The sequence below is a fragment of the Paraburkholderia sp. BCC1886 genome (genome assembly GCF_900996245.1).
In the GTDB taxonomy this organism is placed as follows: domain Bacteria; phylum Pseudomonadota; class Gammaproteobacteria; order Burkholderiales; family Burkholderiaceae; genus Paraburkholderia.
This window is the reverse complement of record NZ_CAAJGK010000047.1, coordinates 55,744-113,414: the sequence shown is the minus strand read 5'-3', so window position 1 is coordinate 113,414 and position 57,671 is coordinate 55,744. Positions and strand designations below refer to the sequence as shown.

The following is a 57,671-nucleotide window of genomic DNA, read 5'->3' as shown; positions in this document are numbered from 1 at the left end:
TCGCGCCCGGAGAGCCTGATGTCCCCACTCGCCTGCGTCTGTCCGGTGAGGATGAGCCTGCCCTCCGCGGTCACGGTAAAGTCACCCGCCTGCGCCGCCAGCACGCCTTTGGACGAAACACCCACACCGTCTTCCGTGCCCACCAGCACGATACTGTTCGCGTACATCCCGCCGATCTGGCTGACGTCGATGGAGATATACGGCGTCAGACCTTCACCGGCGATGGCCGTCGCATCGAGCGCGTCATGCCCGACCCGGTTAGCCCCCGCGATAACATTCAGGTTCTTCGCATGAATCGCCGCGTTCGCGTGCATGACGCGCGACAGCAGATCGATCTGATCCGTCGCACCTGCATCGAGTCCCGCACCGTGAACATCGATGCTGCCGCCTCGCACATCGAAGCTGGCGACAGACCCATCGGCCGCATAGTTCGGCGTCCCCGTCGTCAGGATCGCACGCGAGGTGTTGATGAACCCACCACCGTTCACACTGATGCCGGACCCGTTGGCAATCACCACCTCGGCCCGCTGCCCGGCAACTTCAACCTGCCCATTGATCTGACTCGCCGCGCGGCTATTAACCTGATTAACGATCACTCGCGCCGCCTGCCCGGTGCCCAGATTCGGATTCCCGTTAATCAATCCAGCCTGCTGCGTCTGCACGACTACCGGCGAGTTGTTCAGCACCACCCCACGCGAGGGCACATCGAACTGCCCATACGTATTAACCGAAACCCCCGCCCCCGAAGGCCGGTTGATATCCACCTGCGGCAGTCCATTACGCGTCTGAACGACCGAAGGCGCATGCTCACCAGCAGGCACGATCTGCGCCCCACCCCAACCCGGCCAAGCACCAACCGATAGCATCACGGCACGGCTAACACCTCGCAGAGCAAATCCCGGCACAAGCCTTGCGCCACTCAACCCAACCATTCCTCGTCGCATTATTTTTATATTACGAATCAATGAAGACTTCGTAACCTATCGCAACGTTCGTGGCGAATTGTCAAAGTTAGTCAAAGCCCTACCCAACCCATCACCAACCCCAACATTCCCCTAAACTGCACACGAAGCCCAAACCCGGAGCCCCCATGCCCTCCACCAAAAAATCCCCCAACATCCGCATCGGCATTGGCGGCTGGACCTACGCGCCCTGGCGCGGCGTCTTCTATCCCGAAGGCCTGACCCAGACCCGCGAACTCGAATACGCGAGCCAGCACCTCACTTCGATTGAAATCAACGGCACGTTCTACGGCTCGCAAAAACCGTCGAGCTATGAGAAGTGGTTTCAGGAAACGCCGGACGACTTCGTCTTCTCGCTAAAAGCCCCCCGCTACGCAACCAACCGGAAAGTACTCGCCGAAGCCGGCGACACCATCGAGCGTTTCTTCTCGAGCGGCGTCCTGCTGCTCAAAGAGAAACTTGGCGCGATCAACTGGCAATTCGCACCGACGAAAAAATTCGATAGCGAAGATTTCGAAGCTTTCCTGAAACTACTGCCCGCGAGCATCGAAGGTCAGAAACTCCGGCACGCCATCGAGGTTCGCAACGACAGCTTCAAGACTCCCGAGTTCGTTGCGCTCGCACGCAAATACAAAGTGGCGATCGTACTGGCAGGCGACGGCGATTACCCGCAGATCGCCGACATCACCGCGCCGTTCGTCTACGCCCGCATCATGGGTACGACCGACAAACAGGCCAAAGGCTATTCGACCAAAGCACTCGATGCATGGGCCGAACGCGCGCGTCGACTCGCAACCGGCACCACGCCCGGCGACCTGGAGTCGCACGCTACCGCGCCGGCAAAAACCGCGACGCGCGACGTGTACCTGTACGTCATCAGCGGCTTCAAGGAACGCAACCCGGCGGCCGCCATGGAACTGATCGAGCGCGTCAGCGGCAAATAGTCCGCCTGCGGCAGGCTACGGCAGGTCCACCGCGGGTGTCATAATCCCGGGCAGCGAATCATCGCACCGACACCCGTCCCGCCATCCGACACACCGTATGAGCCCAAACGAGGCCAAAGGAGTCGGGGCGTGAACTCCCCACCAGACAAGTCCCGGAGAATATTTTGAGCGCCATCGACCATCCTCTGCACGATCAGGAAGTCGGCTCGGCCGACGCCACCCAGGACACCACCCGTATCGACGACGTGCGCATCGGCGCCGTTCGTCCGCTGATTTCTCCCGCGTTACTGCAAGACGAATTGCCGGTGCCGTCCACGGTGCAAACGCTCGTCGAAACCACCCGCGTCGAAATCGCCGACATCCTGCATGGCCGCGACGACCGCCTCGTCGCCATCGTCGGTCCGTGCTCGATTCACGATCACGATCAGGCCATCGAATACGCGCACAAGCTCAAGACCGCGGCCGCCGCCTATCGCGACGATCTGCTCATCGTGATGCGCGTCTACTTCGAAAAACCGCGCACGACGGTGGGCTGGAAAGGCTATATCAACGACCCGCGTCTCGACGGCAGCTTCCGCATCAACGAAGGGCTGAAGCTCGCGCGCCAGTTGCTGCTCGACATCAACGGGCTTGGGCTGCCTACCGCGACGGAGTTTCTGGACCTGCTTAGTCCGCAGTACATCGCCGATCTGATCGCGTGGGGCGCCATCGGCGCACGCACGACGGAAAGCCAGAGTCATCGGCAACTGGCATCGGGGCTGAGTTGCCCGATCGGTTTCAAGAACGGCACGGACGGCGGCGTGCAGATCGCCGCCGACGCCATCGTCGCGGCACGCGCGAGTCACGCGTTCATGGGCATGACGAAAATGGGCATGGCGGCAATTTTCGAAACCCGCGGCAACGACGACGCGCACGTCATTCTGCGGGGCGGCAAGCAGGGACCGAATTACGATAGCGCGTCGGTGGAAGCCACCTGTGCAGCGCTCAGAAAGGCAGGATTGCGCGAGCAGGTGATGATCGACTGCTCACACGCCAACTCGGGCAAATCACATCTGCGTCAGCTGGATGTCGTGCAGGATCTGGCGCAACAACTCACGCAACGCGAGCGCCGCATCATGGGCGTCATGCTGGAAAGTCATCTGGAAGAAGGCCGGCAGGATCTGCAGGCCGGGGTGCCGTTGCGTCACGGCGTGTCGATTACGGATGCATGCGTGAGCTGGGCGCAAACCGAACCGGTTCTGGACACGCTCGCCGCGGCCACCCGCAAACGCCGCGCGAGTTGATCTCGCGCAAGCCGTCGCAAGGTAAAACACACGCGCCGCGCCAGCCGCCGAAACATCACGGGGTTGGGCAGCGCGTGATTTCCACACCCGGCGCATCCCGCGCCGCGCGCTGCGATAGCGCGCTGAGGAACACCCGGTGTGAAGCGCGTTGCATTACGACGCGTTGACTGCTTCCTTGAATGCCTTGCCGGCGGTGAACTTCACCGTCTTGGCTGCGGCGATCTGGATTTCTGCGCCCGTCGACGGGTTGCGGCCCACGCGTGCTGCGCGCGCGCCGGTCGAGAAAGAACCGAAACCGACCAGTTGCACCGTATCGCCACTCACCACTGCCTTCGTTACTGCTTCGACGATTGCGTCGATGGTCTGGCCGGTGGCCGCTTTGCTTTCGCCCGTCGCTGCGGCGACTGCATCAATCAGTTCCTGTTTGTTCATAGCACTTCCCGTATGGTGATCATGGAACCGGCGCCACATCTGTAGCGCCGGGACCGACACACTAACGCATAGGCGCCGGTTCGCGCAAACCTTGGCTGTAAGCCGTGTATCACCCGCCCAGCGGGAATTTGACGATTTTTTGTTGCAAACGACGGTAAGAAACTCATATCAATCTTGTCTGTCCGCTTTCAGAAATCACTGTCAGAAAAAGAAACCGTTGCAATTTCAGTGCTTTAGCGCGCCTTGAATGCCATCTTGAAACGTCGCACGGCGTTTAACCTTTGCGCTAAACGCAGCCAGAGAATGTGAAATAGACCGTTGCACGATGTTTCAAGCGAGCGAATTCAGAAACGATTAAAAATTCAATTTCGCTCTGATGCAACATGCGCGCAGCGCGCCACGCATCGGAATCTGGACCGGCACGCAGTTTGCAAAGCTCTGTCGCCAGGCAGCGCAGGAAGCGCTAATCGGCGCTAACCGGGCCGACACACAAGCAGAAATGACCGTGGACCGCAGGCGGTCAGGTAGCACTTACCGGGCCAAAGGTTAGCCCCTACGCGGCTCACTTCCTCAAGGTCACGGCATCGCAGCCGATAAATATCCTTGCGTGGGCAGCGCAAACGAGAAGAACAGATAGGAACGGGAATGGTTCGGTTAGGCAGATTAAAAGAAGCACTGTCGGTGGCGGAAGGCGACCCCGAACTCGTGCGCGCGCAACTCCAGGCCTTCGCACGCCAGGTGCCGCTGCTCTATTTCATCCTTCTCGTGAACACGGTGGCGCTCGCGCTGACCCATGCAAATTCGCACGTGAATCGCGCGCCGGCATGGCTGGCCGTCTATGTCCCTACGATGCTGTGCATCGTATGCGTGATCCGTTGCATCGGCGCATGGCGCCGCCATCGCGCGATGACGCGCGACAAGGCGGTGCCCGAACTCCGGCGTCTGATCCGCCTCGCGGGACTGCTGGGCATCGCCTTCAGCCTCTGGGCTCTCCTGCTGTTCCCTTACGGCACGGCCTACGAACAGGCGCAGGTCGCGTTCTACATCGCGACCAGCGTGATCGGCTGCGTCTTCTGTCTGATGCATCTTCGGGCAGCGGCGCTGGTGCTGTTGTCGGTGGTCAGCGTGAGCTTCGCGGGGTTTCTCGTCTTCACGCACGAGCCCGTGTTCATCGCGATCGCCATCGACATGGTGCTGATGGGCATCGCTCTTGCCTTCATCGTCGAGCTGTATCACCGCACGTTCGTCGGCCTCGTGGATGCGCAGCGGGATTTGCAGGAGAGTCAGCAGAAAACCCAGCGACTGAGCGACGACAACTTCCGGCTCGCCAGCATCGACAGCCTGACCGACCTGCCCAACCGGCGCAGTTTCTTTGCTTCGCTGCGCGCGCTGTCGGAACAGGCGCTCGCCGATGGCGGCGGCTTCAACGTCGGCCTGATCGATCTGGACGGCTTCAAGCAGGTCAACGATATCTACGGGCACGCAAGCGGCGACCTCGTGCTCCAGGAAGTCGGCTTGCGTCTGCTGGCGCTGGCCGACCCGCAAATCTTTTTCGCACGCCTCGGGGGCGACGAATTCGGTGTGCTCGCGCAAAAGAAACTGCCCGATGAGGCGCTGGTGGAACTCGGGCAACGCATTTGCGCAGCGCTTTCGCAGCCGTATCAGTTAGCAGGCAATGTCGCCGAGCTCTCTGGCACGATAGGTTGGGCGACGTTTCCCGAGGCCGGCGCGACGGTCGCGCAAGTGTTCGAACGCGCCGACGCCGCGCTTTACGTGGGCAAGGAAAGCCGCCGCGGCACACCGATCATTTTCTCGACCGAACACGAGACGCGCATCCGCCGCTCGAGTTTGCTGACTCAGGAACTGCGTCACGCCAATCTCGACACGGAGCTGTTCCTGGAATTCCAGCCGATCCTCGATGTGCTGACGCATCGCGCTCTGGGATTCGAAGCATTGGGCCGTTGGCACAACACGCGCCTCGGCATGGTCGGTCCCGAAGAATTCATTCGCATCGCCGAGCGCACCGAACTGATTCTGAATGTCACCGAGGTACTGCTGCACAAAGCGCTCGTCGAAGTCGCCCGCTGGCCGGCCGGGTTGTATCTGTCGTTCAATCTGTCCGCGATCGATATCTCGACTTCGCCGCGCGCGCGCAGGTTGATCGATATCGTGCTGGCGAGCGGCGTGCCGCCGCATCGCATCTCGTTTGAAATCACCGAAACCGCCGTGACGCGCGACTTCGAACAGGCGCGCAGTGCGCTGACGATGATCAAGCAGGCAGGCTGCCGCGTCTCGCTCGACGACTTCGGCACCGGCTATTCGAGTCTCAGCTATGTCCACCGCTTGCCCTTCGATACCATCAAGATCGATCGCGGCTTCATGACGGACGTGGATACCAATAGCGCGTCGATGAAGATCGTGAAATCGGTGCTCGACCTGTGCCGCAATCTGAACCTCGAATGCGTCGTGGAAGGACTCGAAACCGAGTCGCAGGCCCAGACGGTGAAGGCGCTCGGGGCACGCGCGGTGCAGGGCTATCTGTTCAGCCGGCCGATGCGTGCCGGGGCCGTTGCCGAGTGGCTCGCCGCGGCTCGCGAAGCGGCGCCGGTCGACGCTGCGGAGTCATGGCGCTAGCCAGCGGGTGTATCGACTCGACGGGTCGACACCTGGGCGAGAATGTCGAAGCCAACGCGTAATTGCGCCGGTTGTGCTTAAATCCGGCTTCGTATCGCGTTTCTTTCATGTTCGTCATGGGTCACGGTTCCTCGCAAGTTCATGGTTTCGCGGGAATAGAACGTGCTCGACCGATTTCGTCAGTCCGCGTTGCACCCGCGTTGCACCCGCGTTGCACTCGCGTTGCGTCACCCTTAGATTGCTTATCAGGAGCACGGTTGTGTGGCATTTCCCAATTGCGATTCCACCTTCGCTGGGCGTGTGGGCAGTATTCATGAGCGTGCTGGTCACGCAACTCGGTCTGCCAATTCCCGCCGCGCCCATGCTGATTCTGGGTGGAACGATGGCCGCCATGGGACAGGCCTCGTATGCGAGCGTGCTGGCTGCAGCAATCGGCGCGACGCTGCTGGCCGATTCAATGTGGTTCTTCACGGGCCGCGCGTATGGCCGGCGTCTGCTGAATTATCTGGTGCGCTTCTCGCTGTCGCTCGACACCACGGTACGCGTGACCCGCAATACTTATGAGCGTTATGGCGCGCCGATTCTCACCATCGCCAAGTTTCTACCCGGGCTCGGTCTTATTTCGGCACCGCTGCTCGGCACCACGGCCATCAATCTCGGCGTGTTCCTGTTCTGGGACTTCATCGGCGCGGCGTTATGGGCCAGTGTGTGGGTCATCGGCGGCGCAGCGCTGCACGACCAGATCGTGCAACTGGTGCTGCTGGTGCGCCAGAACGGCGGCACGATCGTCGATGCCTTCGCGGCGATCTTCGTCGCGGTGCTGCTGTATCGCTGGGTCAGGCGCTGGCAGTTTCGCCGTTGGCTCGCGCATGTGCGCATTTCACCGGATCAGCTCGACGGCTTGATGAAGTCGAACGAGCCGCCGCTTATTTTCGATGCCCGGCCGCAAAGCGTGCGGGCCAAAGAATCGCACCGGATCGCCGGCGCCCTGCTACTCGACCTGGATTCGCCAGAACCGATTCCCGATGAATTACTGAAGCGCCCCATCGTCGTCTATTGCGTATGCCCTAACGAAGCGACGGCCAAGCGCATCGTCAGTCAGTTGCATCGCAAGCATCTGCATCAGGTGAAGGCGCTCAAAGGCGGACTCGATGCATGGGAAAGACACGGTTATCCGGTCGAGCCGCTGCCACAAGACTTCGAGACCTCAATGGCGCATCTGACCGAAGAAGAAAACGATGCGGATCATGAAGGCGAATACACCGTGCGGGCACGGCTTGCCAAATAACGGATGAGGGCAATGTCGGGAAAGCCCTGAGCATGGCGTGACGAAATTGATTTGACGGCATTATTGGAACGTATAAGCTGGATGTCAGGCGATCGTCAGGACGAGGTCGCCGCGCTTCAGGTGCGAACGTTTTAGTATCGCCCTCAACATCGTTAATCGAGTGTCATCGTGAAAGCCCGAGGACCTTTGGTGAAATGGAATCGTAGCCGGCCGGGCACTGCTCGCGTCGAATGCGCCATCGCCGACGGCAGCAACGGCAGCGTCCGCCACTTCCTGACCGTCTCCACAATTCTGTCCCGCCGTTCCGTTCGACGTCACAACTCCACCGCCGCGCGCGCCTTCATTGCGGTGCGTACCGACGAAGTCGCTTCGCTGCTGCCGTAGCGCCTCTCTCTATTCGCCCTCCGTTTCATCCATCTGCATGAGCATGAGTACGCGCACGCGTTGACGCGCGTGCGGCTCGCGCAGGTGCGGCGACGCGCGGCATTTCATTTATCGACGAATTCCATCAATGTGGCTCGACGCATCGCGTCCGGCTGCGGAGTCGTGCCGCGCCGTCATTAACGTTGTTCGTGAAGAATAGAGAGAAGCCTCATGCACGACATCGACGAATTTCTGAAGAAGAACCGCGTAACGGAAATCGAAGCGATCATTCCGGATATGGCCGGCATCGCGCGTGGCAAGATCATTCCGCGCAGCAAGTTCGAGTCGGGCGAGTCCATGCGCCTGCCGCAAGCGGTGATGATCCAGACCGTCACCGGCGACTATCCGGCGGACGGCTCGCTCACCGGCGTCACCGATCCCGACATGGTGTGCGTGCCCGACGCCAGCACGATACGGATGATTCCGTGGGCGATCGATCCGACCGCGCAGGTCATCCACGATTGCGTGCATTTCGACGGCACGCCCGTCGCGATCTCGCCACGCTGCGTGCTGCGCCGCGTGCTCGATCTGTACAAGGCCAAAGGCTGGACGCCCGTCATCGCACCGGAGCTGGAGTTCTATCTGGTCGATATGAACCGCGATCCCGACCTGCCGTTGCAACCGCCTATCGGCCGCACGGGTCGGCCGGAAACCGGCCGCCAGGCGTATTCGATCGAAGCGGTCAACGAATTCGATCCACTGTTCGAAGACATCTATGCGTACTGCGAGGTGCAGGAGCTCGAAGTCGATACGCTGATTCACGAGGTCGGCGCGGCGCAGATGGAAATCAACTTCATGCATGGCGATCCGCTCAAACTCGCCGACAGTGTGTTTCTCTTCAAGCGCACCGTGCGTGAAGCGGCGCTGCGCCACAAGATGTACGCGACGTTCATGGCAAAGCCGATGGAAGCCGAACCAGGCTCGGCCATGCATATGCACCAGAGCCTGATCGATGCGGAAACGGGTTTGAATGCGTTCACCGGCGCAGATGGCAAACCGACCGCGCTGTTCACGCGCTATATCGCCGGTTTGCAAAAGTACACGCCGGCGCTCATGCCGATCTTCGCGCCGTATATCAACTCCTACAGAAGGCTGTCGCGCTTCATGGCCGCGCCGATCAACGTTGCGTGGGGTTACGACAACCGCACGGTGGGCTTTCGCATTCCGCATTCGGCACCTGCCGCGCGGCGTATCGAGAACCGTATTCCGGGCGTGGATTGCAATCCCTATCTGGCGATTGCCGCGACGCTGGCGGCCGGCTATCTCGGCATGACCCAACGACTCGACGCAACCGAGCCGCTGCTGAGCGACGGTTACGCACTGCCCTACCAGTTGCCGCGCAATCTCGAAGAAGGCCTGACCTTGATGGCTGCGTGCGAGCCGATTGCCGACGTGCTCGGCGAGGCATTCGTGAAGGCCTACCTCGCGCTGAAAGAGACCGAATACGAAGCGTTTTTCCGCGTGATCAGTTCATGGGAACGGCGGCATCTGCTGCTGCACGTGTAGGCGCGTGCCAAACCAAAACCGGATTCTGGAGGCTTTATGAGCATGACCACCGAAGCATTCTCCGATGTGCATTTGCCTGACTACCCGGCTCGACGCACTACTGCCGAGTACCGTGCGCTCGACGCCGCACATCATCTGCATCCGTTCTCCGACATGGCCACGCTGAATCGCACGGGCAGTCGCGTGATTGTAAAAGGCCAGGGCGTGTACGTATGGGATTCGGACGGCAGCAAGATAATCGACGGCATGGCAGGTTTGTGGTGCGTCAATGTCGGCTATGGGCGCAAGGAACTGGCCGACGCGGCGTATCGGCAGATGCGGGAATTGCCGTACTACAACACCTTCTTCAAGTCCACGCACCCTCCGGTCATCGAACTGTCGGCTCTTCTGGCCGAGCTTGCGCCTGCGCCCTTCAACCACTTCTTCTACTGCAATAGCGGCTCGGAAAGCAACGACACCGCGCTGCGTATCGTCCATCGATACTGGGCGACCCGCAACAAGCCCGCGAAGAAATTCGTGATCGCCCGCAAGAACGGTTACCACGGGTCGACCATTGCAGGCGGCACGCTCGGCGGCATGGAATGTATGCACGAACAGATGCCCTCCAGGATGGAGAACATCGTGCATATCGAGCAGCCGTATTTTTTCGGCGAAGCCGAAGCCGGTCTAACGCCGGAAGAATTCCCATTGTCGCGCGCGCAACGACTCGAAGCGAAGATTCTCGAGATCGGTGCGGACAATGTGGCGGCGTTTATCGGTGAGCCTTTCCAGGGAGCCGGCGGTGTGATCTTTCCGGCTGTAACCTACTGGCCGGAAATTCAGCGCATCTGCCGCAAGTACGACATTCTGCTGATTGCCGACGAAGTGATCGGCGGATTCGGTCGTACCGGCGAATGGTTCGCTCATGAGCATTTCGACTTCGAGCCCGATCTGATCACACTAGCCAAAGGCCTCACCAGCGGCTATATGCCGATGGGCGCAGTGGGTCTGCACGATCGCATCGCGCGCGCCGTCATCGAGAACGGCGAGTTCAATCACGGGCTCACCTATTCGGGCCATCCGGTTGCCGCGGCGGTCGCGCTCGCCAATCTGAAAATCTTGCGTAACGAGAACATCGTCGAACGCGTGAAGTGCGATACGGGTCCGTATTTTCAGCAGCAACTGCGCGAGACTTTCGCGAATCATCCGATCGTCGGAGAAGTGTCGGGCGTCGGACTCGTGGCCGGACTGCAACTGGCCGACGACCCGGCCACGCGCAAACGCTTCCAGAATGGCGCCGAAGTGGGCACCGTCTGCCGCGATTTCTGTTCCAGCGGCAATCTGATCATGCGCGCGACGGGCGACCGCATGCTGCTGTCGCCGCCGCTCGTCATCGAGAGGCAGGAGATCGACGAGATCGTTTCGAAGGCCAAAGCTGCCATCGACGCAACGGCCCGGCAGTTCGGCCGCCTGTGACGATGGTTCTGCGGTTTGTCGACGGATGTTAGCGACGCTGCGGCCCGAACATCCGCCCGACCGCCCGCGCGAGTTCCTTCACGACGTCGTCGGCCGTCGGGCGGTGCAGCAGCGCGATATCCATCGTTTCGATGGCCGGCAAACCGCTCTTCGGCGTGAGTACGACATGCTCCGGCGTCACCGCGCGCGCGGGCAAGAGACTGATGCCGAGCCCATCGGCGACGGCTGCCTGAATCCCGCTCAGACTCGAACTGATGAAACTCATCCGCCACCGTCGACCCATTGCTTCGACGGCCTGGGTCATATCGTCACGATACAAACCACGCGGCGGAAACGCGACCAGTGGAATCGGATCGAGTTGCAACGACGGGTTGCTCGCGCTGTCTATCCAGCGCAATTGCTCGCGCCAGCACGCTACGGACTCGCGGCTGTTACGCCGCTGCTTGACGAGAATCAGATCGAGTTCGCCACGGTCGTAGCTGCTGGTCACGTCGCGGCACAAACCGCTGGTGACTTCCAGTTTCACCTGTGGGTGCTTGCGGTTGAACGCGGCGAGCGTATGCGTGGTCGGGCCGCCGACGAAATCTTCCGGTACGCCGAGCCTGACCGTCTGTCCCACGGTTGCACCGGATAGCGCTTCGAGCATGTCGTCGTTGAGCGACAGCATGCGACGCGCGTACGCGAGCAAGGTTTCGCCCGCATCGGTCGGAGTGACGTCGCGCGTGCCGCGTTCGAGCAGCTTGTGGCCTGCCATGTCCTCGAGCCGCCGTACTTTCTGGCTGACGGTCGACTGCGTGGAATGAAGCCGCGCGGACGCGGCGGTAAAGCTGCCGCAGTCGGCCACCATCACGAGGGTTTTCAGAAGATCGAGATCGAACAGCGGGGTCCGGACGGCGGCGGCGGGTTTCATGGGCGTTTGTCGGACCCTGTGCAAGGCGGATGGCGGGCTAGCGTGGCGTGTCGAGCGTCAGCTTCATATGGCGATTGACGTCTTTATACAGCAGGTAGCGGAAGCGGTCCGGTCCGCCGGCATAGCAGGCTTGCGGACAGAACGCGCGCAACCACATGAAGTCGCCGGCTTCCACTTCGACCCAATCCTGATTCAGGCGATACACCGCCTTGCCTTCCAGCACGTACAGGCCGTGCTCCATCACATGCGTTTCGGCAAACGGGATCACGCCGCCTGGCAGGAACGTGACGATGTTCACGTGCATGTCGTGACGCATGTCGGCCGTATCGACGAAACGCGACGTCACCCAGCGGCCTTCGGTACCGGGCATGGCAATCGGCTCCACGTCCTGCTCGTTCGTCACGAAAGCCTCGGGCAGCCGCACGCCGTCGACCGCCTCGTAGTGCTTGCGAATCCAGTGGAAACGCGCGGCGTCCTGGCTTCGATTGCGCAATGACCACTCGCTGCCGGGCGGAATGAACGCGTAGCCGCCTGGCGTGAGCGTGTGCAGCCTGCCTTGCAGCGTCAAGTCGATCTGCCCTTCCACGACGAACAGCACGCCTTCCGCATTCGGATTCTGCTCGGGGCGTTCGCTGCCACCGCCGGCGCCGACTTCCATGATGTACTGCGCGAAGGTTTCGGCGAAACCGGAGAGCGGACGCGCCATCACCCACAAACGCGTCTTCTCCCAGAACGGCAGACGACTCGTGACGATATCGCGCATCACGCCTTTGGGAATGACCGCATACGCTTCGGTGAACATCGCACGATCGGTCAGCAGTTCGGTCTGCGCGGGATGGCCGCCGTGCGGCGCATAGTAGGGGGCTCGTGACATACGACACACTCCGGGAAGGTTGACCGGCACACGATATCGGAGCGACACCCTATCGACAAATTAAATGTTGGAATGTCAGGTATTCGTTTTTCAACTGGGCGGGGCCGTCGGATGGCCGATGGGGTTCGAACTAAAGGCATAATTTGCCCGTGAATCGTCGATAAAATGCCGCCGTGGATCACACCTCGAGGAAACGCCATGTCCCTGCAACTCACGCCCGAATTCGCGTCCCGCTTCGCCAACCTCGCGCTGGCCCACCTCACGCGCGAATACCCGAACAAGCTGACGCACTCGCTCGCCGGCCCGCAAGACGTGCAGGGACCACGCGACCTGCATCCGATTTTTTATGGCAGCTACGACTGGCATTCCTGCGTGCATGGTTACTGGCTGATCCTGCATCTGCTCGAACGCTTTCCGGATTTGCCGGAGGCCGAACGCATCGTCGCGGTCGTCGACGAGCATTTCACGCAGGCCAACGTAGCGGGCGAACTCGCGTATCTCGCCCTGCCGCACAATCGCGGCTTCGAGCGTCCGTATGGTTGGGCGTGGCTGCTCGCACTGAGCGCGCAAATCAACTCGCCGGCACTCGCGCGGACGCACCCGCAGGCGGCACGCTGGTCACACACCTTCGCGCCGCTCGCTGCGGTCTTCGTCGAACGCTTCGAAGAGTTTTTGCCGAAAGCGACCTATCCGCTGCGCGTAGGAACGCACTTCAATATGGCTTTTGCCCTGTCGCTCGCGCTGGATTTTGCGCGGCAGGGTTCGCACGAGTCGTTCGAGTCCTTGCTCGTCGATACCGCCCGGCGCTGGTTTCTGAACGACGTGGCGTGCCAGGCATGGGAACCTGCGGGCGACGAGTTTTTGTCGCCCTCGCTCATGGAAGCGGAGTTGATGCGGCGCGTGTTGCCGTCCGCGCAATTCGTCGAATGGTTCGGACGTTTCCTGCCGGAGATCGCGGCGCGGCAACCGGCGACGCTATTCGAGCCCGTCACTGTGACGGACCGCACAGATGGCAAGATCGCGCATCTCGACGGTTTGAACCTGAGCCGCGCGTGGTGCCAACGCTCGCTAGCCGGCGCGCTACCCGAAGACGATGCGCGTCGCCCGGTACTCGTCGATGCTGTCGAGCGGCATCTGCACAGCGCACTCGAGCATGTGGCCGGCGATTATATGGGTGAGCACTGGTTAGGGACGTTCGCCGTACTCGCGCTGGAAGCGTAATCGCAGCAGACGTGAAAAAGCCGGCCTGATGCAAAGGGGCCGGCTTTCTGACATTCTGCTTGACTGCTACACCGATGCACCGCTTTACTGTGCCGTGAGCTTCTTCGGCTTCGGCGGCGATTGCACCTTGTTGTACTGGAATTCCGGCGTGGCCTTCAAGGCCGCCTTGCTGGCGCCGGCCAGATAGAAATTGCCCGAGCGGATATCGAGTGCGGCGATCGGCACCGCGACGTCATGCGATGCAACGCCTAGAAATCCACCCGCCGACACGACCGCTGCGGACAGCGAGCCGTCCGGTGCCACCACCAGATCGCGGATCGAACCGATCTTCTCGTTCTGGTCGTTGTAGACCGCCTTGCCCAAGATGCTCTTCTTGACGCTCCAGCCGCTCAGCAGCGCGTTGGACTGTTCGACCGTGACGCTCAGCGGTTGTGATCCGGCCACTTGCGCATGCGCGCTGAGACTGCTTGCTGCTACGGCAACCGCCACGAGAAGTTTGCCCACCGTCATATCGTTCACTCCGTTCCTTGTTGAATCCTGGTTGATTCCGGCTCGACCCAGGCGGCGCAAAAGTTCGCGCCGAAAAATTGGGTGCAGACCGATCATACAGACTGCCTGTCATTGCTGCACCGGACCTGCCCGCTCTGGCCCGCGGTAAAATCGCGCAGGGCGCCGACGCCCGCTTAAAGGTGGAAGTTTGACTGAGCTTGAACAGGGTTTCATATTGACGCGGCACTGGCGGGACACGCCCGCCGGCACGGAGGTCGATTTCTGGCTGGCAACCGATACCGGGCCGCGCCACATCCGCTTGCGGCCACAACCATCGGTCGCATTCATTCCCGCCGAACAGCGCGAGCGCGCCGACACCATCCTGCGTCGCGAAGCGCCGCTCGATCTGCGTGAGCTGGCGCTGTGCGACTTCCAGCATCGTCCGGTACTCGGTCTTTACTGCCAGCAGTACCGTCAATTGACCGGCTTCGAAAAACGCCTGAAACAAGGCGGCGTCGACGTCTACGAAGCGGACGTGTTTCCTCCCGAGCGCTACATGATGGAGCGCTTCATCACCGCGCCCGTCTGGTTCGGCGGCGAGGACCAGCAGAACGGGCCATTGCTGAACAGCGAGTTGAAGCCGGCGAGCGATTACCGTCCGCCGTTGAAACTCGTGTCGCTCGATATCGAAACGAGCGCTCAAGCCGAACTCTATTCGATTGCGCTGGAAGGCTGCGGACAGCGGCAGGTGTATATGCTCGGGCCGCCGAACGGCTCGCCCACCAGGCTCGATTTCGACCTCGAATATTGCGACTCGCGCGCCGCGCTGATCGAAAAGCTGAATTTCTGGCTGGAGACGTACGATCCGGACGCGATCATCGGCTGGAATGTCGTGCAGTTCGATCTGCGGGTGCTGCATCAGCATGCGCAGCAATACCGCGTGCCGCTTCGGCTCGGCCGCGGCGGCGCGGTGATGGAGTGGCGCGAGCATGGCCTCAAGCAGAACCATTTCTTCGCCGGCGCCGCGGGACGGTTGATCATCGACGGCATCGAGGCGCTGCGTTCCGCCACCTGGAGCTTTCCGTCGTTCAGTCTCGAGCACGTGTCGCGCAGCGTGCTCGGCGAAGGCAAGGCGATCGATAACCCGTATCAACGCATGGATGAGATCCAGCGCCGCTTCGACGAAGACAAGCCCGCGCTCGCGACCTACAACCTGAAGGATTGCGAGCTGGTCACGCGGATCTTCGAGAAGACCGAACTGCTGTCGTTTCTACTGGAGCGCGCCACCGTCACCGGTTTACCGGCGGATCGCAGCGGCGGTTCGGTGGCGGCGTTCACGCATCTGTACATGCCACGCATGCATCGGCAGGGTTTCGTCGCGCCGAATCTCGGCGACGTGGCCGGCGCGGCGAGTCCCGGCGGCTTCGTGATGGATTCGCGTCCCGGTCTGTACGACTCGGTGCTGGTGCTCGACTACAAGAGCCTGTATCCGTCGATCATTCGCACGTTTCTGATCGATCCCGTGGGGCTGGTGGAAGGTCTGCGTCAGCCGGACGATGCGCACTCGGTGCCGGGTTTTCTCGGCGCCCGCTTCTCGCGCGAGCGCCATTGTTTGCCGTCCATCGTCGGACAGGTCTGGCAGGGCCGCGAAACGGCCAAGCGCGAACGCAACCAGCCGCTGTCGCAAGCGTTGAAGATCATCATGAACGCGTTTTACGGCGTGCTCGGTTCGACCGGCTGCCGTTTCTTCGATCCGCGACTCGCCTCGTCGATCACCCTGCGCGGCCACGAAATCATGCACCGCACGCGCGAACTGATCGAAGCGCAAGGTTACGAGGTTATTTACGGCGACACGGATTCGACCTTCGTCTGGCTCAGGCACGCGCACAGCGAGACGGACGCGGCGCGCATCGGCCGCGAACTCGTGGCGGGAATCAACACGTGGTGGCGCGAGAATCTGCTCGAACGTTTCGGTCTGGACAGCGCGCTGGAACTGCAATTCGAGCGGCACTACCGGCGCTTTTTCATGCCGACGATTCGCGGCGCGGAAGAAGGCAGCAAGAAACGCTATGCGGGCCTCACCGTGCTGCCGGACGGCCGCGAAGACATGGTCTACAAGGGACTGGAAACGGTACGCACCGACTGGACGCCGCTCGCCCAGCAGTTCCAGCAGGAACTGTACGGACGCATATTCCGCCAGCAACCGTATCAGGACTACGTGCGCGATTACGTGCGCGACACGCTTGCCGGCAAACTCGATGAACAGCTCGTGTATCGCAAGCGCTTGCGCCGCCCGCTCGACGACTACGAACGCAACGTGCCGCCGCACGTTCGGGCGGCGCGCGTGGCCGACGAATTCAACCGCCGCCAGGGCCGGCCGCTGCAATACCAGAACGGCGGGTGGATCAGCTACGTGATGACCGTCGCGGGACCGGAGCCGCTGGAAACGCTGCGTTCCGCGATCGATTACGAACACTACCTGACACGCCAGTTGCAACCCATCGCGGACGCGATTCTGCCTCTATTGCGCGACGACTTCACGACTTTGATGTCAGGCCAGAAACAGTTGTTCTAACCCTCCGGCCTCGCCCTACTTCGAAATCTTCTCGAGTTCGAGGCCTTTTGTTTTCGGACCCATCAGCCCGATGGCGAGCATCACGATCAGCATGGCGCCGGCTATGAAAACGAACACGCCGGTCGTGCCGAACTCGCGCAACACGAACGCGATCAGAAAGGCCGTAAAGATGGCCGAGAAGCGGCTCCACGAGTAGACGAAGCCGACGGCGCGCGCGCGAATGCTCGTCGGAAACAGCTCGGCCTGATATGCGTGAAAACTGTACGAAATGATATTGCCCGCCAGCGTCAGACACACGCCGAGACTCACCAGCAACACCGCGCCCGAGGCCCGGCTGAACCACAAGCCGCAAACGATGTTCGCCGCCGCCATCACCACGATCACTGTCTTGCGCTCGAAGCGGTCGCCGATGAACAGACCGATGATCGGACCGATCGGTGCGGCCAGTGCGATCACGCTCGAATACATGAGACTGGTCGTGATGGTGATGCCCTGCTTGATCAGCAGCGTCGGCACCCAATTGGCGAAGCCGTAGAAACCGATGCCCTGGAAGATGTTGAAGATCGTCATCATCAGCGTGCGGCTGCGGTAAGGCGCCACCCACATATCGCGAAAGCTGCCGCGCGGCGCGACCGGCACCGGCGGTGCGGGCGGCGGCAATTCGCGGCCGTATTCGCTGCGCACCTTCGCTTCGAGTTCGCTCATCACGCGATCGGCTTCGGCGAGACGTCCTTGCTGCGCGAGCCAGCGCGGGCTTTCCGGCAACGCGCGACGAATCCACCACACGAACAGCGCACCGTGCGCGCCGATCAACACCACCCAACGCCAGCCGTCGAAACCGAACGGCGCGCGCGGCACCAGCAGATACGACAGAAACGCCACCACCGGCACCGCCGTGAAACCGACTGCCTGCTCGCAGGCAAAGGCACGGCCGCGAATCTGCTTGGGCACCAGTTCGGAGATGTACGTGCCGATGGTCACCAGTTCCACGCCGATGCCGATGCCTGCAAGGAAGCGCCACGAGTTCAGCGCAATGGCCGATTGCGCGAAGGCCATCAGCACGTTTGCCGCGGTGTACCACAGCAGCGAGTACGTGAAAACGGCGCGACGGCCGAAGCGATCGGCGAGAAAGCCGCACGCAATCGTGCCGATGAACAGACCACTGAACAGCGCCGCGATAAAACTCGCGACGCCGGTCGAGCCGAACAGACCATGCGTCGTCGCGGTCAACAACCCGCTCTTGACGAGACCCGGCGCCACGTAGCCCGAGTAAAGCAGATCGTAAAGTTCGAAGAAAAAGCCGAGACTCAGCAGCACCACCAGTTTCCAGACGGAACGCGTGGCGGGCAAACGGTCGAGGCGCGCGGAGATGCTGCCGGCGTCGAGCGGAACGGCCGCGGCCGCGCTTGCAGCCTCGCTTACAGCCGTGCTTGCAGCCGCGCTTGCGCCTGATGAAGACCCCGCGCCGCCAGCACGCCGTGCGGCGGACTCCGCTTGATGAGGGGATGCCATATTGTCTGTCTCCTGATGTGGCCGGCGAGACAGCGTCATCGCCCAAGCCGGTCTGTGCCGGTCTTGTGCCGGCCTTGGTACTGCTCGCGCTTCATGCGCACCACGATGCCGGACCGAAGGTCCGGCCAGCATTCTAGCGGCGCACGGCCTTCAATTGTTCGAAGGTCGTGATTTTTCCGGCCAATGCGCTCGCCGCGACCGTGTACGGACTCGCGAGCCATACATCGCCCGGGCCCGAGCGGCCCGGGAAATTACGATTGATTGCGCTAATGGTCACCTGATTCGCGTCGGCGGACTGGCCCGGCCCACAGTTCGCGCACGAACCGCAGCCGGGCATGATCAGCGTGACACCCGCCCGTTCGAAGACCGGCAGATAGCCCCGTTCCTCGCAGTACGCACGCACCGCCATGGTGCCGAATTGCAGATACAGACGCGTGCGCTCGGGTACGCGCAAGCCCTGCTGCACGCCCCAGCTCAGCACCTCGTGATAGAAATCGAAGTCTTCGCGCTTGCCTGCCGTACACGATCCGCCGTACGCAATGTCGATGGCGACGTCCTGCTCCAGTTGCGGCGCACTCACGCCGTTGCCCGGGTCGCCGGGGCGCGCGAGCATCGGTTCGAGCGAGGCGGCGTCGATGCGGATGGTGTCGCGATAGATCGCGCCCGCATCGCTTTTCATCCAGCTTTCAAGTGCGAAATCGACGCCGCGCCGCTCCTTCAGGAATGCCACCGTGCGCTCGTCCGGTTCGACGATGCCGGTGAATCCACCGAGTTCCGCGACCATGTTCGTGAGGGTCGCGCGCTCGTCGATCGACATGGCGCGCACTGCCGGGCCGCCGTATTCGAACACGAGACCGATGGCGCCGCCCGAGCGGATCGCGTCCATCTGCAGCAGATGCAGCACGACGTCTTTCGCGGTCACGCCGTCGCGCAGGCTGCCGTCGATCTCGATACGCAAGGTCTCCGGCACTTTGCAGCGCACGTAGCCCGTCACCCAGCTATTGGCAATTTCCGTTGCGCCCGCACCGAACGCGAGACAGCCGAGCGCACCGGAATGCGGCGTATGCGAGTCGGTGCCGCACGCCACCTGTCCGGGCAACGCGTACTGTTCGGCCATCAGCGCGTGACAGATGCCTTCCGAACCCGGCAGAGTGTCGAGCGCGCCATGCGAGCGCACCGGATAGTCGCGCGAAAAGGTGGTGTGGCCTTCCATCAGATTGGCGACGCCCGGCAGCAAACCGTCGCGCACGTGCGGAATACTTTCGGCCGCGAGCACCAGGTGATCCTGGAACGCGATGATGTGATCCGGCGCATGCAGCGGCGCGGGCTTGCCGAACGCGCGGTGCATCAGATGCGCGCACATGCCGGTGAAATAATCGTGGCTGAAACGCCAGTCGGCCGCGATGAACACGCCGTCGCCACGTTCCGCGCTGGCAACGCCCGGATGCAGATGCCGGTCGATGATCTTTTCCACCAGCGTTTTCGGCGCGGCGGGTTGCGCCGCGCCCGCGCTGTCGCGCTCACGCGGCGCGGGCCAGTCCGCAAATTTGCTATACGCAAGCAGTCCGCCGCTGCGGATGATCTGCTGCGTGAGTGCGTCGCGTCCCTTGAGAAACTCGTCGATGGGCACGGCTTCACCCGCGATCAGCCGGTCCAGCACCGTGAAATCCGTGGTGGTGAGAATGCCGATGTTGTCGCAGTTCTGCTGATAGATGCGCTCGAAACTTTCCGCGACGATCAGCCGGATACCCGCCGAGAGTTCGGCTAGCGGACTCGATTCGCGCGACGACCCCTTGCCGTAACGCTTGCCCGCCACCGTCACCTGAAAGCCGCCGTTTTTCACGGCATGGCGGCCGATCGGCATGCGCTCGCCAGCCTTGAAGCCGACATACGGGAACTGGCCGAGGCGCTCGTCGTAGGTCAGCATGACCGTGACGGGCGTGATCTCGTCGGTCGAGACGTTATCGCGCAGCGCTCCCGCCGCAGCGCGCGTGATGTTGTCACCCGCCAGTTGCGCCTCGACGACCGCGGGATCTTGTGACAGGTACAGCACGCGGCCGTCCAGACGAATCGTATCGCTCATGATGCTTTCTCCTTGCGCCCACTATAAGCGGCACAGGAGGCGGCCCGAAGTGCTGGTCGAGCAACGCAGACCTCTCGTTTGGCGAGTTCGCCGTGGCATTGCGTGTTAGCGATGCGTTGTGCGCCGCAGCGAGCGCCGCAGCGAGCACGCCAGTCAGGCGCGATTGCCGAGGAACCCGACCAGCGCGGCCGCGCTCGCGCTCAACTGCTCGCGCGCCTTGAAGATCAGCACCAGCCGGCGTACGGCCCACGCGTCGCTCAGCGGCAGCAGACGCACATCGAGCGCGTTCAGATAAAGCAGCCCGACCTGCTCCGGCACGATCGCGATACCCAAGCCGGCGTGCACCATGCGGCACAACGCGTCCAGACTGCTGACGCGAATTTTCACGTCGAGCGGCCGTCCCGCACCGGCCGCTTGTTGTGCGAGCAACTGGGTGAGTGCGCTCTCGCTGCGCAGGCCGACGAAACTGTCGTCGAGCAGGTCGACAAAGGAGACCGGCGTGACCGACGACCGGCCCGCAAGTCGATGGCCGCCGGGCACCAGCACGGCGAGCCGGTCCTGCCGGTAAGGCACCTGCTCGAACGCATCGCTGCCGGCGACGGGAATACCGGCGACAGGATTGCAGATACCGAAGTCCGCGCCATGTTCGCCGACTATCCGCACGACGTCCGTGCTGTTTTCTTCTTCGAGTTCGATCGAGACGTCCGGGAAAACCCGCCCGAACGCGGCGACGTCTTCCGGCAGGAACTGCACGATCGACGACAGGTTCGCCACCACCCGCACGCGCCCTTTCGCGCCCGACGTGAAGCGCGACAGCTCGGCGCTCATCTGCTCGATATTGCCGATGATGGCGAGCGCGTAACGCAGCACGGTTTCGCCGACGGGCGTCACGGTAATACCGCGCGACTGCCGCTGAATGACCGGCAAGCCGATCGCCGCCTCGATCTCGGCGATGCGCCGGCTTACCGCGGACGACGCGATGAACTCGCGCTCGGCGGCCCGCGCGATGTTCCGCTCCTGACACACGGCGACGAACAGACGCAGTGAAGTGAGATCGAGTTTCTTGAGGAGAGTGTCCATGGCATCGCGTCACGTTGAAGCGCACATTGTGACGCGTGCCGTGCGAAACGCCTAAGGCGGCTTCAGTGGATGGCGGCGCTGCTGTCGTCCTCGCGCGGTCCGGCGATCACTCGGGCGTCGTTCAGAATGCCGCTCGGGTCCAGCAGGCCCTTCAGCTTGCGCATCAGATCGGTTTCGGCCGGCGAACGGCTCAGATGAAGGAATTCCTGCTTGATCACGCCAATACCATGCTCGGCGGAAATGCAGCCGCCCGCGTCGCGAACCTGCTCGTACACGCGTGCCTCGACCTCATGCATGGCCGCGGGGTCCGCGTACGGGCCCGACAGCAGATGCAGATTGCCGTCGCCGAGATGGCCGAAGAACAGATGCGTCTGCTCCGGAAAGCGCTTCGTCAGCGTCGATTTCATGGTCGTGACGAAGCCGTCCATCGCGGTCATCGGCAGGCCGACGTCGAACGCGGCGTGCGGCTTGAGCTTGCCGAGCAACTCGCCGACGGTCTCGCGATACGCCCACAATTGCCGCGCATGATCGAGCGATTGCGCGACGATCACGTCGTCGACAATGCCGTTTTCCAGCGCGGCTTCGAGCACCGCTTCGAGCGCCTGGCGCTCGCTCTCTTCGGCCGCGCCGAGCGTTTCGACGAGCACGTACACCGGCGAGCGCGTCGCGAACGGCGCCTTCAGGCCGCCGACGTCCATCGCGGCCGTGATGAAGTCGTCCCACATCAACTCGAACGACGACAGCGCCGGCAAGCCGCGCCGCAATTCTTTCAGCAGCAGCGTGGCGGACTCGAACGAGCCGAGCGCGCACAGCGCGGTATTGGATACCGTCGGCTTCGGCTCGAGCTTCAGCACGAGCCGCGTGATGACGCCGAGGATCCCTTCCGAGCCGATGAAAAGCTGCTTCAGGTCGATGCCCGTGGTGTTCTTGGTGACCTTGTTCATCATCGTGAGCACGGTGCCGTCGGCGAGCGCCACTTCCATGCCGAGGATCAGATCGCGCATCACGCCGAAGCGCACCACCCGGTTGCCGCCCGCATTGGTCGCCGCGTTACCGCCGATCTGGCAGGAGCCGCGCGCGCCGAGATCGAGCGGAAAGAACCAGCCTTGCGCTTCCACATGGGTTTGAAGCTGCTCGAGCGAGAGCCCCGCTTCCACCGTGATGGTGCCGCCGAGTTGATCGAACTCTTCGATCGCATTCATTTTGGCGAGCGACATCGCCACTTCGCCCGCTTGCGGCGTCGCGCCGCCGGCGAGGCCCGTGAGGCCGCCTTGCACGACGACTTTCTGCTTGAGTCGGGACAGCAGGCCGAGCGCGCGAGCCACGTCGGCCGGCGTGCGTGGCGTAAGCACCAGTTGCGGAGAGCGCCGCGGTGCGTCGCTCCAGTCGCCCGCATGGGCTTCGAGAACGCCGGCGTCGAACGACACGCACTGGTCGCCGAGTTGTTCGATGAGTGTTTGCTGCAAGTCCGTCATGAGGTCAGCCTGGATTTCGTTGAGCGATCGAGAAGCCGCATTGTCAGGCTCGCCCCGCGTGTGAAGGCAGGGGCGATGTCTCCCGACCGTGATCTTGACATTCCCGAAGACTACCAACAATTGAGTTTTTCGAGTGAGCGCATAACCAATGGTTATTCGATTATCCGGTCAGGCGGCGAGGCGCTTAGGGAAAGCACCAAGTGGAAGCCGGTAGGCCCCGCGTCGCTATACTGAGCGCCATTCAACCCGTCGAACCGCAAGTCGAAGCCGATGACCGATAACACCCAGCAGAGCATCGCTATTGCGCGTGCGTCTACGAGCGGCAAGAGCCTGCTTCTGAACCTCGCACAATTGCGGGTGTTCCGGCTGGTCGCCGAAGTGGGCAGCGCCACCCGTGCGGCCGCCGTGCTGTTTCGCGCGCAGTCGGCTGTCACGCGCTCCGTGCAGGAACTGGAAACGGCCCTCGGCGAGCCGCTGTTCGATCGCGAGCCCGCGGGCATGCAACCCACGCCTGTCGGCCGCGCGGTGCTGCAGCGCTGCGAGCGGATTTTCGCCGAACTGGAAGAACTCGCGCAGTGGTGCGCGGCCCGCCAGACGCGTCGTCGGCCCGCCGTCGAAGGCGCATTGCCGGCATATCTGCTCAATACGCGGCGCCTGCAGTTGCTCACGGCGCTCGCGCGTCACCGGCACATGCCGAGTGCGGCGAAGACCTTCGGCATCAGTCAGCCCGCGGTCAGCAGCGCGATTCGCGTGCTCGAAAGCGGTTCCGGTCTCAGCCTGTTTCATCGCAGCCCACGCGGCATTCTGCTGACCGCCGATGGCGAAACGTTCCTGCTGCACGTGCGTCGCGCGCTGAACGAATTGCGTCACGTGCCCGACGATATCGCCGCCTTGCACGGCAAGATTCAGGGCTCGGTGACAGTCGGCGCGTTGCCGCTCGGGCGCACGCTGATTCTACCGAGCGCCATCGCGAGAATGAGCGAGGCGCATCCGGGCGTGCGGGTCGTCACGGACGAAAGCGCCTACGAAACACTCGTTGCGGCCTTGCGGGCCGGCGACATCGACTTCATTCTCGGCGCGTTACGCGACGACGATGCCGCGAGCGGACTCAGGAACGAGCGCCTGATGTCCGAAGACATGGTGGTGCTCGCGCGTCGCGATCATCCGCTGACGCAGGCGCGAAACCTCAGCATCATGGATTTGCGCGACGCGAAATGGATCTTGCCGCGCAGCAACGCGCCGGCACGCGGGCTATTCGAAGCGCAATTCAAGCGGCTCAAGACGAAACCGCCGTCGGCCACCGTGGAGACCGCGGACCTCGCGGTGATTCGCGGACTGCTGTTGGGGTCCGACATGGTGGCTGCGTTGTCGGCGCAACAATTGCATTACGAAGTACAGTCCGGGCAACTGACGGTACTCGATGTACCTTTGCACAACACGCGGCGCGAGATCGGTCTGACCTTGCGCGCGGCGGCGACGCCCTCGCCTGCCGCGCGCGCGTTGATCGACGCGATCCGTTTGTCGCTGGTGGATATGGCGCGCACGCTCGGTCCGGCAGGCAGTCCGACCGCGACGCGGCGGGCGAAGCGGGTATGAGTTCCGGGAGCCGTGGTTCGATGTCGTGCATCCAGGACATGCCGCGCTTACCGCGCTTACCGCGCATACCGCGCATACCGCGCATACCGCGCATACCGCGCATACCGCGCATACCGCGCATACCGCGCATCAGGCAGGAAAATCCGTGGCGACGATGCTAGAATCGCCCGCGTCTTCGCTCACGATCATCATGACCTCACGCTCCCGCAACCGCTCGACCGCATGGCTTGGCCTCGTCGCCATGTGGCTCGTCGTGTTCGCGCCGCTGGTGAGTCAGTTGCTGGCGTCGGCTCAGGCGAACGAGCCTATCGCCGCGTTGTGTTCGGCGCTTCAGCCGGGCGGTGTGGGCGCGGCTGCAAGCGCGGCTGCTGGCGCGGCTGCAAGCGCGTCGGCGGACAATCTGACCGCGCCGGTTCACCTCAGTCATGACGACGCATTCGGCGCCTGCGGGTATTGCCATCTGCTCGAGCATCACGTTGCCGTACCGACGCTCGCCGTCGTTGCACCCCCCGCCGCACTCACGCTCGCCGGCACCCTGCCGCCCGAGCTCTCCACCCGCTTCACACCGCTTGGCGCGTTCCCGTCGGGACGCCCCAGAGACCCGCCTGCCGTTTCCTGACCGTCGTTGTTCCTGATCGCGCCACGTTTGCCGTCGTAGACGCAGCACCCGTCGTGGGCGCGCGCGATCGTCTGTTCAATGCATCGAGGAAACCATCATGTTCAACTTCGCCTTGCGAAGGATGCCTACGCACGCGCGTCGCTTCGGTTCGCTCATCCCGGCTTTCGTGCCGGCCTTCGTTTGCGTGTCCGCTCACGCGGACAGCAGCGCCGATTCCACCTTGCCGACGCTCAGTGTCAAGGCGAGCAGCGCAACCGACACGGCCGCGAGCGCCACGCCGCGCGCCGTCGATCCGAATCTGCCGGCCACCGTGGAGACCGTGACCCGCGACCAGTTCGCCAACTGGAACGTCACCAATACCGAAGACGTCCTGAAGTACATGCCGAACCTCGCGGTGCGCAAGCGCTTCATCGGCGACCTGAATTCGCTGATCGCGGTGCGCGGCACCAGTAATAGCCAGAGCGCACGCGGTCTCGTCTATGCAGACGGCCTGCTGCTGAGCAATCTGCTCGGCAACAATTTTTCGTTTCCGCCGCGCTGGTCGATGGTGTTCCCCGACGAGATCCAGCAGGTCGATGTGATCTATGGGCCGTTTTCCGCGATCTATCCGGGGAATTCGCTTGGCGCGACCGTACTCATCAGCACGCGCATGCCGAAGCAGTTCGAAGCCGATGCCGACGTCAAGGCGTTCACACAGCACTTCAGCCTGTTCGGCGTGAACCAGAATTTCAATGGCAGCGAAGCGAGCGCGACCATCGGCGACCGGATCGGCAAGTTCTCGTACCGGCTCGGCGTCAATCATCTGGAGAACACGAGTCAACCGCTGCAATTTGCGACGCTCAACCAGTCGACCACGCCCGCGAAAGCCGGCGATACGCCCGTTACCGGTGCGTACTTCTACAACAACCAGACTAACGCGCCGACCGCGGTGCTCGGCGTGAACGGCGAAGGCATCGAGCACACCGTGCAGGACCAGTTCAAGCTGAAGATGCAGTACGACTTCACGCCGACACTGCAGGCGGGCTTCACGCTCGGCTACTGGCACCAGACGTACGATAGCCAGACATCGACCTTCTTGCGCGACGCGAACGGCAATCCGGTATACAGCGGTACGGTCGCGATCGGCGGGTACGAATACACGATTCCGGCCGCAGCCATGGCGCCGAGTCTCGGTCACAGCGAAAACTGGCTGTACGGGCTCACGCTCAAAACTCACAACGCCACCGGCTGGAATGCCGAGGCAATCGCCTCGTATTACGACATCGGCGATAGCGTGGCACGGACCGCGAATTCGGGGGCGCCGGGCAACGGAGCGGGCACGGTGATTTTCGGCGACGGCACCGGCTGGAAAACGCTGGACCTGCGCAGCACGTATACGCCCGCGACGAAACAGGCCGGCTGGGCGAACCATGCGTTGAGTTTCGGTTACCACTACGACAACTACTTCCTCGACAACCAGAGCTACACCACGCTGAACTGGCGCGATGGGGCGGCCAACGCGTTCGCCAATGCCTTCGTCGGCAAGACGCAGACCCAGGCGCTCTACGCGCAGGACGCATGGCGTTTTTTGCCGCGCTGGACTTTCGTCTATGGCGCGCGATACGAGGACTGGCAGGCGTATGGCGGAGCGCAAACACTGCCCGGCACGTCGATTCCGTATAGCGACGCGAGCGACCAGCACGTGTCGCCGAAAGCATCGCTGTCGTTCGACGTGACCGACGAATTGACCTTGCGCGCGTCGATCGCTCGCGCGTACCGCTTTCCCACCGTTAGCGAACTGTTCCAGGGGCAAATCAACGGCTCGTCGATCGTCAACAACAATCCGAACCTGAAACCGGAAGACGACCTCTCGAAAGAACTCACTGCGGAATGGGCGCACTGGAACGGCGTGTTCCACTTCTCGCTGTTTCAGGACGACGTGAAGAACACGATTTTCAGTCAGACCGATACGACCGTTATTCCCAACGTGACGAACTTCCAGAACATCGGCAAGGTGCGCTCGCGCGGCGTGGAGACGAGCTACTCGGGACAGGATGTGTTCGTTCGCGGTCTCGATCTGCTGGGCAGCGTCGCTTATACGCAATCGAAAATCATCGCCAATGCGCAGAATCCGGCCAGCGTCGGCAAGTACTTCTACCGCATTCCTTTGTGGCGCGTCGATCTGGCCGCCACCTGGCACATCGACGAACGCTCGGCGCTCACGCTCGCGGCGCGCTATTCGGGTCGTCAATACAACACGTTGACCAATACCGATACGAATCCCGATGTGTTCGGCGGCACCAGTTCCTACACGGTCGCGGATGCCAGGTTCACTTTCCGGCCGACGCCGAAGAGCGAGATTGGTATCGGCGTGGACAACCTGTTCGACGCGCGGTACTTCGTCTATCACCCGTATCCGGGGCGCACGTTTTACGTCGATGCCAAATTGAGGATGTGAGGCTTTTCTACGTCTCGAGATTCGAACCGAACGACCTATTCCGATTCAGGAGGATTTCATGTCCACTCTTGCCCATCACGCTACGCAGGCGACCAGCGCCGCGACCCAGCCAGGCTACCGGACGCTATGGCGATGGCACTTCTACGCAGCGCTTTTCGTCATGCCGTTTCTTATCGTGCTGGCGATTACCGGCACGCTCTATTGTTTCCAGCCGCAGATCGAACCGCTGCTTTATCCGCAGCGGCTGGTGGTCGTGCCACAAGCCGCGCCGCGAATCACCGAAGACGTTCTGCTCGCCACGGCTCGCGCCGCGATGCCGCGCAATGCGCGCGCCGTGACCGCGGTGATCGCGAATGCGCCGGATCGCAGCACGGAATTCGTTTTCCGTCTTGCCGATGGCGAACAACAGAGCGTCTATCTCAATCCGTATAACGGCACGGTGTTGGGCACGCTGAGCGTCGACCATCGCTTCATGCAGGTGGACCGGATGCTGCATCGCAAACTGCTGCTGGGTAAAACCGGCGAGTTGTTGATGGAGCTTGCCGCGTGCTGGACGCTGGTGATGATCGCGACTGGTATCGCGTTGTGGTGGCCCGGCGCGGCCGGTTCGTTGGGTCGTGCGCTCGTGCCGCGCTTCGCGCTACGAGGGCGACCACTGTGGAAGAATCTGCATGCGGTGATGGGCATCTGGCTCGCACTCGGTGCGCTCGCCTTCGTGCTGACCGGACTGCCGTGGTCGGGTTGGTGGGGCAAGCAGTTCAAGGCACTCGCGACAACCGCGAACCTCGGCGCGCCGCCGGGCTCGTGGGGCGAGTTGCCGTTGCGTTCCGCGCTGCCTGCAGGGATGACTGGAACCGCGCATGAAGAGCACAGCGCTCACGTGGATTCGATGCCCGGTATGGTGATGGACGATCTGCCGTTGCCGCTCACGCCATGGGCCGTCGGCGACGTGCCGGTTCCGGCCTCTACGCGTGACGGTTCGCATGCGACGAGTGCGCTACCGCTCGGACGGGTCGTCGCGCTGGCGGCTTCGCTCGGGGTGACGAGCGGCTACGACGTCGCGCTGCCGGGTTCGGCGAGTGGCGTCTACACGATCTCGTACTTTCCACCCGATCCGCGCGAAGAGCGCACGTTGTATATCGATCAATACAGCGGTGCGGTACTTAAGGACATTCGTTACGCGGACTATGGCGCGGTATCAAAGGCCGTGTCGTACGGCACGTCCTTGCATATGGGCCGCTACTTTGGGCTCGCCAATCAGCTGATCTGCGCGGCGATTTCGATTGGACTCGCCGCTATGGCCGTCACCGGCTTCGTGATGTGGTGGAAGCGGCGCCCGCGAGGCTCGGTCGGGGCGCCGTCGCGCGAACGGGCAAGCCCGCCGATGCGTGGATGGAAAACCGGCCTGGTGCTGCTCGGCATCGTGTTTCCGTTGATGGGACTCACGCTGCTGGCTGTGTGGCTCGCCGACCGGATGGTGGCAACCCGTGTGAGGCGGCCAGCCTGATCGGCGACCTCGCCATCCGCAATTTCGGCGTGAACCGGGGTATCGCATGGGGCGGACTGATCAGCGTTCGGCGGAAGATCGTGCGCCGCACTTGAGCCGTTAGTGCAACGACGGCGTTTAAATCCGCTTGTCCCCGCTTGTCCCAGTCAAGCAGCCGCGATCACATCGATGCGCAAAGCCGGGCCGCCGGCCGCAATCTCCAGCAGATGATCGACATTGGGATGGGCGCCCGGACGGTTGCGCGCATCCGCGGTATGTTCGGCGAACACTGCGAGGCCATGCTCGGCCGCTTTCGCGTCGAGCGTGCCGAATGTCTTTTGCAGGTAGTGGTACACCGCCACCGAACCCTGCTTGCCAGGTTTGTTCTCGATATCCGCCACCACGGCGCCGCCACCGTCGACCAGATCGATACGCTCGATCCCGTCGATGGCGGGCAGTTGTGCGAGGTTGTCCTTGAATACGCTGCTCGGCTGAATCACTGAACTACTCCTTCGATTCGAAAAATGACGTGGGTCCGTATCTTATCGAATTGCTCGAAAGATGCAGCCGCCGGATCGTAGCGCCCGCATCTGCCTGCCCCCTCGCTCCGCCCTTCGCTTCCAGAAACGTAAGCATGCAAACCGTTGTCATCGGCGATATTTAGTGTAATGATATAACATCTCTTAAATAGGGGGATGCTCGGGAATCAGGCATCGACCAGTCGCCAACATCACAAACCAATAACGATGAAAAACCGCACGCGTGTCTCACAGGCAGCATTGCTGCTGTTCGCCATTTCCGCTCATTCACATGCCGCCACCGCAGATTCCGCCGCCACCGCTACCGTCGACGGCAGCGGGACGCTCGACGTGCAGGTGAATGCAAAACGTCTCGACCGCGCGCGTAATGGCTTGTCTCCGGAAACCGGCAGCAGCGTGTATCGCTTCAGCGAAGCCGATATCAATGCGCTGCCTGCCGGCCAGGACACACCGCTGAACCAGGTCCTGCTGCAAGCGCCTGGCGTTGCCAGCGATTCATACGGACAACTGCACGTGCGCGGCGATCATGCGAATCTGCAATACCGTATCGACGGTGTGCTGATTCCCGAACCGATTAGCGGCTTCGGCCAGACACTCGACACGCGCATCATCGACCAGGTGAACCTGCTGACTGGCGCGTTGCCGGCGCAATATGGCTACCGCACGGCCGGCGTGGTCGATCTCCGCACGAAGAACGGCGATGGAGACAGCGGCGGCTCCATCGACGTATTCGGCGGCAGTCACCAGACGCTCAAGACGAGCGCGGACGTGTTCGGTAGCAAGGGGGCGTTCAGCTACTATTTCAGCGGCTCGCTGGGCGTGAACAATCTCGGTATCGAAAACCCCACCGCCAGTGCCGACGCCGTGCACGACCACACGCGTCAAGGCGATGCGTTCGGTTATATGTCGTACATCATCAATCCGCTGACACGCGTGAGCCTGATGTTCGGCACCACCAGCAACCAGTTCGAAATTCCGAATACACCGGGCCTGCAAACCAGCTTCACGCTCAACGGCAACAGCACATTCGACTCGAGCCAGTTGAACGAAAGCCAGTCGGAGTTGAACAACTTCGCGGTGATCGCGCTGCAGGGCACCAACGGCGCAGCGCTCGATTATCAGTTCGCGCTTTTTACCCGCTACACGCGCACGCAATTCAATCCGGACCCCGTGGGCGATCTGCTGTTCAACGGCGTCGCGTCGCAGGACTTTCACAGCAACTCGGCCAACGGCGCGCAACTGGACACCACGTGGCGTCTGAACGACAAACACACGATCCGCTCCGGCATTTTCTTCGAGCAGGAACATGCGGTGTTCAACGACAGCGTCAATGTGTTTGCTGCGGACGCCGACGGCAACCAGCTGTCCGATCAACCGTTCAACATTCAGGACGCCAGCAGCAAAACCGGCTACCTGTATAGCGCTTATGTGCAGGACGAGTGGAAACTCACCGACCGGCTGACGCTGAACTACGGTCTGCGCTACGACAAGATGGACGAGTACGTGAGCGCGAGCCAGTTGAGTCCGCGCGTCGGCCTCGTCTATGCACTCACGCCGAGCACCACGTTTCACGCCGGCTACGCGCGCTATTTCACGCCGCCGGCGTTCGAGCTGCTGTCGGGTTCGACCATCAATCGCTTCAACGGCACGACCAACCAGAGTCCGTCGAGCCAGAACGACCCGGTGCAACCCGAGCGAAGCCATTACTTCGATCTCGGCGTGACGCAACGACTCGGCTCGACCATCACGGTCGGCGTGGACGCTTACTACAAGAAGTCGACCAACCTGCTCGACGAAGGCCAATTCGGTTCCGCGCTTATTTACACGCCGTTCAACTATCAGGACGGACGTGTCTACGGCATCGAGTTCACCGCGAATTACAGGCAGAACAATGTGTCCGCTTACGCGAATCTCGCCATCAGCCGCGCGCAGGGCGAAGACATCGACTCGGCGCAATTCAATTTCGATCCGGCCGAGCTTGCGTACATCAACAGTCACTGGGTCTATCTGGATCACGATCAGCGCATTACCGCGTCGTTCGGCGGCACTTACGAACTGGGCCGGACTACGTTTACGTTCGATGGCATCGTCGGCAGCGGATTGCGCAGCGGCTTCGCGAACACCGACCGTCTACCGGTCTACACGCAGATCAATCTCGGCGTCATCCAGCATTTCAACATGGCTTTGCTGGGCAAATTCGACGCACGTGTTCTGTTGATCAACGCGTTCAATCGCGTCTACGAACTGCGCGACGGTTCCGGGATCGGCGTCGGCGCGCCGCAGTATGGTCCGCACTTCGCGGCCTATGCTGGCGTCACGAAACATTTCTAAAAGCATCGATAGCCACGAGGTCGGTCATGGATTGGACAGGTATTCTCACGGCGTTGCGCGTGGGTGGATGGGTCGTTTATCCGCTCGCGGTACTCGCCGTGCTCGCGGTCGCGATCATTCTGGATCGCGCGTATGTGTTCGTTCGTTTCGGGCGCCTGCCGATCGCGCTGCACGCTGCGTATGAAATCGATGCGGCCCGAACAGTCACGCCCGATTGGGTTCAATGGTTGCAGGCATGCGCCGGGCAGCATGTTTACCGACGCATGGCCACGGTCTGGACGCCGACCACAACCACACCGCTGTGGCTGCGCGAAACGCAGGCAGAGTCGCTGGCTGCGCAAATCGAGCGCGATTTGGGCAAAGGCTTCTGGGTGCTCGAGACGATCGTCACGGCGGCGCCGTTGCTGGGGCTGCTGGGCACCATCGTCGGCATGATGCACTCGTTCCAGCTATTCGGCGGCAGCGGCCTCGTGAATCCGGGCGGCGTGACGAGCGGCGTCGCGCAGTCCCTGGTGGCAACCGCCATCGGGCTCGTGGTCGCGTTGATCGCGCTGTTCGCCTTCAACTATTTTTCGCGTCGACTTGAACGTCTGATGGACGAACTCGAAGTGTTCGCGAATGCACGACTCGGTGAAATGCGTCTCGCGCAAACCCACGCAACGGACACGGCCGCCAGCGAAGTGATGGGAGCGCGATCGTGAAGTTCAAACGCACGCGTGCCGCGCGGCGTGGTCGCATCGAAATCATTCCGATGATCGACGTGATGTTCTTTCTGCTGGCCACATTCATGCTGGCATCGCTCGCGATGCAGCGGCTCGACGCGGCCAACATCACGCTGCCGTCGGGCCACGCGCAGCCGATGAGCGAACACGATCCGCTGACCATCTCGGTCGATCGCCGCAATGCGGTATTCGTGAACCATCTGCGCATACCGGCGGATCAGGTCGAGCCGACCGTGAAGCGTCTGCTGCAACCGGACGGCAACGTCGTCATCGCCGCCGACGACACCGCTGCTCACGGCGTCGTCGTGCAGGCGATGCTCGCCGCACGGCGCGCGGGCGCGGCGCATCTGCTGATCGCGGTACATCGTGGTGAATGAGAGGATGCCGGGGACCAAGATCGCCGCCGCGTTCGACGAAGCGCCGAAGGCGCGCATGGCGCTCGCCGTGCTGGCGGCGTCGATGCTGTGGCTCGTTGCGCTGCTGTCGTCTCCGTCGATCAATGACTCGCCACACACAACGGCACGTCCAATACCGATCCCCGAGCGAGCCCTGGACATGCGCATGGTCGAGGTAGATCCGGTGCCCGAGCATGTCGCCACGAATGCTACAGCCAGTAAAGCCACACCTTCAAAACCCACGCCGATACAAGTACATGGCCATGGGCCGAAGCCCAACCCCGTTACTCGGCCCATGCAAAACACAGCACAGCCGAGCGATCCGCAAACCGCAAAACAACCCCCACAATCGCAGCCAGCCGCCGCACAGAGCGACAGCCCCACCCCCAACGCGCCGGCCCGACCCGACTCGCCCGTCGACTCCTCACCGCCCGCACCATCGGACTCCACCGGCACCAGCGCCGCGCACGCGCTTTCACAACCATTACCCGACTTACCCGACGACCTGCGCGAAGACAACTACCAGACCGTTGCCACGGCCCGCTTCACGATTCACCCGGACGGTTCGACCGACGTCGAACTCATCAGGCCCACCGCCAATCCGCGTCTCAACCAGATACTCGTGCAAACCTTGAAACGCTGGCGCTTCTCCCCCGCGATGCAAAACGGCCACACCACCGAAAGCCGCCAGGACGTGCGCGTCCATTTCAACGTCGACTAGGCCGCGGACGCATCCTGGAGTTGCGGCGCAATGGCAAGATCGACCCCTGCCTCGCGAATGCCCACCGCCGCCGCTTCGGTCAAGCCTTCGTCGCTGATCACACGATCGAAATGATCGAGCGCCGCGACCTTGTACAAGCCGAACGTGCCGTATTTGGAACTGGTGGCCAGCAACACGGTTTGCGACGCCCCCTTCATAGCCGCCTGCTTCACTTCGACCTTCGGAGCGGACGGCGTCGTCGCGCCGCGCCGCAGGTCCCACGAACTGGCCGAGATGAACGCGACGTCGATGCTCAGTTGACGCAACGTCGCCGCCGCAAGACCGCCAACGCCCGAGCGATTCGCATGATCGAGCACGCCGCCGGTGTGAATCACGGTCACGTGTGCCGCGTCGGCGAGTTCCTGCACGATCGAAAAGTCGTTCGTCACCACCGTCATGTCGCTCAACGCGAGGATATGCGGCACCAGCGTCAGCGTGGTGGTGCCCGCGTCGAGATAAGCCGTCATGCCCGGCTGTAAAAAACCGGCCGCACACGCGGCAATGGCCTGTTTCTGCGGCTGCTCGATCAACGCTTTCGATTGATGGCTCGGCTCGCTATTCAGATGACTCGCGATGCGCACGCCGCCCGGCACCGTATAGACCAGTCCAGCCTGCTCCAGTGCGGCAATATCGCGGCGCACCGTCATATGCGAGCAGTCGAACATTTCCGTCAGTTGATGAACGCTTAGCACCTTGTAGCGCCGCAACTGGCGCACCATCGACTCGCGCCGCTGATCGGGAATCAGCGGGACGTCGGATGCGGCTGAAGGGCCGGGAAGATCGTTCGGAGAAGGCATGGCAAATCCTGGGGAGAGGCTGAATGCGCGGCACGGTGCGCGAAGGCGGCGCACATCTTAACGGATAGCGCGCTGGACCCGTGGCCGGCAACCTCGGTTCGGCGACGGACGTTCCTCGACCGCAAAACCCTAACAATTTTTACCATTATCGTCAAATATTTAACACAGATTCACACAGCAACTCAGTTGATCGCTACAATCGAGCCAAAGGAGATCGCCATGACCCAACCCTCTCGCCCGCTGCTGGGCTGCATTGCCGACGACTTCACCGGCGCGACCGACCTCGCGAACATGCTGGTCCGCGGTGGCATGCGCACCGTGCAGACCATCGGCATTCCGGCCGACAACGCGCCCATTCAGGCCGACGCGCTCGTGGTCGCGCTCAAATCGCGCACCATCGACGCTGCCGACGCGGTCGCGCAATCGCTTGCCTCGCTGGACTGGCTGCGTGCGCAAGGCTGTCAGCAGATCTTCTTCAAATACTGCTCGACCTTCGACTCCACCGAGGCGGGCAATATCGGCCCCGTCGCCGACGCCCTGCTCGACGCGTTGACGGACCCCTCGGCGACTTATGAAGGCAAGGAAAGCGGCGCTCACAAACATTCACACCGCTTCACCATCGCCTGTCCGGCGTTTCCGGAAAACCACCGCACGGTTTACCGTGGCCATCTGTTCGTGGGCGACGCGTTGCTGAGCGAGTCCGGTATGGAAAACCATCCGCTCACGCCCATGACCGACGCGAACCTGGTGCGCGTGCTGCAGCGGCAAACGCAATCGAAGGTCGGCTTGCTGCGTTACGACACCATCGCGCGCGGCGCGGGGGCGGTCCGGGAAGCCATCGCAAAGCTGCGGGCCGAGGGCGTCCATATCGCCATCGCCGACGCCATTAGCGACGCCGATCTGTACACGCTCGGCGAGGCATGCAACGACCTGCCGTTGATCACCGGCGGCTCGGGCGTCGCGCTCGGCCTGCCGGCCAACTTCCGCGCTGCGGGCAAGCTCGAATCGGACGGCCCCGCCGCCGCTTTGCCTGCCGTCGAAGGCAGCGCGGTCGTGCTGGCCGGAAGCGCATCGAAGGCCACTCAGGCGCAAGTCGCCGCCTGGCTCGCCGGGCACCCCGGTTTCAAGATCGACGCACTCGCCCTCTCGCGCGGCGAACCGCTGGTCGACCAGGCGGTCGCTTTCGCGCAGCAACATGCGGCCGCGGCACAACCGCAAACCGTGTTGATCTACGCGACCACCTCCCCCGACGAAGTCAAACGCGTGCAGAGCGAACTGGGCGCCGCGCGCGCGGGCGAACTGGTGGAAGCAGCGCTGGCGTCGGTGGCCCGGCGTCTGCGGGACGCGGGCGTGCGCAAGTTCGTGGTCGCGGGTGGCGAGACATCGGGTGCAGTCGTGCAGGCGCTCGACGTGCGCATGCTGCGCATCGGCGCGCAGATCGACCCGGGCGTGCCGGCCACTGCCAGCGTGCCGACACGGGACGGCGAAGCCTCGGTCGGGCTGGCGCTGAAATCGGGTAATTTCGGCACGGTCGATTTCTTCGAGAAAGCGCTCGCGCAACTCGACGGAGCCCGCGCATGACCGGCACGATGGTGAATGTCGGCGCGGCGGAAGCGCGCCTACGCGAAGAAATCTGCGACGTCGGCGCGAGCCTATACTCGCGCGGCTATACGGTCGGCAGCGCCGGCAACATCAGCGCGCGCCTCGACGACGGCTGGCTGATCACGCCCACCGACGCCTGCCTCGGCCGCCTCGATCCGGCGGCGATCGCCAAGGTGAATCTGAACGGCGAAGCGGTGTCCGGCGCGAAGGCCTCCAAGACGCTGGCGCTGCATCGGAATATCTATGCGAACAATGCGGACACGCGTGGCATCGTTCACACGCATTCCACGCATCTGGTTGCGTTGACGCTGGCCGGAGTCTGGCGTGAGTCCGACGTGCTGCCGCCCATCACGCCTTATTACGTGATGAAAGTCGGACATGTGCCGCTGATCGGCTATCGCCGCCCCGGCGACCCGCAAGCCGCCGCGGAAATCGCCGCGCTGGCGTCGCAGGTACGCGCGGTTCTGCTGGAACGGCTCGGTCCGGTAGCGTGGGAGCGTTCGGTCTCGCAGGCGTCTTACGTGATCGAAGAACTCGAAGAAACCGCGCGCCTGTGGCTGATGTCGTCGCCACGTCCCGAGCCGATGGACGACGCTTCCATCGACGAATTGCGCACGGTGTTCAACGCGCGCTGGTAAGCAGGCACGACGAGATCGAGAGGGAGCGTAGCGACGCTACCCCTTGGTCGCCCCGAAAGTCAGGCCGGCCACGAAATGCTTCTGCATCGCGAAGAACATCGCGACCGAAGGCAACGCGGCCAGTATCGACCCAGCCGACACCAGGTTCCACGCCGTCGTCCATTGCCCCTTCAACGCGGCCACGCCGACCGTAATCGGCGCGGCGTCGTCGCCGGTCGTGAGACACAGCGCCCAGAAGTAATCGTTCCACACGAACGTGAACACGAGAATCGCCAGCGCAGCCAGAGCCGGACGGATCAGCGGCAGCACGATCCTGAAGAACACGGTCCACTCGTTCGCGCCTTCGATGCGCGCCGCCTCGACCAGTTCGAACGGCAACTGCTTGATGAAGTTACGCAGAAACAGCGCGCAAAAACCGGTCTGAAACGACACGTGAAACAGAATCAGCGCGCCGACCGTGTTGAAGATACCCAACTGCAGCGACAGGTCTCTCACGGGAATCATCAAGACCTGCACCGGCACGAAATTGCCCGCCACGAACGTCGCGAACAAGGTCGAGTTGCCGCGAAACCGGTAAATGGCCAACGCAAAACCCGCCATCGCAGCCAGTGCGATCGAGCCCACCACCGCCGGCACCGTAATCAACACGCTGTTCCAGAAGTAATGCAGCATCGGCGACGTCGTCAATGCTTCGCGATAGTTGTCGATCATCGCGAAGTGCTTCGGCCAGCCCCAATAATTGCCCTCGCTCAACTCCTCGGTGGATCGCACCGACGTGACCAGCACGGCGATCATCGGCAACAGCCAGATGAGCAACGCGACCGGCAAGCTCAGCTTGTACATGCGGCGCGAGACCGGCTTCCATTTATCGATTGAAATCGGAAACATGCATGGCTCCTATTGCTCGGTGCGCAGCATGCGGCGCAGGTGATAAACGATGTACACCAGCATGATCGCGAACAGCACGACCGCTACCGCCGCCGAATAACCGATCCGGTAGTACTTGATGGCCTGGTCGTACATGTAATAGGCGAGCACGGTCGAACTCTCGAAAGGACCGCCGCCGCTCATCACGGAGATCAGATCGAAACTGCGCAACGCGCCGATCACGGTGACGACGATCGCCATGAACGTCGTCGGCCGCAGTTGCGGCAGGATCACATGCCACAGCATCGACCAGCCGCGCGCGCCTTCCATTCGGGCGGCCTCGATCTGCTCGGCATTGAGCGACGTGAGCCCGGTGAGATAAAGAATCATGCAATACGCGGTTTGCGGCCACAGCGCCGCGAACACGATGCCGAGCGTCGCGTAGCGCGGGTCGCCGAGCACCGGCACGCCGTGCCCGAGAATCAGCGCGAGCAACCCGAAGGTCGGGTCGTAGAACCACGAGAAGATGAGCCCCACCACCACGCCCGACAACACGAATGGCGCGAAGAACAGCGACTTGACGAGGCGGATACCGGCCACCGCCTGGTTCAGATACAACGCGACCGCGAGACCGGCGGGCGGGGCGAGCAGGAACATCAACAGCCAGATGAGATTGTTCTTTAGCGCCGTGTAAAAGGTCGCCGTATGGAACAGTTCCACGTAGTTCGCGAGCCCGACGAACGACGGGTCGGTCATGCCGTCCCAGTTGAAAAAACTCAGGCGGATGGTCGACAGGATCGGCCACACCACGTAGATCGCCACCATCACGCAGGCGGGCGCGAGAAACAGCAAGGCCGCGCGACGTTGCCGGCGCGCGGTGGGCGACGGTCCGCGCCGACGCGGCACGGCACGCGCCGGGCCGCGCAACGCGCCGCCGCTGGCGGGCAGGCCGGAACCGCCCGGTTCGGCGGAACCGCCCACGGTGTGACGAGTGACGGATTGCGACACGATCATTCTCCCGGTCTCTTCAGAGACGAGTTGCGGCAAGAAAAATGCGGTAAAACCGCGGCGGCCTGCGAACAACGTAAAGCGCGAAGACCGCCGCTCACGACTTACTTCTTATAGATACGCTTGCGCGTCTGTTCGAGTTGCGCGAGCACATCGTCCAGCTTCGAAGGATCGGAGACGAACTGCTGCATGCCCTTCATCCCTTCGTCGGCCATTTCCTTGGTCATGTCGCGGTCGTAGAACTGCGCAATGCCGCCCTTCGTATTCGCGAGAATCTGAAAGCCGATTTTGGAAATCGGATCGTCCGGCTCCGGCGACTTGCTGTTCGCCGACAGCGAGCCCAGACCCACGGCAAGCTTTGCGCCGATGTCCGGCGTTTCGACGAACGCGAGGAACGCATGCGCGTCGGCCTTATTCTTCGCCTTCGTCGGAATATGCAGCGATTCGACCGGACCGTCTTCCGCCGTCGGCACCTTCGCGTCGATGATCGGGAACTGGAAGTAGCCCATTTCCTGCTTCACGTTCGGCGGGAAGCCACCGGTGATGAAGGTACCCATCAGCATCATCGCGGCCTTGCCCTGGAACAGGAACGGCTGCACCGCATCGAGATCGTAGGACAGCGAGTTGTCGATGAAATAGCCCGCGTCGATCAACTGCTTCCACGTCGTGTAGACCTTCTTTACGCGCGGGTCGGTATACGCAATCTCACCGGCCATCAGCTTCTGGTGGAATGCGTTGCCGTTCAGGCGCAGGTCGAGATAATCGAACCAGCCTGCGAGCGTCCATGCATCGCGGCCCGCCACGGCAATCGGCGTAATGCCCGCGGCTTTCAGCTTCTTGCAGTCGTCGAGAAACTGGTCCCACGTTTTCGGTTCGCCGCTAATGCCGACTTTCTGGAACAGGTCCTTACGATAGAACATGCCCCACGAGTAGTACACGGTCGGCGCCGCGTACTGTTTGCCCTTGTACGACGACGCTTCCTTGGTGGACGCATACATGTCGTTCCAGCCGTTCTTCGCCCAGTCGCCGCTCAGGTCGTCGAACAGATTGCGCTGCGCGTAATAGGCCATGCGCTCGCCGTCATGCCAGTTCACGATGTCGGGCGCCACGGTCGAGAGCCAGCCGGGCAATTGCACCTTGTAGGCTTCTTCGTCGATGAACGAGACCTTCACGTCGGTGCCGGGATGCGCTTTCTTGAACTCGTCGATCACCGTCTGCCAGACCGCGCGCTGGCTCGCGCCCTTGAACGCGATGTTGACCGTCAGCGTGCCGGCTTGCGCCGTGCTCGCGACCGACGAGCCGGCCGCCGCCGCGGCGAGCGCGAGTGCCAACAGAATCTTGCGTGGTTTGAATGTCATGCTGCTGTCTCCTTGGCGAATCAGTGCGTTTGTTGTTGGTGCGTCGTTGGTGCGTCGTTGATGTTGCTTCAAAAAACCCGCTCTTCAAACCTTCGACCGATACACCGCGACGCCCTGCGGGGCGATGCTGCGCGAACCGATCACGAACGCATCGTCGGCGACTCCGGCCAACGTGTGTGGTGTGTCGCCGTAGTTGAACGTGTAGGTCAGCGCACCGCGCCGGCTGACTCGCACGGTTTCGCTGGCCGGCATCGTGTCGAGACCTGTTTGCGCCGCAATCCGCTCGAAGAGTTGAACCGTGAACGCATCGTCGAACAGGCTCGCGAAATAGTGGAACGCGCCGCTCCGTACATACGCCGGGTGGCCGTCGGCGAAATGCGCCTGCACGTCGAGCACGACGTCCGTCCCGCTTTCGATGAAATCGCGCCAATGACGCGCCACGCCCGCGGCGCTAGCCGTAGCTTCACCCGCACTCGAACCGTCCGCGAGCCATACCGCTTCAGTCACATTGGGCCGCATCGATTCCACCCGCCACACGCGCAGCGGCAACACCGACGCCAGCGCACCAGGCGGCAGATTCGCCGGAATCTGCACGTCCGCGGTCTTCGAACCGGTACGCGGACCGAGCACGACCTGCGCGCCCGACGCAGCGAGCCGCGCGGCAAAATCGGCCGGCACCACGGGGAGCGGCGGCACCACGATCAGACGATAACCGTCGAGTGGCGCATCCACCGGCACGACATCCACGTCGAGACCCAACGTACGCAACGCCGAGTAATACTCGAACGCAAAGCGCGGGTAATGGAAGTCGGCGCCCTGCGGATGAATCTCGAACAGCCACTTTGCCTCGTAGTCGTAGACCAGCGCGACCTTCGAGCGGATCGACGCATCGGCGTCGGCATTGGCGGCGAGCACCGCGCGAATATCGTCGGCGACTTGCGAGGCCTCGCGACCGCCCGCGTCGAGACGATTGTCCGGCGTGTTGAGCCCCGCATGCATCTGCTCCTGCGCGAAAGGCGCCTGGCGCCAGCGGAAATACGACACGCAACCGGCGCCGTGCGCGAACGCTTCCCAGCTCCACAAACGCACCATGCCCGGCAGCGGCGCCGGATTCCACAGTGCCCAGTTCACCGGTCCGGGTTGCTGCTCCATCACCCAGAACGGCAGCTTCGACATGCCGCGGTACACATCGTGATTGAACGACGCGAAATCGGGATGACCGGTGCGCAACCAGCGCGCCTTGATTTCCGGCGCGAACCATTGCTCTTCGAGCGCGCCGAGCGGATAGCTGTCCCACGCGGCGACATCGAGGTCGGCTGCGACCTTGTAGTGATCGAACTCGGTGAAGAGTTGCATGAAGTTGTGCGCGACCGGCCGCCCGGGCGAATGCGCGCGGATGATCTCGACCTGCATGCGGTTGTAGCGCGCCACTTCGTCGGAAGCAAAGCGGCGATAGTCGAGCCGATGCGACGGATGCGCTTCGGTGACGGTCGCCACCGGCGCGTCGATCTCGTCGAAACTGCGGTACTCCATGCTCCAGAACACGGTGCCCCACGCCTCGTTCAATGCGTCGACGGTTTGATAGCGCGCTTTGAGCCACTCGCGAAAACGCCCGACCGCTGCCGGCGAATAACTGACCACCGTATGATGGCAACCGAACTCGTTATCGGTCTGCCAGTAAGCCACCGCAGGGTGCTGACCGTATCGCGCGGCAATCGCGGTGCAGATTTTTTGCGAAGCGGCGAAGTACGACGGCGACGAAAAATCGTAATGACGGCGCGAGCCGAACGCACGCGGCCGGCCATCGGCGCCGATCGGCAGAATGTCCGGGTGACGGTCGATCAGCCATTTCGGCGGCGTCGCGGTGGGCGTACACATGACCACCTGCAGACCGGCCGCGCCGAGCACGTCGACCGCGCGATCGAGCCAGGCCCAATCGTATTCGCCGGGCGTCGGCTCGATGCGGCTCCACGCGAATTCAGCAATCCGCACCTGCTCGATGCCGAGCGCCTTCATGCGGCGCGCGTCGTCTTCCCACATCGACTCCGGCCAGTGTTCCGGGTAATAACAGACTCCAAGGCGCATCCGTTGGTCCTCTACGCGTAATGTTCGACGGTTTCGATTGAAGCGGCCGCAAAGCCGTCTTCGGTAAACAGGTGGCAGGCGTGCGGCGGCACGCGCAGGCTCGTGCGGTCGCCCGAGGCGAGGCGCGTGTCGCCGGGCGCCTTGGCGATCAGCACGGCCCCGCCGGGTTGATCGAGATGGACGTAGCTGTGTTCGCCGAGTTGCTCGACGAGCGAGACGGTGCGGGTCAGCACACCGGCATCGTCGTCGGTGCCTGCCTCTGCGAATTCAAGATGCTCGGGTCGCACGCCGAGCGTGACGGGTTGCGCGGCTTGCAGACCATCGGCCCGCACCGGTACGCGTACGTTTTCCAGCGTGTGATCGAGCGTGACGACGACGCCGCGCGCATCGACCGATGCGATCCTGCCGGGCAGAAAATTCATCCGCGGCGAGCCGATGAAGCCGGCCACGAAGCGGCTCTTCGGCCGGTGATACAACTCGAGCGGCGCGCCGATCTGCGCGATGCTGCCGTAGCGCTCGGTGTCCTTGCCGGCATGCAGCAGCACGATCTTGTCGGCGAGCGTCATCGCTTCGACCTGGTCGTGCGTCACGTACACCACGCTGGCTTTGGCGAACTGCTTGTGCAGGCGCGCGATTTCGATGCGGGTCTGGCCGCGCAGCGTGGCGTCGAGATTGGAGAGCGGTTCATCAAACAGAAACACGCCCGGCTCGCGCACGATGGCCCGGCCGATGGCGACGCGTTGCCGTTGTCCGCCGGAGAGTTCCTTAGGCCGCCGTTCAAGCAGCGCTTCGAGTTGCAGCACGCGCGCGGCTTCACGCACCTTGCGGTCGATGTCGGCTTTGGGTGTTTTGGCGAGCTTCAGGCCGAAGGCCATGTTCTCGAAGACCGTCATATGCGGAAACAGCGCGTAGCTCTGGAACACCATCGCCACGCCACGCTGCGCAGCCGGCACGTCGTTGACGAGCCGCCCGTCGATCGACAGATCGCCGTCGGTCACGTCTTCGAGACCGGCGATCATCCGCAGCAAGGTCGACTTGCCGCAGCCCGATGGACCGAGAAACACACAGAACTCGTGCTCGCCGATCTCCAGATCGACGTCGCGGATCACCAGTGCGCCATCGCCGTACGCTTTCTGCACGCCTCTTAACGAAATGCTCGCCATTGCATCGACTCCGTGATTAAATCGGCCCGAAGTCGGAGATTAAGCGCTTAATCAGCAGGGCCTAAAAAATCGATCGCATGCGATCGTCAGCCCTTGCCTGTCTCCGATATCGTTTTGTTAATGCGAGAGATGGTGCCGTGCCTTCGACAGCGACGCAAATGCCGGACACCCATCCCAAATAATGGAGACACCATGCCCACCCTCAGTGAAGTCGCGCAACATGCCGGTGTCACGCCGGCGACCGTCTCCAACGTGCTGCGCAATCGCGGCCGGGTCGGTGAGACGACTCGACAACGCGTGCTCGAAGCAGTCGAAGCGCTCGGCTATCGTCCACACCTCGCGGCTCGCGCGCTGGCCGAAGGCCGCGCGCCGACGCTCGCGTTGATGGTCTCGAGCATCGCCAACCCGTTCTATCCGGAGTTCGCACTCGCCGTCGAACGGGCCGCGCGCACGAGCGGGCATTTCGTGATCATCTGCAATACGAACGAGGAGCCGCTGACCGGACGCGCGTACCTGGACCAGATTGCCGGCACGCTCTCGGAGGGCGTGCTGGTCACCAATGCCAACCTCGATTTCGCCGATCTTCACGCGACGCAAACGCGTGGCACGCCAGTCGTGCTGTGCATGTGGGAGCGGCCCAACGAGCCGCCGGGTCTGCCTTGCGTGGCGGTCGATTTCCGGCTCGCCGGACAACTGGCCGGCGAGCATCTGATCGAACTGGGGCACCGGCGGATCGGCGCGATCGTCGGCAGCAAGGCTGCGGGCATCCACGCGGCGCGTTACGCAGGCTTCGTCGATGCGCTGCGCGAGGCGGGCGTGCCCAGAAGCCGCGTCCGTTACGAGCCCGACACGATACAGGGCGGCTACGACGCGGCGCGCGAACTGCTCGAGGCCGATCCGCAACTCACCGCCATTTTCGCGACCAACGACCTGCCCGCGCTGGGCGCCATGCACGCCGCCGCCGATCTCGGCCTGAACGTGCCGGCGGATCTCTCCGTGATCGGCATCACCGACATTCAACTGGCGCGCGAATCGCGTCCGGCGCTGACCACGGTCGCCGTACCGACCGTCGAAGTCGCCGACCTCGCGGTGAGCTTGCTGCGTGAACTGATTGAGTCGTCGTATGGGCAGGCGGGCCACGACCCGGCGACCGTGCCGATGCGGATTTCTTCCGCGCCGCAACTGGTGCTGCGCGCGTCCACCGGCGCGCCGCGAGCGCGGTGAAAGTGCGCTGAGGTGTGTCCGTAACACCCCCGGCGACGTTACGTAGCGAACGCTCCATGCGGCGCCTTCGTGCCCGCTCGGAAGCTCGACCACTTCGGTCTGCACACCCCGCCCTGCGCCACTTCCCGGCCAATCCCGGCTTGCCCTGCTCACAGTTGGCACGGACTCTGCAATGACCCGGTTAAAGGCCGAGCGCCGAGCCGACTTACCCACCGTCCGCGCGCTCCCGCCAACCCGGCGAAGGCCGTCACGCATGGACAAGACAATGAGCGCAGACCTCCTTCTGGAAACCGCAGTCGCCGATCAGGCCCACTACGCCGAATCGAGCCGCGACGCCGACGCCGACGCCGACTACGCCCAGCATCATCCGCTGCAGATCGCGGTGTGTCTGCGCCATCTGGTCGCCGGTCAGGACTTCGTGACCGTGGAGTTCGATGGCCGCCAGATCGTCACGCAAATACTCGACGTGGACTCGCGCAATGCGCGCTTCGTGTTCGACGCAGGCAGCGTCGCCGACGACAACGACGCGCTGCCCGACGCGCCGCAACTGACTTTCCGCAGTCTGCCGGGCGGCATTCGCACCGAGTTCAGCACGAGCGCTGCCACGCCGGTCATGTTCGAAGGACTGCCTGCTTTCGAAGCGCCGTTCCCCGCCCTGCTTTACTACGTGCAACGCCGCGAGTTCTTCCGCGTGCAGACGCCCGTGCTCGATCCGTATGTCGCGAGCGGCCCGTTCGTCGACGGCAGTCCGTTCCGGGCCGAACTGCAGGACATTTCGCTGGGCGGCGTTGCGTTGAAGACCGGCGAAACGCGCCTGGGCTCGGTGGCCATCGGCACGATTCTGCGCGACGTGTCGCTGCAACTCGGCAGCTTCGGCACCCTGCAACTCGATCTGGAAGTCGTCGCGCCGCGTCAACTCACGACGCAAAAAGGCGACCAGCGCTTCGTGCTCGGCTGCCGGTTCGTCGAAACGCCCGGGACGGCGGAACGCACTTTGCAACGCGTCGTCACACAACTCGAAACGAAGCGGACGCTGTCGACGCGCCGGTAAGCATCCAGTAATTTTCTCCACGGAGGCCGCCGTTCGCGCGGCCTCCTGCACGTCGGGACTTTCCCGAAGCCCGCTTCGCTCACCTTGCAGCGCACCACGTCATGCCTGCCTTGTCGGGTAGGGCGAGGCGTGTTTTCGCGCGGATTATTTCGTCATCCTCCGTTCGGCTCGTCTGCTTGACGGGTCTCGGCACGCCTGCTGTACTAAATCAACGCGAGTGATTTACTCCGCGAAAAAAACATCAGGAGGAGCGTCCCATGAAGCAACCTGCCCGCAGGCATCCTGTTGCCGGCACCGCCGTCAGAACCGTCGTGTCCCTGTGCGTCGCCGCATTCTCGATAGGCGCCGTCGACACGAGCCTCGCCGCCGACGCGCCGGTCGTCGGACTCATCACGAAGACCGACACCAACCCGTTCTTCGTGAAGATGAAACAGGGCGCCGAAGCGGCCGCCTCGAAAGACGGCGCGAAGCTGATCAGCGCGGCGGGCAAGTTCGACGGCGACAACGCGAGCCAGGTGACCGCAATCGAAAACATGATCACGGCCGGCGCCAAGGCGATTCTCATCACGCCGAGCGATACCAAGGCGATCGTGCCGAGCATCAGGAAAGCGCGCGCGGCCGGCGTGATGGTGGTCGCGCTCGACACGCCGACCGATCCGCAGGACGCCACCGACGCGCTCTTCGCCACCGACAACTTCAAGGCCGGCGTGCTGATCGGCCAGTACGCGAAAGCCGCGATGAACGGCAAGCCCGCGAAGATCGCCACGCTCGATCTCGCGCCCGGCGTGTCGGTCGGCGTGCTGCGTCACAACGGCTTCCTGCAGGGCTTCGGCGTGAAGGCTGGCGACCCGTCCATCGTCTGCAGCCAGGACACGCGCGGCGATCAGGCCAAAGGTCAGACGGCGATGGAAAACTGCCTGCAGAAGTCGCCCGACATCAACGTGGTGTACACCATCAACGAACCGGCCGCGGCCGGCGCGTATCGGGCGCTCAAGGCGGCGGGCAAGGACAAAAGCGTGATGATCGTGTCCATCGACGGCGGCTGCGAAGGCGTGCGCAACGTGAAGGCCGGCGCGATTGCGGCGACCTCGCAGCAGTATCCGTTGAAGATGGCGGCGCTCGGCGTGGAAGCAGGCGTCGCGTACGCGAAGAGCGGCAAGAAAGTGTCCGGCTACCAGGACACCGGCGTCACGCTGATCACCGACAAGCCGATGTCCGGCAGCGACAGCAAGGACACGAAGTTCGGCCTCGACAATTGCTGGGGCAACAAGTAGTCGCTTATCGGGCCACATAACGGGCCGCAACGCAGCGCTCCGCTCGAGAGGCGGAGTCGCCGCGCGGCCAGGCCGCATGTCGACGCGCTCACGCGTCGACACGCTCAGCTCCGAGGACTCTCATCATGTCGACGCCATCCGTGCCCGCCGTCCCGTCACGCAAGCTCTCCGAGCGCCTGCCTTCGCTCGCCGAAATCGGGCCGCTGATTGCGCTCGTGCTGGCCTGCGGGTTTTTCATTTCGCAGAGCAACCGCTTCCTGTCGTTCCAGAATCTCTCGCTGATCCTGCAGCAAACCATGGTGGTCGCCGTGATCGCCATCGGTCAGACGCTGATCGTGCTGACCGGCGGCATCGACCTGTCGTGCGGGATGGTGATGGCGTTCGGCTCGATCATCATGACCAAGTTCGCGGTGACGCTCGGCGTGCCGCCGGTGCTGGCGATCCTGTGCGGCATCGCCGCGAGCACGCTGTTCGGCGCGCTCAACGGCGTGCTGATCACGCGCATCAAACTGCCCGCGTTCATCGTCACGCTCGGCACGCTGAACATCGCCTTCGCGCTCACGCAGATCTATTCGAATGCGGAAAGCGTGTCGAATCTGCCGGACGCGATCATGTTCTTCGGCAACACTTTCAAGCTCGGCCCCGCCGATGTCACCTACGGCACCGTGCTGACCTTGCTGATGTACCTGGCCACCTGGTTCGTGTTGCGCGACACGGTGCCGGGCCGGCATCTCTATGCGCTCGGCAACAACGCCGAAGCCGCGCGGCTGATGGGCCTGTCGTCACAAAAAATTCTGCTGACGGTGTATTCGCTGGCGGGCGCGATCTACGGTATCGCGGCGTTGCTGTCCGTATCGCGCACCGGCGTGGGCGATCCGCAAGCCGGCCAGACCGAAAATCTCGACAGCATCACGGCGGTGGTGCTCGGCGGCACGAGTCTGTTCGGCGGACGCGGCTCGATTGTCGGCACCTTGCTCGGCGCGCTGATCGTCGGGGTGTTCCGCAACGGCCTCACGCTGATCGGCGTGTCGTCGGTGTACCAGGTGTTGATCACCGGCATGCTGGTGATTCTCGCGGTCGCCGCCGACAAACTGTCTCATCGTCGCGGTTGAGCGTTCAACAGGAGTTCGTCATGTCGACACCTACCCTGCCGGTTCTTCAGGCGCGCGGACTGGTCAAACGCTACGGCAACGTCACCGCGCTCGACGGCTGCGATTTCGAAGTGCTGCCCGGCGAGATCATGGCCGTGATCGGCGACAACGGCGCGGGCAAGTCGTCGCTGATCAAGGCGCTCTCCGGCGCGACCGTGCCCGACGCCGGCGAGATGCTGCTCGACGGCAAGCCGGTGAAATTCCGCAGTCCGCTGGATGCGCGCGCGCAAGGTATCGAGACGGTCTACCAGGAACTGGCGGTCGCGCCCGCGATGAGCATCGCCGAAAATCTGTTCCTCGCGCGCGAGCTGGTGAAGCCCGGCTGGCGCGGCAAAATCTTCCAGATGATCGACAAGCGCCGCATGCTCGTGGAAGCCACCGCGCACATGAAGGACCTGCAAATCGGCATCCGTTCGATGCGCCAGGCCGTCGAAACGCTCTCGGGCGGTCAGCGCCAGGGCGTGGCGGTTGCACGCAGCGCGGCGTTCGCGCGGCACGTGGTGATTCTCGACGAACCCACCGCGGCGCTCGGCGTGAAGGAAGGCAACATGGTGCTGGAACTGATCCGCCGCGTGCGCGATCGCGGGCTGCCGGTCATCCTCATCAGCCACAACATGCCGCACGTGTTCGAAGTGGCGGACCGTATTCATATTCAGCGGCTCGGGCGGCGGGCGGCGCTGGTCAACACGAAAGACATCCACATGTCGGACGCGGTGGCAATCATGACGGGCGCGAAAGAAGCGGACGTCAAGGCGATTGCGTGATGCGCTCGTCTTCCTGACCGGTCGCGCGACGATGTCGACTCCGCGTGTGCGCTCGCCGCTCGAACGCTCGGTCGGTTCGAACCAGGTCGGCATGCGGCAGTTCAACGAACGCATCGTGCTGCAGGCCATCCGTCTGCATGGGCCGCTGCCGAAAGCGGACGTCGGCCGTCTGACGCGTCTGTCGATGCAAAGCGTATCGACCATCGTCGAGCGTCTGATCGACGATGGGCTGCTGGAGAAACAGGCGCGCGTGCGCGGCAGGATCGGTCAGCCGTCCGTGCCGATCGCGCTGCGCGCCGAAGGCGCGTACACCGTCGGCATCAAGGTGGGACGGCGAAGTCTCGACTTGCTTGCAATGGATTTCGCGGGCCACGTGGTGTGCCGCGAAGTGCTCGAGTACGACTACCCCGATCCGCGGACTTTGTTCGCCGCGCTCGACGAAAAACTCGCGCGCGTGAACCGGACGCTCGGCGCCAGGGCCGATCAGGTGGTCGGGGTGGGCGTCGCGGCGCCCTTGTGGCTCGGCGGCTGGCACGACTTTCTGGGCGCGCCGCCCGAGGCCTTGCAAGCGTGGCACGAGATCGATCTGCGCACGCGTATCGCCGGGCTCACCGGCTTGCCGGTCGAGTTCGCGAAGGACACGACCGCGGCTTGCGCCGCCGAACTCGTGATGGGCCAGGGCCGGGCGATCCACCATTTTCTGTATCTGTTCGTGGGCACCTTCATTGGCGGCGGCCTCGTGATCGACGGACGTCTGCATAGCGGACCGCACGACAATGCCGGTGCGGTCGGCTCGATTCCATTGCGTGAAGGTGGATCGTCCCGGTCCGCGCAGCAGTTGCTGCATGCGGCGTCGGGCTTCGTGCTGGAACAGCTGTTCCGGGACGCTGGCGCACCGGCCGCTGCCGCGCACGATCTGCGCGCGTTGTCGCCGGCCTTGTGGGCGATCACCGAGCAATGGCTCGATCGCGCGTGTCCCGCACTGGCCGCCGCGCTCACCAATGCCGCTGCTTTGCTCGATCTCGAAGCCGTGGTGATCGACGGTGAACTCGACCGGCAACTGGTGCGCGAGATCATTCGCCGTACCGGGCGCGTGCTGGATCGCTACCAGTGGGAAGGGATGGTGCGCCCGCAACTTCTGGAAGGCACGATAGGCGCCGACGCACGCGCGATGGGTGGCGCGATTCTGCCGCTCTATGCGCATTTCGCCCCGACGCACGAGCTCTTTCTGAAGCCCGCCCTGGAGGCGGTCTGTTAAAAAAGAAGCGGGCTCAACCAGACCCAGGGCATGGCCGACTTTCGAGATCGACCCGCGCCCGGACCTGGCGATAACGAGCCCGCCCCAACATGGTCCATGGGCCCGCGAGCGATGGTCTCCCTGCTCCGCGTGGCCCCGCTGCCGGCAGTTCAAATGCATGCCCGTGCAACGACCCCCGTCCCCGCACACACCCCAGTGTCCGTCGGCCGGCAAGCCCGGCCCTGCAGCCATATACGTCGTCGCGGCAACCGTGGATGCACCCCGTGGATAAAAAACCTCATATAAGGTCGCGAAGAAATTGCGTAACATAGGCCCGCAAGTTCACCCTGACTTCCTCCATGACCGCCAATCCTCGAGAACTCACGCCGGAAACCCTCGCCGCGCTGCTCGAACGCGTCGCCAAAGAAGACGGCGCAGCACTGCGCGAACTTTATGATCTCGCCGCACCGAAACTGTTTGGCCTCGCGCTCCGTATATTGAGCAGACACGAGTGGGCCGAAGAAGTATTGCAGGACAGCTTCGTCAATATCTGGCGCTTCGCCGGCGATTACCGCCGCGCGCTCTCGGCGCCAATGACGTGGATGTCCGCAATCGTTCGCAACCGTGCTCTCGATCACCTGCGGCGGGTCAACTCGCAGGAAACAGAATGGAGCGACACGTTGGACGATCTCGTGGCAAGCGGCGATCCGGATCCCGAGGCGCTGACCGCGGTCAGTCTGCAGGCTCGCCTGCTGGCCGGCTGCATGCAGCAACTCGACCCGGCGCAACGGCAAGCGGTTGCACTGGCCTACCTGCGCGACCAGAGTCATAGCGAAATCGCCGACGTGCTGGCGGTGCCGCTCGGCACCATCAAATCGTGGATCCGGCGTGGCCTCGCCAAGCTGAAGACCTGCCTGGGAGGCGAGTGATGAATCTCGATCGCTATCCACAACTCGTCGATCTGCTGGCCGCCGAATACGTGCTGGGCACCTTGCGCGGCGGCGCACGGCGGCGCTTTCAACGCTATGCGGAGCACGATTCGCTGGTGCGCCGCGCGGTCGACGAATGGCAGCGGCGTATCTCGCCAATGGCCGAGCTCACCGAGCCGCGGATGCCGCCGGCCACTGTGTGGGAAGCCATCGAACGGCGCCTCGACCTGAGCGCGGCACGCGAAGCCGCACGGCCGCGCATCGTGGGCGAACGCGCGGGCGACCTGACGCCGACGCCGGCCCGTCCGTCCCGCGGCCTGTTCGAGAATCTTGCGTTCTGGCGCGGCTGGGCGATCGGTGTAACCGGCTTCGCCGCGGTCGCGGCGGTGGTCGCCGTGCGCTCGCTGCTGCCGTCCGGCACCGCGCCGGTTCAGGTGGCGAGCGTCGCCGGGCAACCCGCCACTTCCGTTTCGCATGTCGCCGTGCTGAACGACAAGGAAGCGCATCCGGTCATGCTCGTCGCGTGGGACGAAGCCCGTTCGACCATGACGCTGCATCCGCTCGGCAAGGTCGATCTGCCGGCCGGCCGGGCGATGGAACTGTGGGGTATTCCGGCAAGCGGCCATCCGGTCGCGCTCGGCATGTTGCCCGACAGCGCGAACGGCAAGGTCACGGCCGGCGTGCAGAAGCCGGAAAGTTACGCGGCGCTGGCGGTCTCGATCGAAGCGCCGGGCGGCTCGCCAAACCCCAACGCGCCGAGCGGCCCAGTGGTGTTCTCCGGCAAGCTGTTGCCCGTGACCTGAGCGCGCCAGCGTCTCCATTGCAAGGATCGTGACGTGGCATCGGGAACCGCGCGGCCTTCTGTCCGCGCGGTTCTTCAAGCGCCGCAGCCTTGCGCGGCGCGGTGCAGGCTCGCGGTTTTTGCCATGCTAGAATGCGCCGTCACTGCCGCTCGATTACACAATGAAAAAGGGAAGCAAGGCCGCCGAGCCTGATACCAACGGCATCGCGTCCGATACCCCGCGCCCCGACGTGCGGCGCAAGTACGATCCGGAACAGACCAAACGCAATATTCTCGACGTCGCCACGCAGGAGTTTTCGGCGATGGGTCTGACAGGCGCGCGCGTCGATGCGATCGCGGAACGCACCAACACCACCAAACGCATGCTGTACTACTACTTCGGTAGCAAGGAAGGCCTGTATCAGGCGGTGCTGGAAAAAGTTTACGGCGACATTCGCGCGCTCGAGCAGGACCTGCACGTGACCGAGCTCGATCCGGTCGAGGGCATGCGGGCGCTGGTCGAATTCACCTTCGACTATCACGACCGCCAGCGTGACTTCGTGCGCCTCATCAACATCGAGAACATCAATGACGCGAAGTACGTCGAGAACATCAAGACTTTCAAAGGCCGCAACGTCACGATCATCCACACGATCGAAGACCTGCTGGCGCGCGGCATCGCGGCGGGCCAGTTCCGCAGCGACATCGACGCCATCGACCTGCATCTGATGATCAGCTCGCTGTGCTTTCACCGCATCGGCAATCGCCATACGTTCGGCACCGCGTTCGGTCGCGACCCGTCGCATCCGCGTTTGCGCACGCGGCATCGCGCGATGATCGTCGACAACGTGCTGCGGTTCGTGCGCAAGGACGCCTGACGCGGGTCAGTCCACCAGCACGATCCGCTTGATATCGCCGACGATAAAGATGTACGACAGCGCGCCGACCAGCGCGATGGCGCCGATGAACACCAGCGCGCCCACGAACGATCCGGTCGCCGCCACGATGAAGCCCACCACCAGCGGCGTCACGATGCCGGCGAGATTGGCGGCGAAGTTGAAGATGCCGCCTGTCACGCCGAGCAGGCCTTCGGGCGCGATGTCCGAGACCAGCGTCCAGCCGAGCGCGGCCATGCCCTGCGCAAAAAACGCCACCGACAGGATTGCGATCACCACCACGTTGCTTTCCACGTAGTTGGCAAGAATGATCGTCGAGGCGAGCAGCAGGCCGGCAATGATCGGCAGCTTGCGCGCAACGTTCGCCGACACGCCGCGACGCAGCAGCCAGTCCGAAAAAATCCCGCCGAACATCACGCCGATCGACGCGGCAATAAACGGCATGATCGCGAAGAAGCCGATTTTCAGCCACGCCATATGACGTTCGGTGGCCAGATACGTCGGGAACCACGTGAGGAAAAACACCAGCGTCGAGTTGCCCGCGAACTGACCGAGGCAGATGCCGGTGAGCTGGCGATGCTTGAGCAGGCGGCCGATGGTGCGCCATTCGAAGCCGCTTTTCGCCGGCGTAACCGCTTCTGCCTCCGCTTGCGTTGCCGGTTGCGAGGCGGTGGCGCTTTTGCTGTGCGTCAGGCCACCGCCCTCGGCGATGTAATCCAGTTCCGCCTGATTGACGCTCGGGTGCTCGTGCGGCTCGCGATAGAAGCGCCACCAGATCAAACCGAATACCACGCCCACGCCGCCCACCACGTAGAACAGCGAACGCCAGCCGAATGCGCCCATTAGCATGAACAGAAACGGGCTGAAGAACGCGAGGCCGATATATTCGCCGACCGTGTACGTGCCGGTCGCCATTGCGCGTTCGCTCTGCGGGAACCACGTGGCGACCACGCGGCTATTGGTCGGAAAACACGGCGCCTCCGAAACGCCGAGGCCGAGCCGCAACGCGAGCAACGCGCCCATGCCGTGCACGAGACCCTGTGCGAGCGTGCATAAGGACCAGAAAGTCATCGACAGGAAATACGTGAGCTTGCTGCCGAAGCGGTCGAGAAACAGACCGCCTGGAATCTGCGAGGCCACGTAGCTCCACGAAAACACCGAGAACAGCAGGCCCATTAGCGCAGCGTTGATACCGAGTTCTTTGGTCAGTTGCGGCGCGGCGATTCCGAGCACCGTACGGTCGAGGTAATTGATCATCGTGCCGATGGCGAGCAGCGCGAGAATCTGGAAGCGGGCTTTCGAACGGCGAGTCGTGCCTTGTGCAACGGCTTTGTGTGCAGCGTGCTGCGCGCCGGTCGAGCCGGATGGAACGGGTTGGGGCATGGCGTGCTCGTCTCCTCTGTGAGTTATCGACCCGGCTGCGTCCAGCGCAGGGGTCGTGCAGCTTTAGCGTGGCAGCAACGACTGGAAATGCGTGTACACGCGTTCGGCGTCCGGTTCGAGGCCGGTAAAAATGCGCATGGCGTCGACCGCCTGATACACCGCCATGCCGCCGCCGCTCAGCGTGCGGCAGCCGAGCGCTTCGGCGGCCTGCAACAGCGCCGTGCGGATCGGGAAGTACACGATGTCCGCGACCCACAGATCGCGATGCAACAGTTCGACGGGCAACGGGAGCCCGGGCAGCTTCGCCATGCCGGTCGGCGTCGCGTGGATCAGGCCGTTGGCGGCGGCCAGCGAATCGGCGAGCGACGTGCCGGTGCTGATCACCGAGTCGGGAAAGCGATGCTGCAACTCATCCGCCAGCGACGCGGCGCGCGCGGCGTCAACATCGAACAGCGTGAGCGTGCGCGCGCCCATCGTCAGCGCCGCGTGCGCGACGGCCGCGCCCGCACCGCCCGCGCCGAGTTGCACCACGCGTTCCAGCGAGACGTCGGGCAGACCGCGCCGGAACGCACGCGCAAAACCGGACCAGTCGGTGTTATGGCCGATCCGCTTGCCGTCCTTGAACAGCACGGTGTTGACCGCGCCGAGCGCACGCGCGTCGTCGGAGAGTTCGTCGAGCAGCGGAATCACCGCCTGCTTGCAGGGATAGGTGATGTTCAGGCCGTTGAAGCCCATGCGTTCGGCGGCGATGAGCAGGTCCGGCAAAGCGGCGCTGTCGAGCGACAACGCTTCGAGGTCGATGCGCCGGTAAACGTAATGCAGTCCGAGACGGCTGCCCTCTTCCTCGTGCATCGCTGGCGTCAGCGAGCCGCCGATGCCGGCGCCGATGAGTCCGACCAGGAAAGAACGAGGCGTCGCCTGGGCGTGAGTTCGTGCGGGTGTGCTCATCGTGCCGCCTTCCTGTCGAGGAGGGTCGCCATCCGTTCCAGCGCGAGCACGTAGCCCTGCGTGCCGCAACCGACGATGATGGCTTCCGCCACCGCCGACACGTACGAGTGATGCCGGAACGCTTCACGCCGGTGGACATTCGAAATATGCACTTCGATCACCGGCTTTTCGATCGCGGTCAACGCATCGGCGATCGCCACCGAGGTGTGCGTATAAGCCGCCGGGTTGATCACCACGCCATCGATGTCCGTGCGCGCGGCGTGCAGCCAGTCGATCAATTGATGCTCGGCGTTCGACTGGCGAAAGTCGATCGACAGGTTCAGCCGCTCGCCCGCCGTGCGGCAGAGCGCCGCGACGTCGTCGAGCGTTTCGGCGCCGTAGATGGCCGGCTCGCGTGTGCCCAGCAGGTTGAGGTTCGGTCCGTTGAGGACCAGTACCGACGCAAAACTCATGACAACACTCCTGCGAAGTGAGCGGCGCCGCTTGACGGATAGTCGGCGGGTAGTCCGCAGATAGTCGACGGATGGGTGCGCGAACCTGTGCGCGGCGGCGGCTCTTTTAACGTCGCCGAAGTGTGCGCGCATTGACGCCTCACGTCAGTGGGGGTTTCTACGAATTTGTACCATCTAGTTAGTTTGTGTAGACTCACGACAATCCCGGTTATGGTGGGGCAATCTGGTCTGCGGCTTGCTTAAGCACCCGGACACCTGCGCGGCTCCACCGCCGTTCACTGTTTTGCAGGAGTCGTGCATGCAACACTCGATTGCCACCGTGTCGGTGAGCGGAACCCTGGTCGAGAAGCTGGCCGCCATTCGGGCGGCGGGTTTCGAAGGCGTCGAAATTTTCGAGAACGACCTGCTGGTGTTCGACGGCTCGCCCGCCGACGTGCGCCGGATTGCCGACGACCTCGGTCTGAAGATCGTGCTGTTCCAGCCGTTTCGCGATTTCGACGGTGTCAGTCCGGAGCGACTGGCGCGCAATCTCGAACGCGCGAAGCGCAAGTTCGACGTGATGCATGAACTGGGCACGGACCGCATTCTGGTGTGCAGCAACGTGTCGCCCGACACCATCGGCGACGATGCGCTGATGACCGACCAGTTGGGCGCGCTGGCCCGCGCAGCCGAAGCCGCCGGGGTGATCGTCGGTTACGAGGCGCTGGCGTGGGGCAAGCACGTGAATACCTACCGGCATGCATGGAAGCTGGTCGACGCGGTGAATCACCCCAACCTCGGCCTCGTGCTGGACAGTTTCCACACACTTTCACTCGGCGACTCCGTCGACGGGATCGCCGACATTCCGGGTGAGCGCATCGCCTTCGTGCAGATTGCCGACGCGCCCAAGCTCGCGATGGACGTGCTCGAATGGAGCCGCCATTACCGCTGCTTCCCCGGTCAGGGCGACTTCGACCTCGCCGGTTTCACCGCGCAGGTCGTCAAAACCGGCTATTCCGGGCCGCTTTCGCTGGAAATTTTCAACGACGGTTTTCGCGCGGCGCCGACCACGGTCACCGCCGCGGACGGCCATCGCTCGTTGCTGTTTCTCGAAGAACAGACGCGTGCGCTGCTCGCGAGCCAGAATAATCCCGCCGGCGACCTGTATCGCTCGCCGGCCGCGCCCGCGCACGTGGGCTACCAGTTTCTCGAATTCGCGGTCGACGCGACGACGCGCGCGCAACTGGTCGACTGGCTGGGCAAGCTGCACTTTCGCCAGGCCGGCCAGCATCGTTCGAAAGACGTGACGCTGTTCCAGCACGGCGCGGCGTCGATCGTGCTGAACGCCGAACCGGATTCGTTCGCCAACGCTTTTTATCAGCAGCACGGCCTGTCGCTGTGCGCGTCGGCCTTTCGCGTCGATGACGCGAAGCAGGCCTTCGAGCGCGCCGCCGGGTTCGGCTATGCGCCGTTTTCCGGGCAGATCGGCCCGAACGAACGGGAATTGCCGGCCGTGCAGGCGCCCGACAGCAGCCTGAACTATTTCGTCGACGAAACGCCGGAGCAGCCCACGCTGTTCGAAGCCGATTTCGTGCTCACCGATATGAACGGACCGAGCGAAGTGGGGCCGCTCAGCCGCATCGATCACGTTTGCCTGTCGGTGCCGGCGCATTCGCTCGATACCTGGGTGCTGTTTCTGCGCACCGCGCTCGGTTTTCAGGCCGAGGCGAGCGTGCTGGTGCCGGACCCATACGGACTCGTGCGCAGCCGTGCGCTGCGCAGCCAGGACGGCTCGGTGCGTATCGTGCTGAACGCGTCGGTGGATCATCACACCGCGGTGGCCGAAGCGTTGCACCGGTATCACGGCTCGGGGCTGAATCACGTCGCGTTCAGCACGGCCGATATTTTCAGCGCGGTGCCCGAGTTCGTGGCCGACGGTTTGCCGGTGCTGCGCATTCCGCGTAATTACTACGACGACCTTGCCGCCCGTTATGCGCTGGCCGAGCCGATGCTCGAAGCGCTGCGCGCGCACAACATCCTGTACGACCGCGAT

General features: G+C 63.1%; 48 protein-coding genes (2 of these 48 only partly in view). 29 read left to right on the top strand and 19 right to left on the bottom strand.

The genetic code is table 11. From position 1 onward, the window contains the following. Positions 1-821 carry part of the coding region annotated (locus FQ746_RS16470) for a filamentous hemagglutinin N-terminal domain-containing protein (protein WP_260854082.1) on the bottom strand (this coding region is incomplete at its 3' end). 498 nt of the annotated region lie to the left of the window's left edge, so 821 of the 1,319 annotated nt are shown. A 269-nt stretch (positions 822-1,090) separates the two neighbouring features. Between FQ746_RS16470 and FQ746_RS16465 the strand changes: the two genes are divergently transcribed. Together FQ746_RS16465 and FQ746_RS16460 are read left to right on the top strand one after the other, a co-directional pair. Next, positions 1,091-1,906 carry a DUF72 domain-containing protein gene (locus FQ746_RS16465; protein ID WP_144110425.1) on the top strand — a complete coding sequence of 272 codons (816 nt, stop codon included), beginning with the start codon at positions 1,091-1,093 and terminating at the stop codon, positions 1,904-1,906. Positions 1,907-2,070: 164 nt separating this feature from the next. Beyond that, complete coding sequence (locus tag FQ746_RS16460) at positions 2,071-3,189, top strand: 3-deoxy-7-phosphoheptulonate synthase (RefSeq protein ID WP_144110424.1); 1,119 nt, start codon at positions 2,071-2,073, stop codon at positions 3,187-3,189. Positions 3,190-3,342: 153 nt separating this feature from the next. Here the strand turns inward: FQ746_RS16460 and FQ746_RS16455 are convergent, their stop codons facing one another. Continuing rightward, positions 3,343-3,621, bottom strand: coding sequence for an HU family DNA-binding protein (locus tag FQ746_RS16455; protein ID WP_042324988.1), 279 nt, complete (start codon positions 3,619-3,621; stop codon positions 3,343-3,345). Positions 3,622-4,266: 645 nt separating this feature from the next. On the opposite strand from FQ746_RS16455, the gene FQ746_RS16450 reads away from it, so the two are divergent. The 5 genes from FQ746_RS16450 to FQ746_RS16430 all read left to right on the top strand — a co-directional run bounded on the left by FQ746_RS16450 (position 4,267) and on the right by FQ746_RS16430 (position 10,927). After that, positions 4,267-6,255, top strand: coding sequence for a putative bifunctional diguanylate cyclase/phosphodiesterase (locus FQ746_RS16450; RefSeq protein ID WP_144110423.1), 1,989 nt, complete (start codon positions 4,267-4,269; stop codon positions 6,253-6,255). Between the two features lie 259 nt (positions 6,256-6,514). Beyond that, positions 6,515-7,543: a VTT domain-containing protein gene (locus tag FQ746_RS16445; RefSeq protein ID WP_144110422.1), complete on the top strand. Its 1,029-nt coding sequence runs from the start codon at positions 6,515-6,517 to the stop codon at positions 7,541-7,543. A 189-nt stretch (positions 7,544-7,732) separates the two neighbouring features. Continuing rightward, the gene (locus tag FQ746_RS16440; protein WP_260854081.1) at positions 7,733-7,927 is read left to right on the top strand and encodes a hypothetical protein; all 195 of its coding nucleotides are present in this window, start codon (positions 7,733-7,735) and stop codon (positions 7,925-7,927) included. Between the two features lie 210 nt (positions 7,928-8,137). Continuing rightward, a complete protein-coding gene (locus FQ746_RS16435; protein WP_144110421.1) occupies positions 8,138-9,472 on the top strand; it encodes a glutamine synthetase family protein in 1,335 nt (444 codons plus the stop codon). A gap of 36 nt (positions 9,473-9,508) precedes the next feature. Next, positions 9,509-10,927, top strand: a complete 1,419-nt coding sequence (locus tag FQ746_RS16430) for an aspartate aminotransferase family protein (RefSeq protein WP_144110420.1) — start codon at positions 9,509-9,511, stop codon at positions 10,925-10,927. A 28-nt stretch (positions 10,928-10,955) separates the two neighbouring features. Here the strand turns inward: FQ746_RS16430 and FQ746_RS16425 are convergent, their stop codons facing one another. Both FQ746_RS16425 and FQ746_RS16420 read right to left on the bottom strand, forming a co-directional pair. Beyond that, a complete protein-coding gene (locus FQ746_RS16425) occupies positions 10,956-11,837 on the bottom strand; it encodes a LysR family transcriptional regulator (protein WP_144110419.1) in 882 nt (293 codons plus the stop codon). A gap of 37 nt (positions 11,838-11,874) precedes the next feature. Continuing rightward, positions 11,875-12,711, bottom strand: coding sequence for a bifunctional allantoicase/(S)-ureidoglycine aminohydrolase (locus tag FQ746_RS16420; protein WP_144110418.1), 837 nt, complete (start codon positions 12,709-12,711; stop codon positions 11,875-11,877). A gap of 198 nt (positions 12,712-12,909) precedes the next feature. Here FQ746_RS16420 and FQ746_RS16415 point away from each other — a divergent pair, with 198 nt between their 5' ends. Beyond that, on the top strand, positions 12,910-13,932 hold the full coding sequence (locus tag FQ746_RS16415; protein ID WP_144110417.1) for a DUF2891 domain-containing protein: 1,023 nt from the start codon (positions 12,910-12,912) through the stop codon (positions 13,930-13,932). 84 nt (positions 13,933-14,016) lie between these two features. On the opposite strand, the gene FQ746_RS16410 is transcribed toward FQ746_RS16415, so the two are convergent. Next, the gene (locus tag FQ746_RS16410; protein ID WP_144110433.1) at positions 14,017-14,442 is read right to left on the bottom strand and encodes a PRC-barrel domain-containing protein; all 426 of its coding nucleotides are present in this window, start codon (positions 14,440-14,442) and stop codon (positions 14,017-14,019) included. Between the two features lie 187 nt (positions 14,443-14,629). On the opposite strand from FQ746_RS16410, the gene FQ746_RS16405 reads away from it, so the two are divergent. Then, positions 14,630-16,996, top strand: a complete 2,367-nt coding sequence (locus tag FQ746_RS16405; protein ID WP_144110416.1) for a DNA polymerase II — start codon at positions 14,630-14,632, stop codon at positions 16,994-16,996. A 15-nt stretch (positions 16,997-17,011) separates the two neighbouring features. Here the strand turns inward: FQ746_RS16405 and FQ746_RS16400 are convergent, their stop codons facing one another. The 4 genes from FQ746_RS16400 to FQ746_RS16385 form a co-directional block, all read right to left on the bottom strand. Continuing rightward, positions 17,012-18,508, bottom strand: a complete 1,497-nt coding sequence (locus FQ746_RS16400; RefSeq protein ID WP_144110415.1) for an MFS transporter — start codon at positions 18,506-18,508, stop codon at positions 17,012-17,014. 133 nt (positions 18,509-18,641) lie between these two features. Continuing rightward, entirely contained in the window at positions 18,642-20,591 is a 1,950-nt protein-coding gene (locus tag FQ746_RS16395; protein ID WP_144110414.1) for an aconitase family protein, read from the bottom strand. 153 nt (positions 20,592-20,744) lie between these two features. After that, a complete protein-coding gene (locus FQ746_RS16390; RefSeq protein WP_144110413.1) occupies positions 20,745-21,671 on the bottom strand; it encodes a LysR family transcriptional regulator in 927 nt (308 codons plus the stop codon). Positions 21,672-21,733: 62 nt separating this feature from the next. Continuing rightward, positions 21,734-23,146 carry an FAD-binding oxidoreductase gene (locus tag FQ746_RS16385; RefSeq protein ID WP_144110412.1) on the bottom strand — a complete coding sequence of 471 codons (1,413 nt, stop codon included), beginning with the start codon at positions 23,144-23,146 and terminating at the stop codon, positions 21,734-21,736. Between the two features lie 270 nt (positions 23,147-23,416). On the opposite strand from FQ746_RS16385, the gene FQ746_RS16380 reads away from it, so the two are divergent. The 4 genes from FQ746_RS16380 (at position 23,417) to FQ746_RS16365 (ending at position 29,305) form a co-directional block, all read left to right on the top strand. Beyond that, positions 23,417-24,742, top strand: coding sequence for a LysR family transcriptional regulator (locus tag FQ746_RS16380; RefSeq protein ID WP_144110411.1), 1,326 nt, complete (start codon positions 23,417-23,419; stop codon positions 24,740-24,742). Between the two features lie 190 nt (positions 24,743-24,932). Continuing rightward, positions 24,933-25,361 (top strand): DUF2946 domain-containing protein, encoded by a 429-nt coding sequence (locus tag FQ746_RS16375; RefSeq protein WP_144110432.1) that lies wholly within the window; start codon positions 24,933-24,935, stop codon positions 25,359-25,361. Positions 25,362-25,458: 97 nt separating this feature from the next. After that, on the top strand, positions 25,459-27,798 hold the full coding sequence (locus FQ746_RS16370) for a TonB-dependent receptor (protein WP_144110410.1): 2,340 nt from the start codon (positions 25,459-25,461) through the stop codon (positions 27,796-27,798). 58 nt (positions 27,799-27,856) lie between these two features. Further along, positions 27,857-29,305 carry a PepSY-associated TM helix domain-containing protein gene (locus FQ746_RS16365; protein WP_144110409.1) on the top strand — a complete coding sequence of 483 codons (1,449 nt, stop codon included), beginning with the start codon at positions 27,857-27,859 and terminating at the stop codon, positions 29,303-29,305. Between the two features lie 146 nt (positions 29,306-29,451). Here the strand turns inward: FQ746_RS16365 and FQ746_RS16360 are convergent, their stop codons facing one another. Beyond that, positions 29,452-29,784 carry a DUF2322 family protein gene (locus FQ746_RS16360; protein ID WP_144110408.1) on the bottom strand — a complete coding sequence of 111 codons (333 nt, stop codon included), beginning with the start codon at positions 29,782-29,784 and terminating at the stop codon, positions 29,452-29,454. A 246-nt stretch (positions 29,785-30,030) separates the two neighbouring features. Here FQ746_RS16360 and FQ746_RS16355 point away from each other — a divergent pair, with 246 nt between their 5' ends. Genes FQ746_RS16355 through FQ746_RS16340 form a run of 4 tightly spaced genes read left to right on the top strand, consistent with a single transcriptional unit; the run spans position 30,031 to position 33,992 of the window. Then, positions 30,031-32,154, top strand: coding sequence for a TonB-dependent receptor (locus FQ746_RS16355; protein ID WP_144110407.1), 2,124 nt, complete (start codon positions 30,031-30,033; stop codon positions 32,152-32,154). A 26-nt stretch (positions 32,155-32,180) separates the two neighbouring features. After that, entirely contained in the window at positions 32,181-32,855 is a 675-nt protein-coding gene (locus FQ746_RS16350; protein ID WP_144110406.1) for a MotA/TolQ/ExbB proton channel family protein, read from the top strand. Further along, positions 32,852-33,253, top strand: a complete 402-nt coding sequence (locus FQ746_RS16345) for an ExbD/TolR family protein (protein ID WP_144110405.1) — start codon at positions 32,852-32,854, stop codon at positions 33,251-33,253. The genes FQ746_RS16350 and FQ746_RS16345 overlap by 4 nt, the downstream gene beginning before the upstream one ends. A 4-nt stretch (positions 33,254-33,257) precedes the next feature. Continuing rightward, the gene (locus FQ746_RS16340) at positions 33,258-33,992 is read left to right on the top strand and encodes an energy transducer TonB (RefSeq protein ID WP_260854080.1); all 735 of its coding nucleotides are present in this window, start codon (positions 33,258-33,260) and stop codon (positions 33,990-33,992) included. Here the strand turns inward: FQ746_RS16340 and FQ746_RS16335 are convergent. Continuing rightward, positions 33,989-34,828, bottom strand: coding sequence for a DeoR/GlpR family DNA-binding transcription regulator (locus tag FQ746_RS16335; protein WP_144110404.1), 840 nt, complete (start codon positions 34,826-34,828; stop codon positions 33,989-33,991). The genes FQ746_RS16340 and FQ746_RS16335 overlap by 4 nt on opposite strands. Positions 34,829-35,047: 219 nt before the next feature. Between FQ746_RS16335 and otnK the strand changes: the two genes are divergently transcribed. Beyond that, on the top strand, positions 35,048-36,409 hold the full coding sequence (otnK, locus tag FQ746_RS16330) for a 3-oxo-tetronate kinase (protein ID WP_144110403.1): 1,362 nt from the start codon (positions 35,048-35,050) through the stop codon (positions 36,407-36,409). Next, positions 36,406-37,068 (top strand): aldolase, encoded by a 663-nt coding sequence (locus tag FQ746_RS16325; protein ID WP_186310756.1) that lies wholly within the window; start codon positions 36,406-36,408, stop codon positions 37,066-37,068. Before otnK ends, FQ746_RS16325 begins: the two co-directional genes overlap by 4 nt. A gap of 36 nt (positions 37,069-37,104) precedes the next feature. On the opposite strand, the gene FQ746_RS16320 is transcribed toward FQ746_RS16325, so the two are convergent. The 5 genes from FQ746_RS16320 to FQ746_RS16300 form a co-directional block, all read right to left on the bottom strand. Next, a complete protein-coding gene (locus FQ746_RS16320) occupies positions 37,105-37,956 on the bottom strand; it encodes a carbohydrate ABC transporter permease (protein WP_144110402.1) in 852 nt (283 codons plus the stop codon). A 9-nt stretch (positions 37,957-37,965) separates the two neighbouring features. Beyond that, a complete protein-coding gene (locus FQ746_RS16315) occupies positions 37,966-38,949 on the bottom strand; it encodes a carbohydrate ABC transporter permease (RefSeq protein ID WP_144110401.1) in 984 nt (327 codons plus the stop codon). A gap of 98 nt (positions 38,950-39,047) precedes the next feature. Next, positions 39,048-40,301 carry an ABC transporter substrate-binding protein gene (locus FQ746_RS16310; protein ID WP_144110400.1) on the bottom strand — a complete coding sequence of 418 codons (1,254 nt, stop codon included), beginning with the start codon at positions 40,299-40,301 and terminating at the stop codon, positions 39,048-39,050. Positions 40,302-40,385: 84 nt separating this feature from the next. Beyond that, complete coding sequence (locus FQ746_RS16305) at positions 40,386-42,386, bottom strand: beta-galactosidase (protein ID WP_144110399.1); 2,001 nt, start codon at positions 42,384-42,386, stop codon at positions 40,386-40,388. Between the two features lie 11 nt (positions 42,387-42,397). Beyond that, on the bottom strand, positions 42,398-43,549 hold the full coding sequence (locus FQ746_RS16300; RefSeq protein WP_144110398.1) for an ABC transporter ATP-binding protein: 1,152 nt from the start codon (positions 43,547-43,549) through the stop codon (positions 42,398-42,400). Positions 43,550-43,741: 192 nt separating this feature from the next. On the opposite strand from FQ746_RS16300, the gene FQ746_RS16295 reads away from it, so the two are divergent. From FQ746_RS16295 to FQ746_RS16255, 9 genes are all read left to right on the top strand, one after another. After that, positions 43,742-44,773: a LacI family DNA-binding transcriptional regulator gene (locus tag FQ746_RS16295; RefSeq protein ID WP_144110397.1), complete on the top strand. Its 1,032-nt coding sequence runs from the start codon at positions 43,742-43,744 to the stop codon at positions 44,771-44,773. A gap of 265 nt (positions 44,774-45,038) precedes the next feature. Beyond that, complete coding sequence (locus FQ746_RS16290; RefSeq protein WP_144110396.1) at positions 45,039-45,824, top strand: flagellar brake protein; 786 nt, start codon at positions 45,039-45,041, stop codon at positions 45,822-45,824. A 257-nt stretch (positions 45,825-46,081) separates the two neighbouring features. Then, positions 46,082-47,098: a sugar ABC transporter substrate-binding protein gene (locus FQ746_RS16285; RefSeq protein ID WP_144110395.1), complete on the top strand. Its 1,017-nt coding sequence runs from the start codon at positions 46,082-46,084 to the stop codon at positions 47,096-47,098. Positions 47,099-47,223: 125 nt separating this feature from the next. Then, positions 47,224-48,210, top strand: a complete 987-nt coding sequence (locus FQ746_RS16280) for an ABC transporter permease (RefSeq protein ID WP_144110394.1) — start codon at positions 47,224-47,226, stop codon at positions 48,208-48,210. Positions 48,211-48,230: 20 nt separating this feature from the next. Next, complete coding sequence (locus tag FQ746_RS16275; RefSeq protein WP_144110393.1) at positions 48,231-49,013, top strand: ATP-binding cassette domain-containing protein; 783 nt, start codon at positions 48,231-48,233, stop codon at positions 49,011-49,013. A gap of 31 nt (positions 49,014-49,044) precedes the next feature. Then, positions 49,045-50,271 carry an ROK family transcriptional regulator gene (locus tag FQ746_RS16270; RefSeq protein WP_144110392.1) on the top strand — a complete coding sequence of 409 codons (1,227 nt, stop codon included), beginning with the start codon at positions 49,045-49,047 and terminating at the stop codon, positions 50,269-50,271. 338 nt (positions 50,272-50,609) lie between these two features. Further along, the gene (locus FQ746_RS16265; RefSeq protein ID WP_144110391.1) at positions 50,610-51,179 is read left to right on the top strand and encodes an RNA polymerase sigma factor; all 570 of its coding nucleotides are present in this window, start codon (positions 50,610-50,612) and stop codon (positions 51,177-51,179) included. Further along, the gene (locus tag FQ746_RS16260; protein ID WP_144110390.1) at positions 51,179-51,982 is read left to right on the top strand and encodes an anti-sigma factor domain-containing protein; all 804 of its coding nucleotides are present in this window, start codon (positions 51,179-51,181) and stop codon (positions 51,980-51,982) included. Before FQ746_RS16265 ends, FQ746_RS16260 begins: the two co-directional genes overlap by 1 nt. Positions 51,983-52,142: 160 nt before the next feature. Continuing rightward, positions 52,143-52,838, top strand: coding sequence for a TetR family transcriptional regulator (locus tag FQ746_RS16255; RefSeq protein ID WP_144110389.1), 696 nt, complete (start codon positions 52,143-52,145; stop codon positions 52,836-52,838). A gap of 6 nt (positions 52,839-52,844) precedes the next feature. Here the strand turns inward: FQ746_RS16255 and FQ746_RS16250 are convergent, their stop codons facing one another. From FQ746_RS16250 to aroQ, 3 genes are all read right to left on the bottom strand, one after another. Continuing rightward, positions 52,845-54,239: an MFS transporter gene (locus FQ746_RS16250; RefSeq protein ID WP_144110388.1), complete on the bottom strand. Its 1,395-nt coding sequence runs from the start codon at positions 54,237-54,239 to the stop codon at positions 52,845-52,847. Between the two features lie 63 nt (positions 54,240-54,302). Further along, a complete protein-coding gene (locus FQ746_RS16245) occupies positions 54,303-55,187 on the bottom strand; it encodes a shikimate dehydrogenase (protein ID WP_144110387.1) in 885 nt (294 codons plus the stop codon). Further along, positions 55,184-55,639 (bottom strand): type II 3-dehydroquinate dehydratase, encoded by a 456-nt coding sequence (aroQ, locus tag FQ746_RS16240; RefSeq protein WP_144110386.1) that lies wholly within the window; start codon positions 55,637-55,639, stop codon positions 55,184-55,186. Before aroQ ends, FQ746_RS16245 begins: the two co-directional genes overlap by 4 nt. 298 nt (positions 55,640-55,937) lie before the next feature. Between aroQ and FQ746_RS16235 the strand changes: the two genes are divergently transcribed. Next, positions 55,938-57,671 carry the 5' portion of a bifunctional sugar phosphate isomerase/epimerase/4-hydroxyphenylpyruvate dioxygenase family protein gene (locus FQ746_RS16235; protein ID WP_144110385.1) on the top strand. Its footprint extends 150 nt past the window's final position, so 1,734 of the gene's 1,884 nt are visible here — the first part of the coding sequence; the start codon lies at positions 55,938-55,940; its stop codon lies beyond the right edge, outside the window.

Coding starts and splice junctions, on each gene's coding strand:
- FQ746_RS16325 (WP_186310756.1), top strand. CDS start 36,406: ATGACCGGCACGATGGTGAATGTCGGCGCGGCGGAAGCGCGCCTACGC.
- FQ746_RS16415 (WP_144110417.1), top strand. CDS start 12,910: ATGTCCCTGCAACTCACGCCCGAATTCGCGTCCCGCTTCGCCAACCTC.
- FQ746_RS16335 (WP_144110404.1), bottom strand. CDS start 34,828: ATGCCTTCTCCGAACGATCTTCCCGGCCCTTCAGCCGCATCCGACGTC.
- FQ746_RS16355 (WP_144110407.1), top strand. CDS start 30,031: ATGAAAAACCGCACGCGTGTCTCACAGGCAGCATTGCTGCTGTTCGCC.
- FQ746_RS16255 (WP_144110389.1), top strand. CDS start 52,143: ATGAAAAAGGGAAGCAAGGCCGCCGAGCCTGATACCAACGGCATCGCG.
- FQ746_RS16305 (WP_144110399.1), bottom strand. CDS start 42,386: ATGCGCCTTGGAGTCTGTTATTACCCGGAACACTGGCCGGAGTCGATG.
- FQ746_RS16385 (WP_144110412.1), bottom strand. CDS start 23,146: ATGACGGACTTGCAGCAAACACTCATCGAACAACTCGGCGACCAGTGC.
- FQ746_RS16450 (WP_144110423.1), top strand. CDS start 4,267: ATGGTTCGGTTAGGCAGATTAAAAGAAGCACTGTCGGTGGCGGAAGGC.
- FQ746_RS16365 (WP_144110409.1), top strand. CDS start 27,857: ATGTCCACTCTTGCCCATCACGCTACGCAGGCGACCAGCGCCGCGACC.
- FQ746_RS16375 (WP_144110432.1), top strand. CDS start 24,933: ATGACCTCACGCTCCCGCAACCGCTCGACCGCATGGCTTGGCCTCGTC.
- FQ746_RS16320 (WP_144110402.1), bottom strand. CDS start 37,956: ATGTTTCCGATTTCAATCGATAAATGGAAGCCGGTCTCGCGCCGCATG.
- FQ746_RS16395 (WP_144110414.1), bottom strand. CDS start 20,591: ATGAGCGATACGATTCGTCTGGACGGCCGCGTGCTGTACCTGTCACAA.
- FQ746_RS16340 (WP_260854080.1), top strand. CDS start 33,258: ATGCCGGGGACCAAGATCGCCGCCGCGTTCGACGAAGCGCCGAAGGCG.
- FQ746_RS16410 (WP_144110433.1), bottom strand. CDS start 14,442: ATGACGGTGGGCAAACTTCTCGTGGCGGTTGCCGTAGCAGCAAGCAGT.
- FQ746_RS16430 (WP_144110420.1), top strand. CDS start 9,509: ATGAGCATGACCACCGAAGCATTCTCCGATGTGCATTTGCCTGACTAC.
- FQ746_RS16315 (WP_144110401.1), bottom strand. CDS start 38,949: ATGATCGTGTCGCAATCCGTCACTCGTCACACCGTGGGCGGTTCCGCC.
- FQ746_RS16465 (WP_144110425.1), top strand. CDS start 1,091: ATGCCCTCCACCAAAAAATCCCCCAACATCCGCATCGGCATTGGCGGC.
- FQ746_RS16435 (WP_144110421.1), top strand. CDS start 8,138: ATGCACGACATCGACGAATTTCTGAAGAAGAACCGCGTAACGGAAATC.
- FQ746_RS16290 (WP_144110396.1), top strand. CDS start 45,039: ATGAGCGCAGACCTCCTTCTGGAAACCGCAGTCGCCGATCAGGCCCAC.
- FQ746_RS16295 (WP_144110397.1), top strand. CDS start 43,742: ATGCCCACCCTCAGTGAAGTCGCGCAACATGCCGGTGTCACGCCGGCG.
- FQ746_RS16265 (WP_144110391.1), top strand. CDS start 50,610: ATGACCGCCAATCCTCGAGAACTCACGCCGGAAACCCTCGCCGCGCTG.
- FQ746_RS16260 (WP_144110390.1), top strand. CDS start 51,179: ATGAATCTCGATCGCTATCCACAACTCGTCGATCTGCTGGCCGCCGAA.
- FQ746_RS16245 (WP_144110387.1), bottom strand. CDS start 55,187: ATGAGCACACCCGCACGAACTCACGCCCAGGCGACGCCTCGTTCTTTC.
- FQ746_RS16380 (WP_144110411.1), top strand. CDS start 23,417: ATGACCGATAACACCCAGCAGAGCATCGCTATTGCGCGTGCGTCTACG.
- otnK (WP_144110403.1), top strand. CDS start 35,048: ATGACCCAACCCTCTCGCCCGCTGCTGGGCTGCATTGCCGACGACTTC.
- FQ746_RS16350 (WP_144110406.1), top strand. CDS start 32,181: ATGGATTGGACAGGTATTCTCACGGCGTTGCGCGTGGGTGGATGGGTC.
- FQ746_RS16275 (WP_144110393.1), top strand. CDS start 48,231: ATGTCGACACCTACCCTGCCGGTTCTTCAGGCGCGCGGACTGGTCAAA.
- FQ746_RS16285 (WP_144110395.1), top strand. CDS start 46,082: ATGAAGCAACCTGCCCGCAGGCATCCTGTTGCCGGCACCGCCGTCAGA.
- FQ746_RS16390 (WP_144110413.1), bottom strand. CDS start 21,671: ATGGACACTCTCCTCAAGAAACTCGATCTCACTTCACTGCGTCTGTTC.
- FQ746_RS16310 (WP_144110400.1), bottom strand. CDS start 40,301: ATGACATTCAAACCACGCAAGATTCTGTTGGCACTCGCGCTCGCCGCG.
- FQ746_RS16400 (WP_144110415.1), bottom strand. CDS start 18,508: ATGGCATCCCCTCATCAAGCGGAGTCCGCCGCACGGCGTGCTGGCGGC.
- FQ746_RS16425 (WP_144110419.1), bottom strand. CDS start 11,837: ATGAAACCCGCCGCCGCCGTCCGGACCCCGCTGTTCGATCTCGATCTT.
- FQ746_RS16370 (WP_144110410.1), top strand. CDS start 25,459: ATGTTCAACTTCGCCTTGCGAAGGATGCCTACGCACGCGCGTCGCTTC.
- FQ746_RS16300 (WP_144110398.1), bottom strand. CDS start 43,549: ATGGCGAGCATTTCGTTAAGAGGCGTGCAGAAAGCGTACGGCGATGGC.
- FQ746_RS16455 (WP_042324988.1), bottom strand. CDS start 3,621: ATGAACAAACAGGAACTGATTGATGCAGTCGCCGCAGCGACGGGCGAA.
- FQ746_RS16270 (WP_144110392.1), top strand. CDS start 49,045: ATGTCGACTCCGCGTGTGCGCTCGCCGCTCGAACGCTCGGTCGGTTCG.
- FQ746_RS16250 (WP_144110388.1), bottom strand. CDS start 54,239: ATGCCCCAACCCGTTCCATCCGGCTCGACCGGCGCGCAGCACGCTGCA.
- FQ746_RS16280 (WP_144110394.1), top strand. CDS start 47,224: ATGTCGACGCCATCCGTGCCCGCCGTCCCGTCACGCAAGCTCTCCGAG.
- aroQ (WP_144110386.1), bottom strand. CDS start 55,639: ATGAGTTTTGCGTCGGTACTGGTCCTCAACGGACCGAACCTCAACCTG.
- FQ746_RS16420 (WP_144110418.1), bottom strand. CDS start 12,711: ATGTCACGAGCCCCCTACTATGCGCCGCACGGCGGCCATCCCGCGCAG.